Raw genomic sequence first — 57,671 nt, forward strand, 5'->3', positions numbered from 1 at the left:
AATAACTCACGTGCTCTCTCAAGGTGGCGAGCCATGACATGCGCTCGACGCGTTTCATCCTCAGCATGAGCAACATGACCAATTGCTTGCAAGTACCAGAGGCTTGCATCAGCTGTGTTGTAGTGTGCCGATGCAGATCGGTCATCAAATCGATTGGGAATCAATCCTTCAAGAAGAGACTCACCAAAAGTATCGAGTACCTGATGTGCACTTTCAGTGGTCCCGGCACCCAGCAGAAGTCCAGGCAGGCTAATCATTGTGTCTCGCCCCCAGTCTGCAAACCAAGGGTACCCCGCAATGATTGAGACGCCCTGCTTTTCCTGGCCTGGGACAAAACGACGCACCACGTAGGCCCTACCTGATTCCTCTAAACGAGCGACCGTTGTATCCAAGCGACCCTGTTCAGACTCCATATTTACCGACAGTGGCTTGACTGACGGCGCGCTGTTCGTGCTTGCCGTTAGTGTGACTGTTGGGTGACCAGGACTCAGTTCAATGGTTGCACAAGCTGGCCCCTCTAATTGCTCCTGCCAATCTTGGCCGCGCTGGCGATCGACTGCATAGGCAAAGTTCTTCCAAGTTTGACGATCTTGCTGCCAAACACCCCGTGATAGTTCCAGACAAAGGTTCAAGTCCATCGTTGAAGCGGTCATGTGAACGCCATCGATAGAACAAGTAATTGGTTCATCATGCGGTTGGCGTAGACTGTGGAAGTCTCGAAAGGAAAGTAGTGGGCGTAACTCAAGACGCACCTCACCCTGACCTATGAGTGTCCATTGAACACAAGCCACCGCCTCGAACGGCTTAAGACGCAACGTACGCTTGATCAATAGGTCGTGGCCTAAGTCATAGGTCCAGCTGACCGACGCAGGGGAAACATCGGTATGCACCAGCCTTTTCCAGCCATCAGGGCTTGATTCAAACTCCGGCCCAAAGAGGTGGGTGGCCAACTCTTGTCGCCCCCCCTGAGCATCGAGAACTGCATCAACAACACTGTGTAGTAAATGAACCCGATTGACAGGAGGATCAACCGCTGCCACCAGATAGCCGTGATAACGCGATGTATGGGGGCCTGCAACAGTACCCATTGAAAAACCACCGGTGCCATTTGCTAATAACCAAGTCTGTGTTATTTGATCATTTTGAAACGGCTTCATCGTGACTTCTCTCAACACATCTCACAATCACATTTTGCCTTTACCATCACTCCAATGTCGATGGCAACGCCACGGAGAATACAACATGGTTTCACTCCCAGGCGACACAATCCACTTAAACCTACCTTTTTCTGATGGAGTCGATTGTTCCACTTACAACTCAATTGGGTTCTCCCAAGCCAAATCGTAAAATACCCTCCATGGCACTCACGAGCGAAGTGGTTCGTACGTACATGATCCAACGGGAGGCACGGAGCCGATTCCATGCAATGGCAACGTTCGCCCCACCACCATATCGTGCACCGATTAATCATAATGGTCGTTGCAACCTTAACCTTTTCTGTCTCACTATCTCGCGTTCTAGCTGAGGACCACCCACTCGGCGCTGCAGGCGCATTTGATGTCTTTGTGTTTTCGAACCACAACGCAAATAACACGGATGTAACAGGTCGTGTCGCCGTTGGTGGGCATGCCCAATATGCCAATCTGGGAATTGGTTCTGCCCTTAGTAATTCTGATGGGCAGCGGAATGACCTGATTGTTCAAGGTAATTTGCTTTGGAATAATGGGCAAAACTTCAACGGCAATTCACAAGTTGGTGGCTCCAAGACATGCCTGGGTGTCAACCACCCAAATGGCAGTGTGGGCACTACACCGGACATTGACTTTAATTTGGCTCAACAACACTGCGAGCTCATGGCGGTGTACTGGGCCGGCCTCCCATCCACTGGCACTGTCACAAAACAGTGGGGACAAATCATGTTTCAAGGACAGGACGAACAGCTGAATGTTTTCACAATGCCAGCTGCAGATTTTTCGGGATGCTACGGACTTACCATCTCGGTACCCGAGGGCTCTACGGTGCTCGTCAATCTCAGCGGCCCTTCCTCAGTGATGATGTTCTTCCAGATTTTCTTAGATGGAGCAGATCCATCCAAACTTTTGTTTAACTTCTCCTCAACAACCAGCATCATGCTCAATGGTATTGGTTGGAAAGGAACTATTTTGGCACCGCATGCAAACATTCAGTTCAATAACGGGCATATTGATGGCGCCATGATTGCTTACACAGTGCAAGGCAATGGCGAAACGCATCACGTACCGTTTGAGGACGATCTACCCACAGAGGAAGAAGAAGAGGAGGAGGAGGATACACCCCAAATACCATTTGCCGTTGGCGCCTTTGACTAGTCGGTGAGGCCCACAATCCTCGATATACGCCAATAGCGTGTGTTTTCTCCTTTTTTTTACACACATCGCAATAAGGAGTGCTGTCATGACGTTCTTCTATTAGTGCCTTTCTTCTCGAGGCATTCATTGGAGTCTGTCATGGACATGCTTGTATCACTGATTGGTTTTGTTGCTCCAGTATTTGGAATTGCAGCGTTTCTACTGAGCCGCCCAGCCGTCAATGAGCTGACTGACTAGCGACAGACGCATTACTCCTTCTCTCTGTGACAGCCTATCTCGCACGCGACCTCTACCGTGCGAGCTGGGCTGTTTACTGCGCAAACGATCGGGTCTGCAATCTATAAACCCAATGAAGATGCCTCATCTAAAAGGCAATTTCAACACTCAGCCATGACCTTCCCTCTCACTCAAATATTGCACTTTGGAGGCATCTCACGTATCGATACCGACGACTTCATGGGACCCCAGAATGGCGGCATGACAGCGGCCTAGATGCCCCGCTATACTGAGATTCTTATCCCAGTTCACCAATCTAGGAGAGTGCCATGGAACCTCGTTACGCCTTGCGAACCCGATTAGAAGGTTGCACGCCTGATGCGCCGGGACGCCGCATTCACGACAGAGCCATTAAGGATGAGATGCTTGAGACGCTGATGGACCCAACAGCGAGCAAGGCACTGCGATGGGTGCAAGAGATGCGACTGGATCCACATTCACTCAGTTGGCTTTGTGATCAAATCGATGAGGCTCAGGTCATCGTCGATTAATGTCACTGCGTCCACCAAAGCCCCAAGAACACAATTGAGACCCAGTCCAACAACCCATGCAACCGATATGAGTTCACGCAGCTAGAGGCCGAGCTTGTTCGCGGCATCGAATGCTGCCACTTTGTAACACTCAGCAAATGTTGGGTAGTTAAACACCGTATCCAGAAAATAGTTCATACCGCCGCCAAGGTGTAAGACGGCTTGCCCTATATGAACTAACTCTGTTGCTTCAGTGCCAATACAGTGCACACCGAGTAATGCATGTGTCTCACTGTGAAAGAGCATTTTGAACAAACCTGTTGAGTCGTTAACAATCTGCCCTCGAGCGATCTCTTCATACCTTGCCACTCCCGTCACGTAGGGAATTGACTCTGCCGTGAGCTCCTGCTCGGTGCGCCCCACCATAGAGATCGCTGGAATGGAATAAATACCAATCGGAAAGTGTGATGGCATCGGCCGATCACGAAGATCAAAAGCGGCGTTGGCTGCATGCCGGCCTTGCTCTGAACTTGTGGCTGCGAGTGCCGGATAGCCAATCACATCACCAACCGCATAAATATGATCCACCTCGGTTCGAAACTGCTCGTCGACAGTCAGTCTTCCCCGGGAATCGGCTTGTAGTCCAGCGGCGTCAAGATTAAGACCATCAGTCTGTCCTTGCCTGCCAATCGAGAACAGGATCACATCGCCAACCACTTGTTTGCCTGACTTAAGTTTGACTCTACCTCGATGACATTCACCTTCATAAGGCTCAATAGTGTCAACATCTTCATTCAAAAGACACGTCACGCCTTCCGCGCGAAGTTGATGAAGAAGCTCATCGACTAATTCATGGTCAACAAATTCGAGTGGACGTTCTCGACGATCTATAAGCGTGACATCGACCTCTAACTGTGCAAACATAGAGGCATACTCAATTCCAATGACACCCGCACCAACAACAACCAATGACTTTGGTAGCTTGTTTAATCGCAAAAGTGCATCACTGGTTTTAATAAACTCTTCACAGCCTTCAAATGTCGGTGGCTTTGCTGGGCGCGTGCCGACACCGATCAAGATATTCCTCGCTGTCAGTGTGCGCGAACCTGTCTCTGATTTAATAAGCACTTTGTGTTGATCAACGAAAGATCCGAATCCTTCAATCAGCTGCACTTTGTTGCGTCGCAACTGATGCTCAATAACTGCGGCATCCTCTCGAATCACAGAATCAACACGCTCAATAAGTTGAGCCATGCCGGGCATTGATCGATCGCTTGCAATATAGCCGTCTTCAATGACCTGCCTCCAGCGAGCCATACCACCCACTGCATGCCGAAAGGTCTTACTGGGAATGGTGCCAGTATGCGTACAAACACCCCCAACCATTGGCCAGCGTTCAACAATCGCTACTCGCTTGTGCGCTTTCGCGGCTGCAATCGCTGCCCGCTGAGAGCCCGGACCAGAGCCAATACAAAGCAAGTCGAAGTCGTAATTATCATTGTCTTTTAATGCTTCAACCATGAAGAGACAGATTGTGACAGGGGACCGCTTTTATCGCAAACGCCAATATTCCAAGCCGGGAACCCTGGCAAGAATGGGCCACTGACCAGGCCTCATGCAGAGCAATGGTGGCCGTTACCTAGGGAGCCGCGTCTTCAGGCTCTTTGATCAAGACCGGTACATCTTCAAAAATAAGATCACCGCCATAAAACACGAGGTGGGGATCACGAAAGCGGAAACCTCTTGAGGAGAGTGGCTGGTACTTTAACTGCACATCCACACACGCTGGAATTTCACCGGTGCAATCTAAAGTGAGTCTATTACCTCCATAACGGATGGTTGTCAAAGATGCCGGCGTTTTCAGTGGCAATGTTGTCAATAGATCATTGGACGGCAACCGGATCGACGATCGCCGAGATCCCGAATCACATAATGGTTCAAGCACTTCCATTGACATGCTGACGTTAAAAGGCAGTAATATCGGTGTCCTCTGAATCTGTCGAATCGGACTAAAGGCAAGAGTCAGGGTATACCCTTGCTCATTTGCCTGCGCGGTCACCTGAATATCCGGCCGAATGACGGCTTCTAGCAATAAAGCTGCCAGGGGATCTTCTGTTGTTTCTATCGGGCCAATGTCAGGCTTCAGAATCGATTCTCGATGGCTCAAGATGTCATCGATTTTGGCTTCAAGTTTGACAGTTGAAATCACCTTTGTCGTATGACCAGCAGCATCACTCTTCTCAATGGTCAGTCGCAAATGAGCTTCGGTCCGAGCACCTTTTCTCAACAATGAAGTCGCCCAGTCCGACTCTTGGATCCGAGCAGGCATTTTTATAAAACCACCCCTTTTGTTCAACGAATATCTGAATCGAGAGCTTGTTGTGGTCGAACTAGAGTTGCCAGATGGGCGCGCATCTGAATACAAAACACCATCACTCTCCAAGCCAATGACTTCGATTTCATTTCTGATACTCTCATCCGGCAATCCAAGTCCAAAGATGCCATGACTCGTTGAATCACTCTGGTTTTGTATATTCACTCGGATGCCCGATTGAAGTTTCGTCAAGACAGCGTAAAAGTCTTCCTCTGCAAGTCGAGTCAACACGGCATCAGTCTGCGTTTGTGATAACAGATCACTAATCGCCCAATGACGCACCTGCCAAAGCCAGCTAAGACCGGCGCCATTGGGATCATCAATCACCAACTGAATCGCTCGCTCAACGATGCTTTTTCTGTCACGAGCCTGGAATGCATGCGTTTCCAGACGCACCTGTACTTCGCGGCTGATGTTCGTCTGTGAAAAGGAGCCCGCTGACGAGCCGTCTTGCCAAAGCTCGAGTAGCTCTTGGTTGCTCATCTCTGCAAGACGATCAACTGGGGAATAAGCTGACTGCCTGATCCAGGGTTGCCAAACCGTAGTAGTACCAATCAAAAATACAATTGTGCAGATACCGGCACCAATGATAGCGAAGCGGCTGCGCCCCTGACCATGTCGGCAACCAACACCAAAGCAGACCAGTAACAGGGTGCAAATTGAGATCACCAACGCGAGTGGAAAAAAAACAACTTCAATCATGGGTCGCGCACCTTGCGCAAATCTGCTGGCTCTATGAAACCCAGGACAGCCAAATCGCCCAACATTCGCAGCGGCTCATCAGCCGTCTGCGCCTGCCGAAACATTGGGTGATTCGTCCAAGGAATCATTTCGACCGTCACAGGCACGTCGATCAGATGATCTTCAGGCTGGAAGCCCGTCGTCCATGGCTGAAAATGATAGCGTGATTGAGAACCATCACCATCGGCACGGCCGGGCAACACTTGAACGCGACCAAGATAAATCAGCCGATCATCGGGCAATCGCAAAACTGTTTCACCTGAAAGACCAAGTGGAAGTTGATCCTGATCAATCATCACTTCGAGCAAGAAGCCACCAGTACCACGCTTGACTGTGATTGTTGTGGCCTCTTGTAAAGTCTGCGCGAGGACTTCATCGATGGGCACCATCACTGGCTCAGGCAACGGCCCGACCAGTTCAATCTTTTGCTCAACATGAGTGATTCGCTCAGGCTTCGATTGATCCCATACCGCTGGCGAATTCCCCGTGCGACTCGGGAACGATGGCTGCACTCTCACATTGAAGTCGACCAGATGGCTACCTTTGGGAAGGGATCGAATATCAACCAAAATACCGCTGAACATACGATCTATGATCCGTGACGCCTTGGTTGGCGAGAGGTTTTTGAGTGTGGTGATTTGCTGGGGACTGATCATCTGACCATCAATCTTTAGTTGTTTGATTTGGAGGCTACTATCCCAGGCTCCGAGCAACTTCACTAATAGAGCATGCCATGTGGGCTGACGGGGCTGAAGCCCCACCGTCAAGTGGAGGTATCCGGGCCACGCTTGGGCACTCAGTTCGTAATCAAGCTCCGACATGCGTTCAATCATGTCAAGCATCTGTCTTCGAGACAGCAGTCCTGCATCGAAGAGCGCCATGAGTAGATTAGACCACCCCTGATCAGCCGCCAATTCGTCAATAGACTTCTCACGTAGAACCGAAAAGATCTGCTGAGCGTCTTCTCGATCAATATTGTTGACAGCAATAGCAGCCATCAGTCCGCTGGCGGCAAGTACTTGTTCCCTCGGGCGTCTGGAATCTTGCAACATGTCCATCAGTTGCGATTTGCTCACACCCGTGAGCTTGGTAGCGGATGGCCGCACCAGATCGACAATGGTGGCGGTGAGTCCAAACCCGGTGACCACCAAAGTCAACAATCCGATGGCAATAACCAATCGCAAAGGCGATCGCTCCCCACGAATCGTCGCCCGACGGGCCACAAGATCACGACCGCACTCTGGACAGATCAGCGGTACTTGGTTGTGGCCACTGAGATCAAAGCGGCAGCGGCGACACAAAAGGTGTTGATTGACCTGTCCTCCGCGCCACCCACCAATCACAAGCAAGACAGCGCCAATGAGGCCCACCGACCATAGCACAAGCATAAAAATAAGCATTTGTGTGATCCTCGGCGCCAAACAAACCGCACGCCCCACCACGTCTACGTTAACAATATGCCTTTTATTTCTGTTTTGGAATAGAAACCCATCAACCAATGCATATTTATCTACTGATTTGCATCTCTATTCGCGATTACGACTGAGCTGCTTGCGCTTGTTCTCATCGAGAATCCGCTTGCGGAGTCGAATGGCTTTGGGCGTAATTTCAACCAGCTCATCATCCTCGATGTATTCCAAAGCGCCTTCCAGGGTAAAGAGCTTTGGCGCCTTAAGCGTGACCGTGGCTTCTTTATTTGCTTCGCGAACATTGGAAAATGCTTTGCCTTTGACCACATTGACGCCAAGATCGTTGTCGCGGCTATTTTCACCAACAAGTTGCCCGCCATAGATCACATCTTGATTTTGAGCAAACATCACACCGCGTTGGGATAAATTCAAAAGCGCATAGGTTGTTGCCTGCCCTGCTTGTGTCGCCACCATCACCCCATTGGGACGCCGGAATATCTTTGATCGAACTGGTGCGTACCGCTGAAAACAATGGTACATAACGGCCTCACCACCGGTGGCTGTAAGCAAGTGACTCCGCAGGCCAATAAGACCTCGCGAAGGAATCTCACACTCAACGTACATTCGATCGCCGCGCTGGTCGAGTTTTTGTACCTCTCCACCGCGACTTCCTAACAATTCCATCGCTGCACCAACGTTATCTTGATCAACATCAATGGTCAGTAATTCAATTGGCTCACACTTGAGTCCATCAATCTCTTTCTCAATAACCTTCGGCCGCCCGACAGTCAGTTCGTAACCTTCACGGCGCATGTTCTCAAGCAGAATGCCAAGATGCAGCAAGCCACGACCGGAGACCTTGAATTCCTCTGATGTTTCACCGGGCTCAACTCGCAAAGCAAGATTGGATCGTAGCTCCCGCTGCAATCGCTCTGATAACTGACGGGATGTTACATATTGACCGTCCTGGCCAGAGTTCGGCGAGTCATTAATCCGAAAGAGCATGTGCAACGTTGGCTCATCAACAGCAATCCGAGCAATTGGATGTGGTACATCAGGACATGCAATCGTGTCACCAATCTCGAAGTCACCAATACCCTCAACGGCGCAAAGGTCGCCAACAGAAACCAACTCGGCTGGCGTTTTGCCCAGATCCTTGAATCGATAGATCTTCTGGGCTCGTGCGCGTCGTTGCTCATTCTCATGACAAATCGTGACCGCCTGGCCAGATGAAATAGCACCTGCAAAAACTCGGCCAATCGCAATGCGACCTGCATAGGGGGAGTAATCCTGGCTTGCGATCAACATCTGTAAAGGCACATCAGCATAGCCAACCGGTGCTGGAAGGTGCTCAATAATGGCATTGAGTAGCGGCTTCATATCGCCTTCGGAAGCGCTCTCATCTCGAGATGTCCATCCATCACGACCAGAAGCATAAATGACTGGGAAATCGAGTCTCTCATCATCTGCATCCAATGCAACCAACAGATCAAACACCTCATTGATCACACTATCTGGCCGAGCATTAGGTCTATCACACTTATTGATCACGACGATCAAAGGATGATTCAGTTCGAGCGCCTTACCCAACACAAATCGTGTTTGTGGCATCGGACCTTCCAGAGCATCGACAAGCAACAACACGCCATCGGCCATTTTAAGAACGCGCTCAACTTCACCACCAAAATCAGCATGGCCCGGGGTATCAATCAAGTTAACACGAATCGTCTGGCCTGCATGCTCGCCATCTTGGGGGCGATAGGTAACAGCACAATTTTTCGAAGTAATCGTGATACCACGCTCTCGCTCTAGTGGATCAGAATCCAGAATACACTCAGCCTGATTGCGATCACCAGAAAGCGAGCCGCAGTAATCAAGCAAAGAATCGACAAGCGTGGTCTTACCATGGTCGACGTGAGCAATGATTGCCACATTGCGAAGATTAGGATCAGCGGTATGAAGCATTTTGTCTAAATATGCATTGGGTACATACCCAATCAAACATCCTCAATCACGTCGATGCATACTCATTTGTAACATCAAAACGCTGGCTTGTTGAATTTACAGGAGCAGCCCGAAAGGGATGCCAAAACAAATCAATGATCCCAAACGGGAAAATGACAAGCCCGCCAGAGGCGGGCAAAAGTGGAGCCGATCGGGCTCGAACCGACGACCTCCTGCATGCCATGCAGGCGCTCTCCCAACTGAGCTACGGCCCCAAGGGAATCGAAAAACTTGCTCTCAGATCCTGGCCATGGCCAGGTTGCAGCGAGAACAGCCTGGGAAGGATAGCGGATCAAGGCCGCACGGCCAATTGAGTAGCCCTATTGGACTCAAAATACCCCTCTACTCTTGCTAATCACCTATTGCATATAGATAGAGGGGGCCTGTTTCACCAGGTCCCCCTTTCACAACCCAACCCTAGATCCTTCTTCCTACCGCCGCGAACCATGCCTCTCCTGACAGAGCTGCGGTTTAGGATTGGGGGGTGTTCTGATTGAGAGCTGCTTAGGGCGTTTCTGCTTCAAGTACCTCACATGGCACCATCACCGTTTTCATGCGTGGGTCATTGAATGGGGATGGGTCCATGTAACCGCATTCACAAACATCCCAGGCAAATTCTCGGAAAAACCCATCCACATTGAGCAAGTCCCAGCGTACAAACGCTCCGTCACCATCAAAGCTGGTACAGATGACCGTCCCACGCAGACCTCTATTAAGTCCTGCCTGTCCACCCAGCACATGCTCGGTCAATTGAACCCGATCACCAACTGACCATTGCTCACCACAACCACACAGCTCTTCACCTCCACAGACGATGGCATTACAGACTGATCCGTTGCCCATCCAGCTTCCACCAAGCTGCTGACAGAAGCCCTCTGTCGTCGTTCGGCAGTAGTCACCAAGACAACAGGCACCCGCCCCTCCTGCTGCCTCAACATCAACTTCACCGGGCATCAGAAAACGACAGTCAACGGCAAATGTTGACCAGACTTCATGAATACTCACGTCACCGCCACAATCACACATTCTCGTTGCATCAAGCCGCCCAACACCTCCAGGCTCTGGACGCTGATCACGCCAATTGTCCCAGTGCACAGTCACGCGCTGACGGAAGTGATTTCCTTGAGCACACACCACGGTGCCCCAACTTCCAATAGGCAATTCGGGATCACGGTTTCTGTATGGATTGTGATGAGTCAGTGTGACACGATCACCAACGGCAAACTCGCCATCACACTGACAGAGCGCTTCACCAATCTCATCAGAGTAGCACTGCACGACTGAGCAAGTTGAACCTATGCCACGCCAACGGCTATCTTGTTGGTCAGCACACTCATCCTCACTAAACACATCACAAACATCAACGAGTCCCCCGGCCCTTTGCTCCCGGTAACAACAAGCGCCATGATTGGCGGCAGGATCGGCTTCCTCTGCATCACCACCATTTTCATCATCGTCTTCAGGAAATGGCAGCTGCGGAGGACATACACCCCAGCCATTAATGACAGCAATAATGTCATCAATGGTTACCCAACAATCACCATCTACATCACCTTTACCAACGTTAAACTGCCCTTGATATTCAAGCCAGATATCAACGGCGTATCGAAAGTCGCGCATATCGACCACACCATCACGGGTGAGATCCGGACAATCCATTGGTTCCCCACAACTGCAACTATCATCTTGACATGGCTCACCATCACCAAGATATTGACCACCTGCTGCTTCACAACCTTCTTGCGTTTGTTGTTGGCACTGATCTTGCATGCAACAGGCACCCAGTCCAGGTGCTGGCCAACCTGGCCGAATGTCCTGACACTTGACCCACCAACCTTTCTGATCCCAATCCAACTCGCCACACTCACAAAGGCCATTGACGGCCTTGCCTCGGTTGTCGTATCCCAACCAACCAACAAGAACCCATCCATTAATTCGGTCATTGGCACAGAGCACCTTGCCAGCGGTGCCTGCGTCAAGACCACGTGCATCGGCTGGATTATCAACCAGGAGCGTTACTGCTTGCCCGAGTTCGTAGCGACCGTCACACAAACAATCTTGATCATCCTGCTGAGCAATTGCTGTCGATACGAAGGTCATAGCGCATGCAAAAGTGCCCAGCCCCAGAAAAACAAATGAATGCCTCATGTTCTTTTCCTCTTAAGAGTTTCAGCTCTACCCGCCCCCTGCGACCAGCGCCTTCAACTGACCACGCGGGTAAGACGGTGGTAGAGAGGCAAAAAAAACACAGATTGTGGGTGGTAGGCCAATCTAGCCAAAGCAGAAATCGAGGAGATCAGCCCAGAAACGGCGATTATTCTGGAGCATTCGGTGCCGCAAACCGTGCAAAAAACTCCAGTATTCTGTCTAAGCGGTCCAAACGTTGATAGGGATGACCGCTTCGAGAAAGATCATGAGCTGCATCAGGGTAGAGCACATACTCAACTGGCCGGCCCAAGGACTTCAGGGTGCGATAGAGCATAAGTGATTGAGACACGCCAGTGCGCATATCGTTCATGCCATGCATAATTAGCAAAGGCGTATAAATCTGGTCAGCGATAGGCACGACTGAATTTGCTTCAATCGTCTGTGCATAACGATCATCGTGAGGCGCTCCTCCAAAGGCATAGCCAAGCAACTTCCATGCATTACCTTCACCAAAAAAGGTTCTAAGGTCATACACACCTCGTTGCGCCACAGCAGCTTTGAAACGTTGCGTATGTGCAATAATCCATGCGGTGAGATAGCCGCCGTAACTACCTCCGGTCACGACCTGCCGATCCGCATCAAGCCATTCATTTCTAGCGAGCGCCGTATCTAAACTTGCAAGAACATCTTGAGCTGGACCATCGCCCCAATCTTGATAGTTACCTCTTTGAAAAGCCTCGCCATAACCGCCGCTTCCACGGGGATTGGCATACACCACTGCGTAGCCGTAGCTGCAAAGTAGTTGAAACTCGAACCACATGGTCCGTTCACCAGGACCCCACATTGCTGATGGTCCACCATGAATTTCCAGCGCGACTGGCACCTTGGCCTTTCCATCTTCGCTTGTCCCCAAAGACGTTGCTGGCATCACCCAGTAATCAATTTCACGCGTATCTAGCGTCACCTGACTCTGGACTGGCTTCGATACCGCACGGGTCTTAATCCATAGATTGGGATCGAAGACCTGTACATCTTGTTCACCACGACGAATCCACAAAGATGATGGATTCTCCCAGGTCGTCAGCGCATAAGCGATGACACCGCCACCGGCAGCAAAACTATGTACCCCTCTTGGCAAACCGTTCACAGGACCGATGAGCTCGGCGGGCTTGATGAGACCAAAGCTCGCTAACAGTAGTGGGTAACCACCATCAGAAGCGCAGTTAAAGACAATTGCTTCTCGACCAGCAATCCACTGAAAATGCCGCACCGAACGATCAAGCGTTGATCCGTCCGTCAGCCAGTAGTAATTCTTAACCGTGTCTTCCTCAATTGATGCCACACCGAGTTGCCATTGACGGAAAGATGGTGCATCCGTTTGTTGACCGGTATATGCCAGCACCTTCCCATCCGGGCTAAATCGAGGTTGGTCAAAACGCCAGCCCTCTAATGACAAGACCGGCTTGGTGACCAGCGTCTCGATCTCAACGCGCCATAGCGCTCGATCCTCTTCTTCGTCTGGATGCTGCTTCGTACTACGCACCCTCGAATAGACAACGCTGCTTCCATCTTTGGAAAACACTGCAGCGCGACAACTCATAGGATCTTTTGTTAATTGAGTCACTTGACTCGGGTTGCCCGGATCAACAAGAAACAGCTGCTTGAATGAAAGTGGCTTGGCATAACCAACTTCAGAAAGAACCCTCAGCCGGTTAAAAACGACTGGGTTTCCATCACTGGCATTCTGATCAAGCCATGCCCGAATCTGCTCTATTGAACCACCAGAATCGGGTACGACGCTCGGCTCAGCGTCCACTGCCCCTGGGCGTGGATCTGGCCAAGGTGGCGCCGTCTCCATATCTCTCAGAGGCACTTCAGCTTGGACCAACAGCCTGGCGCCGTCAGGCGACCAAACAGGATCACTCACTCCACCGGCCAAAGAGGTGATCTGACGGGCTTCACCGCCATCCAGTGAGAGAAGCCAGACTTGGACCTCTTCGTTTTCATCCGCCCGAAGGAAGACCACTTCACCAGACCTCGGATTGAGCCGTGGCTTTCCATCTTGGCGGTCACCAAAAGTCAGCTGGGTTGGTGTGGCGTCATCTTCAAGCAGGTTGAGTGAAAAAAGATGTGACTGGTTGGCCCAATCCAACTCAACTTGATCGTCTGAATCTTCCGGCCGGACCTGCTCCATCGAGTGCACAACAAAAACAGCACGGCTACCATCCCATGCGACATCAATTTCAGAGATGCTGCGCAGCTGCATAAGATCGGTGGCCACCATTGGCGATTGATCGCCGCAGGTAATCCCACACAAAATCCCAATGACAACTGCCGATGCAACACGACCGCGATGGTCGAACGCCGGCTGCCTGCCATCATGAAAACATGCATTTGCAAACCGCTTGATGCAGCTATTGAGACGTATCAGCCAACGGCTCATGTTGGAGAAGAAACGAACTCATCGAGTGCTTCGGCATACTTGTCTTTGCTATTCATGCCAACCAGTGTTTTCTTCAGTTCACCATCGCTGAAGATCATCACGGTCGGTATTGCAGTGATGCCAAACTTAACCGCGACCTGCCGGCTTTCATCAGTATTGAGTTTGCCAACTTTAGCGCGACCCTTGTAATCGCCGGCAACCTCATCAATGGTGGGACCGAGCATCTTGCATGGTTGACACCATTCAGCCCAGAAGTCCACAAGAACTGGAACATCACTGCTGAGCACTTCGGCGTCAAAGTTGTCATCTGTAAAAGCGAGTGTATTTTCGCTGGCCATCTTTCATAGACTCCTGCCTGAAAACTGAAAAGGAAACAACAAATGGTAGCAGGGCCTGTCTGTTTGGGTTTAACTTGCCCCCCTCCAGGAAAATTCCGTGCCCTCAGCAGGAATCACTCCCGGAGCCAATCGCATCAAGAGATGCGATAATCTTCAGCGCTTCCTCATGGGCGGCCACATTATGGACCCGAAAGAGGCGGACCCCTGCCTGGTAATGAAGCACGCTAACCGCAACTGAGGCCGTATCACGGCGAACTGGGTCTGCCTGGTTGATCATGGCGCCTAAGAAGCTCTTACGACTGGCCCCTGAGAGCAGCGGATACCCCAGGCTTGATAATCGATCTGTAGAACGTACGAGAGCAAGGTTCTGCTCGACGTCCTTTCCAAAACCAAGCCCAGGATCGAGGACGATCGCACCATGCTCAATTCCAGCAGCTAAAGCGGCTTCTGCCAGGGAAGATAAGTGCGATTGCACTGCTTCGACCACACCACCCTCATATTCAGGTGGCGTGGGATGCTGATGAGCATAATGATCCTGATTGGAGGCGACCAGACGGTGCATCAGTATCAAGCCACAGCCAGCCTTCGCTGCCAGAGGTAGCATTTGGGTGTCTTCAGTACCACCAGAAATATCGTTGATAATAATCGCCCCAGCATCCAACGCCGCCTGAGCAACCACACTACTGGTTGTATCGATTGAAATCAGCGCCTGTGTTTGCTTTGAGAGACCTTCGATGACAGGCTTGACCCGACTGATCTGTTGATCGGGTAACACGCGCTCGGCTCCAGGCCGTGATGACTCTCCCCCGACATCGAGGATCGCTGCACCTTGTTCGACCATAGACAAACCATGATCGACCGCCGCTTTGGAATCGAGCCAGCGACCACCATCTGAAAAACTATCTGGGGTCACGTTCACAATGCCCATGAGCCGGTGCCGATCCAAGCTCAGTGTCTGGCTCGGCGCCACGGACCATGTTTGGCTGGGCTCAAGATGGGAGACTTCTGTTGGCATCAACGCCTTACGATACCCGCCTTGAGCACTGTTGACGAAACAGCCTATTCAGCGGCTGCGGTGGCATTGATGCGTGCATCGGTGATCTCAAGCGTACTGATACCCTCGGCAAACATCTGGTAAACCAGCTCGACATCTTCGGGGTACATTCGCACGCACCCCATTGATGCATTCTTACCAATAGACTCTGGCTCAACCGTACCGTGAATGCCATATCCCGCCATATCACGGTTGGCTTCATCAGTGCCTTCAAGACCCATCCAGTACTCACCAATTGGATTCAATGCATCATCAGCCTTATACCGCGTGCCATCGCGCGGATTGATCCACTCTGGATTCACCAGCTTCGAATTGGGGCGGACACAAAAATGACCAAGTGGTGTTGCGTTGTATTCCCCTAAACCAACAGGCAACGTGCAGACATAAACTTGTTCGCTACCCTCACCTAAATAAACATCCATCGTGAAAGTTGATCGCTCGACGACGCCATGAAACGGGCCAGTGATGATCTTCAGTGTTTGATCAATACGAATGCGATTTGGTGCTGAAATACCATTGATCCGCTGGATAAAACGCCAGTCAGTTTGGACTGCCAACTTCTTGCGAATACGCGAAAGCGAATCGTTGGGCTGTACTTTATAGGTCAGGCTAAAAGGATCTTCTGGATGAATTTCACGACTGAAAACAAGTCGTGTATTGATATCGCTTAGCAACTCACGTAGCTCATTGGCCTTTGAAGGTTTGACCTGACCTGAACGAAGCACCTGGGTCAAAAGTCGCCTTGCTTCCACAATCTGGCCTGCCTGTAAAGCAGCCAGGCCTTCTTGCATCTGAGCGGGTACTGAACCAGGGGTGATGAGCGGTAGGCTTCCAGCAATGAGAACTGGAGGCATCATCGCTGTGGGCGCTGGGCTTGACATCGCTACCACTGCAACAGGTTGCGCTGGTGCTGCAATAGACGTACTTTCTCTCTCGGGCTGAACTCGATTAAGGCCAGCTGGTGGAAGAATCGTCAGTCGTGTTGGCTGCGCCGCTGGACTACTCACCTTGCGATCGGTCAAATCGGCTCCACCAGGTTCAGGCATCCTTGCTTCTGCGGGCCTGGCCACAGACTCGACCGGCTCGGCTGGCTGATTCATGGCCTGTGCAGAAGCTGTCACTGGGGCCGACGGTGCTGCTGCCACGACCTCTGGGGCCGAGGTGTTTGCTGGAGATGTCGGCTCTTGAGACCCTACCGTTATCCATATGACCGCTGTTGCAATCACAAGCGCCACCACAAAGAGCAGCCACTTTTGTCCGCTCACGCGGCCGTTCTTATGGCGGTAGGAATGCTTACTGCGGCGACTTGGTCCCGATTGCTGGCTTGGAAGGGCCATTGCCAACTCCTTTCGGCATGATTGAGATCTCCACCCGGATCTCGCGGGTTGGCTTGCTCTACTCTTCACAAGAGGTGCTATTGGTTCGAAAAAACCATGTCAGCACCGGATGGAGCATCACCATTGTTTCAATTGTGCCACAAGCTGGATCGAATCGCCACTCGCCATCCTGGCCAGCTACGAGAGCTCAATCAGCAAGGTATCAAACGTCCACGCCGGCTCATGCGTCGATCGGTCACGACGAGGTCGACCGAGACATCATGGGGATCCACTGGAACAATCGCTGCAATCTGTTGGTCAAAGACCAAACCGACGGTCGTGGTGCGACCACGCAGTGTGGAAAGGAACCGGTCATAAAATCCACCCCCGCGACCTAAACGTCTGCCGTGGGTATCAAAAGCAAGACCTGGCACAATGACCAGGTCGATTTCACGTATCGGGACGGGACGGCCAGTGACTGGCGTGCGAATGCCTCGCTCATCGGTCTCCATGTCCTCGTCATCAAACGAGTTCACTTCGACCGGCGACATGACATGTCGATTCCAGTCAACTCTTGGCACACAAACCGATTTGCCCTGCTCGAATGCCGAAAGCGCCAACGGGGTGAGATCGACCTCCCCACTGATCGGCATATAGAACATGACGGTAAGGGCATGACTGAAGATCTCTAATCCAGCAACACGACGGCAAGCCGCAATGGACAAGCTATGTCGCTGCACGCTGTCCAATTCAGTGAGCTGCTGACAGATACGTTTTCGTAATTGTGTTTTGAGATCACTCTGGTCGTTCATACCATACGGTCAGCAACCGAAGAGATGGCACAGGCGTCACCAATTGGTATCGAGCTTGTGCTTGAGGCCGCTGAACCTCCCCTAAAAATAGACCCCGGAGTAGCTTCCGGAATATTCTGGCACTGACGAAAGCAATCTCTCGATCAGTCTTCTACCTATACCTTTACCACAAGTATCGGCCGTGTCACCCAGACAATCGAACTTTATGCAAAGTTCATGCCTGTCGGCCCAGAACACTACGGGGATCGGCCAGTGCGGCAGGCACCACAGGGGTACGCTCGGTCTGAACGTTTTTTATTGCCTCCGCAATCGTTTCAGCCGCTTCTCGGGACTTTGGCGCTCGGCTGAGATGGAGTACCGCCTGTGACAGTGTGATCTGGCATTCCGGCATTCCAATACGTTCAGTCGCCATCCAGGCCGATACGGCCACGGTAAGGGCACTTGAGTCCGAAAGTCCGATATCCTCACTGGCAAAGATGACCAAACGCCTGGCGATGAAGAGCGGATCCTCTCCAGCCTCCAACATGACCGCTAGCCAAGAAATAGCATCTTCTTCCTTTGAGGCTCGCATCGATTTAATGAGGGCACTGATGGCGTTGTAGTGCTCTTCGCCTGCCACATCCCAAGCCATTGCTTTCTTTTGAATCGATTGCTCAGCACACGCAAGATCAACCTCTATTCGCGTGTGAGTGACTGCTTCCTCATCGAGTGCTGCGGTCTGGCTCAGCACGGCAATTTCGAGCGCCGTGAGTGCACGACGAGCATCCCCATCACAAATTCGAGCCCAGTGATTAAGTGCTTGGCGATCGATCTTCAGATCGAGTGCACCGAAACCTCGTTCGTCTTCACAGGCACGCTGGAGCAGTAATACGACTTCTGATTCCGTAAGCGGCGTTAATGAAAAAACGGTAGAGCGGCTTACAAGCGCACTATTCACAGAGAAACCGGGATTCTCAGTGGTTGCTCCAATCAGAATGATCAGTCCCTTTTCAACATCTTCAAGCAAGACATCTTGTTGCGACCGGCTAAAGCGATGGATCTCATCAAGAAAGAGTATGGATGGATGAAGGCCCTGCTCAACTCTCTCTCGACTCGAGCGCAGAATCTGCCGCAGGTCTTTGACACCAAGCATCGCTGCATTGGCTGAATGAAATTCACCGCCAGCCATCCCGGCAACAACATTGGCTAATGCTGTCTTGCCTGTACCGGGTGGTCCATGGAAAATAACACTGGTCAAGCGACCAGCATTGAGCATGCGAACCAGCAGACAGCCGGGCCCAAGAATGTGCTGTTGCCCGATAATCTCATCTAATCTTCGGGGTTGCATCCGGGCTGCGAGGGGCGCTGCTTTGCCACAATTGAGCTTACGTCGCTCAGTCCAGAGATCACTCGATTGGGTCATAGATACAATTGTAAACGGCTATCAGACTCTGGAATAGCCATTAAAATACCGATGATGATCTATGGGGCGCTTGGAGGGCTCACCAGGAGCCTTTCCCATCCCTGATATCTAAGAGTTCATTACCCCATAAACCGTTCTGGAGGGATACTATTTAGAGCGGTTGCACCGAACTGGCCTGTTGTTGGTTCAATGAACTTCTTACGATGGAATGATCGATTTTCCCCTTGTGAGCGATGTTAATGCCCGATAGGTCGCTAAGACCCCAGAAAATAAAGATCCGAGGAGACTATGTGCGGAATCGTCGCTTATATCGGAAATAAACCAGCATTACCTGTGCTTCTTGAGGGACTCAAGCAACTTGAGTACCGGGGCTATGACTCCGCCGGCGTCGCTTTACTCATGGATGAACTGACACTGCTCAAAACTGCTGGGCGCGTCCGTGTGCTAGAGGAAGTGATCACAGCATCAAATGCCCCCGTAACCGGCACACTCGGCATTGCCCACACACGATGGGCCACTCATGGCGAACCAACTGATCAGAATGCACATCCCCACATGGATGATCAAGCCAAGGGGCATGGCATAGCGTTGATTCATAATGGCATTATCGAAAACTACCGGGCACTTAAGACCTACCTTGAAGACCGGGGTCATGTTTTCATATCTGATACTGATACCGAAGTTCTGACCCATCTCATTGGTGAGTTATACGATGGAGATCTTGAAGCCGCCGTCCAAGCGGCGCTGCGTGAAGTCACCGGTGCGTATGCCATCGCTGTCATCTGCAAAACAGAGCCTGATGTGCTTGTCGTGGCAAGAAAGGGATCGCCATTGATGGTTGGCGTAGGCAAGGATGAGTACATCGTTGCCTCAGATTCGAGTGCTATTGTGGCTCATACCACACAAGCTTTTACACTCGATGATTACACCGTTGCACGACTCACCAGAGATTCCTTTCGCACCACCACGGTGGACAATGTTCCAATCACACCACAAGTACGTGAGCTCGAATTTGATCTTGAACAGATTGAACTTGGTCAATATGACCACTTCATGCAGAAAGAGATCCATGAGCAAGCACAAGCACTACGCATGTGCCTCAAAGGGCGAGCCGACTCTCGTGAAGGGAAAATTGTATTAGGTGGACTTGCTGACCTTGCTCGCACACTTGTCAAAGCTCGACGCATCATCTTTGTGGGCCAGGGAACAGCATTTCATGCTGCCATGGTCGGCGAGTATCTCATGGAGGATCTCGCCAAGATCCCCTGCGAGGTCGAGTTCTCGAGCGAGTTTCGTTACCGCAACCCTATTATCGAAGAGGGCACAGTCGTCATTGCGCTCAGTCAATCAGGCGAGACCGCTGACACACTTGCAGCCATTCAGGAAGCACATGCTCGCGGCGCCACAACACTTGGAATTGTCAATGTTGTCGGATCCTCCCTCGCTCGCGAGACTGATGCCGGCGTTTATCTGCGGGTTGGCCCAGAGATTGGAGTTGCTTCAACAAAGGCGTTCCTTGGCCAGCTCATGACCGCAACCATGATTGCTGCGTTTATTGGGCGACGTCGATTCCTCTCACATGAATACGTTTCTAACCTGATGCAGGATCTAGAAGCAATTCCTGATCATATTCAGCGTGTTGTTGATCAAAGTGACCACATTCGTTCGGTCACAGAACGATATGTCAGCCGCGAAAACTGGCTCTTCCTTGGACGTGGCTATAACTATCCAGTGGCTCTTGAGGGCGCGCTAAAGCTCAAGGAAATTAGCTATATCCATGCAGAAGGCATGCCCGCTGCAGAGATGAAACATGGACCAATTGCCCTCATTGACAATGGCATGCCCGTTGTTTTCGTGGCGCCCCGAAACAGTCAATACGACAAGGTGATTTCCAACATTGAAGAGGTTCGCTCACGAGGCGGGCATGTGATTGCTGTTGCAACCGAAGGCGATGAATCAATCCGCGATCACTGTGAAGATGTGTTCTATGTGCCGGCGGTACCTGAGCCACTTCAGCCAATGTTGACAGTCGTGCCATTACAGCTGTTGGCATATCATGCCGCAGTGCTTCGGGGCAAAGACGTTGATAAGCCGAGGAATCTCGCTAAAAGCGTGACCGTCGAATAAAACACTTGATCAACGCATAAGTCGATCTGGCCTCGTGATTCTCTAAGATAAAATTTAGAATAAGAGCTGGAATTGCGTACGCAATAGAACCTGCGTCCCAGGATTCCCTGTGATATCGCCAAGCCAGCCTGTTGGTGATCCAATATTTCTCTGAGAGTCAGCCCAATAGGGAGATAACTCTGTAAACGAGACACCACAGTCGATCGTCCAGCGCACATCCTGACCATCGATGTAATTGTTGAGGCCCACCGTCACAATACTGAGATCGGGACTTCCTGCAAAACCACCAGTGGTAATTCTGTCGTTATTTGATGCCCTACGTGCATCAACATACCCACCCTCATATCTGGCAAACACTTCCCACTTGGGGCTCACATACACGCCACCCTGAATGACCCAGCCGAGGGTCGTATTTCGCATCTCACCGCCGTCCCGTAGGTTAAAGCCCTTACCTTGGTTCCAGAGAAACGCACCAAATAGACTGGCGCCGCCCCAGTCAGCGCTCAGGTCGACGGTTGCTCCGTACGCCTCTGGGACCTCGTTTACGGTCAGCCCAGGTAAATCCGATTCGTTCGTCTCACCTTGCTGATAGAAGCCTGCAACACCCAACATCAAACCAAACTCATTCGTCACTGGACTTGTAAATTGACGGAACTGTTCCCATTGGCCATTAAAGAGGACTTCTATACGACTTGAGATGTTAAAGTTCGCATCAAGAGTGGTCGCTGACGTTGGTGCAAAGCCCGTTTGATCATCAAATTCCAGCAGCGATGTGCCATTCGAGAAAGCAGTAGAAAGCTTCAAAGCACCAGCAAGGTACGTCAGCTCAGCGCCTTGCGAAAATCCCAACGACATCCGCTGGTTCACCAAGGAAGGCGATGCTGCCAGTTGATTAGGGAGAGAAACAAGCTCTTCACGATTAAAAGGAAGCTTAAACTGACCAATGCGGAGGCTCAAACCTTCACCGAGGCGCATTCGGATCCAAGCACTTTCTAGATAGAAACCTGGTGGCGCCTTCTGATCTGCTCGCCTCACAAGTTGGTCGAAATTCCGGTTTTCAAATCGAATTCCAGAGTCGAAATTGAACCGCGCCGCAATGTGATACTGAATATCTTTACCAAAGACATGCCCCTTGAAGATCAGTCGCGTCAGTGGATTTTCAAAACCGTAAAGCTCCGAATCAACTCCGGATCCACCGGTATCTCGCCAGTTGTAGAGAAATCGAACCTGCATCTGCCCAGCAATTTCCAGCTTAAAGCGGCCATCAGCGCTCGCGAGGAAGAAGTGATCTTTCCAACCTGCCATCAGACCATCGCCCATCAGGCTGGTACGCGTATCTGAATCTGCAAGAACATCCTGAACCAGCCCACGAATCTCCTCCGCTCGCTGCTCACTGAGCCATTCATCTGCTTGCTCGGTGCGGAGTTGATCAATCTCGCCGCGCATCGACTCATTTGATGCGGCTAATGCATCAATCTTGTCCTGCATGAGCTTGAGCTGATCTTGGGTGATGGTCAGATCTTCGCCTGAATCGGCAGCCACAACACCAACCACCAGAAAGCCCAAGCAACAGACTGAGAGACAGCTCAGCCAATTGCCAAACTGCCAAGGACGTATCTCGGCACGCGCGTTCGTTCTACTTTTTAGTCCCAACAGGGCTCTTAGGCCCCGCCTTCGTCTCTCATTCGCATCCATGCGTCTATCCACTCCAGCTCCACGGAGGCTTAGCCGGATTCCTCACCGTGGCGACCGCGCCAGGCCCTGGTTTACCGGACCAATAATGTATCGACGCATACGGGCTATTTCGGCCACCAAAAACCCGCTGTTGGGCCAGAGGCATCGCGGCTTCTCGAAAATGAGCGAGTACATCAAATTTCAAACATCGAAAATGATGCCCCAACTGCCTTGTCGCAGCGATCAGATCCACTGCCCGCCGCCAAACAAAACCCACTTGGATTACAGAGGCTGTCGATTCGACTAATAAAAAAGGCCTCCCCGTGAGGGGAGGCCTTGGAGGATTTCACTGTCCGCCCTATCGAATAGGGTGAAAAGGACGGGTGGTATCAGAAGTACAGCTGTAACTGCGTTCGAACCATCCACTCGCCCGTCTTGTTTTTATCTTTTTCATCGTAGTACCAGTTCGTGTAACCAGCACCGTTGTTAGCACCGCTTGTCTCAGCTGCAGCAAGGCTGCTGAGCTTACCAAAGGAATAGCCAACTTCAGTAGACCACTTGATGTTGTTTGTTCCACCAAGATAGCCATTGAGGCCAACAGCTAAGATGTACATGTCATCATACATGTCTTCGTCGTAGTCCAAGAACTGGAAACGTCCGTAAACTTCCCAATCATCAGTGACGAATACACCTGCCTGAACAACAGCACCCCATGGGTTTGCTTTGTCATCATTATTATCTTTGACACGCTGCTCAGACCAAGTCAGTGAACCAGCAAGTGTAGCGCCGCCAAAGTCAACTTGAGCATCACCAGTAACACGCCATTGAGCCTTACGACTGTTTGAACTCTTAAAATCGTCGTCGTAACGCTTCTTGGTGTTCTCATACGAACCAGCTACACCGATAAGGATGCCAGCTTCATCACCAGGCATGCTAGTGAAGCTTTCAAACTGGTCCCAGGTGCCACCAGCCAAGAACTCTGCACGAGCTGTGAAAGCAGGCTGTGAGTTGGCGTAATTGTCGTACTGAACACTACCTTGACCATCGCCGTTACCGTACATAGCACGGATCCGGAACATGTCGCTTTCCCAAGCCAATGACAGACCATTCTGTACACCGTCCTGGAAGTAGTAACTGACGAGTGAACGCTCGATACCCAGCTGATTTTCAGCATTGACCTGCCACTCACGCATAAGTGGAGTCTTCTGGATACCCATGCGAACACTGAGGCCACCACCAAGATCCTTGTCGATGTAGGCCCAGTCGATGTTACCACCGTAGCCACCGCTATCACCTTCGTAGGTGCTGTAGCCACCGTAACCACCGTAGGTGCCGAACTGAAGGCGAACGTTGTAGGTCCATGAAGGATCAACAACATTACCTGAGAAGTTCAGTGCCATACGAGCAAGCTCGAAGCCAGCATTGTTGCCAAAGTTATCGTCGTTGTTGTTTTTGTTATTACCGTTGTCGGCACGTTGGTTCCAGACCCATCGAGTCTGCATTAAACCATTGATCTTCAGCGACCAATTGTTGTCGGCGCTGACGATCATGAAGCCATCCTGGTAACCCGAAGTAACGCCGCCTTGAAGTAGGCTAGCTCGGGTGTCGGCGTCGGCCAGAACATCTTGGACCAGACCACGGATCTCGTCTGCACGCTGATCGGTAAGCCATTGGTCATTGTTTGTTGTTGAAAGCTGGTTAATCTTCGTCTCGGCTGCTGCCAGACGAGCTTCCAGTTCTCTGTTCTTGGCTTCGGCATCGGTATCTGCAATAACAAGACCACTTAGGGTCAAGGCTGCAGCACCCGCCACGAAGCCAACCTGCTTGGCGCGATTCATCTATAGAATCTCCTCATCTAAACGAACCTACAAACCACCTCCCGGGCTGCAGGTCCTCACATCCACCCGTCCGACACATTCCCTGCCAACGCGGCAGTGTGCGGACGCGATTGTTCGCTATCGGCCATCCTGGCCCTGATTGTTGAAGGCAGGATGATACTGATTTCCACCCGTTGGTAAACCTAGCCACCGCAAATAACCACAATTGTCCACTATCTAAGGCTACTTTTATTCTGGCTCGAATACTCAAGTCCTTGCAATAGAAGGGTTTATGAATAATCTTGTGATTTTAAGCCAAAAAAAAGCATTATCTGATTTGAGAGCCTGAATTAGTCTGTGTTTGTGGGCGCAAAAAGTGCAAAAAACCACCCTCAGATACTCAAAAATGGTTTCCAAAACCAGGTCAGGAAGTTATCGAGCCTACCCAACACTCTTAAAAACCTATCTGCCACGCTTTGTCCGATAAACCCAACATCCATACCTATATATATGTGAAATTCGTCTGAGGAAGCCTGGCCTTTGAGGTGTTTCACCAAAAACAGTGCTTATCCGCCACTGCCAATATGCACCACCGACCCTCCAACGGATTTTGAAACCTAGTAATAAAAGCTCCCAGATACCACCAAGTCTATCTATAAGGTGTTGCAAATCTTCGCCCTCCATCGACGAGAAATGGATCCAATATCGAGGTTTGGATCTTGCCCTCAACGAGTCGTACCATACATACTCCTTCCATACCACGCAGATACAAGGCAAGAGCACTTCTATGTCCACCTACCACACCACTGTCCGAGATGTCTATAAAAAGGCTGCTGAGACGCCAGAGTCCGCCTTATGCTGCATACCTCAGTCTCCTCTCTATCTACCTGAATTGACCATCCCTCAGATCATGCATGAAATGAACTATGGATGTGGGTCAACGGTGCATCCCGATGACATGTCACCTGGCCAGCGTGTGCTTTATGTGGGCATTGGGGGTGGTCTGGAAGCACTTCAGCTGGCTTACTTCACCCGGAGACCTGGCGGAGTCATTGCGATAGATCCAGTTGAGGAGATGCGGGAAGTAGCCAAACAAAATCTAGAAGAAGCTGCTCGCATCAACCCTTGGTTTGATCCCAGTTTTGTGACAATCTGTGATGGGGATGCCTTAGACCTACCCGTTGAAGCTGAATCAATCGACTTCGCTGCACAAAACTGCCTCTTCAATATTTTCACAACAGCTGATGATGGGGATGATCTTGCCAAGGCGCTGAGCGAGATGCACCGCGTCATGAAACCCTCCGGGCGTCTTGCGATGTCAGACCCCGTCGCCCCCTATCAGTTACCGCTCGCCCTCAGAGAAGATGCAAGGCTGCGCGCCGCCTGCCTATCAGGATGCCCCACACTCGAGCACTACCTTGGCGAAATCACTGCCGCTGGCTTCGGTACGGTCATGGTCAGAAGCCGCCGCCCCTACCGCCTCCTTGACTGCCAACGGTATCCCTTAGATGAAGACGTCCTTCTGGAAACTGTCGAGGTCACAGCCATCAAAACACCCGCAGCTAAAGATGGACCATGCATTTTCACTGGGCAAACAGCAATTTACAGTGGCCAGAAGGACTCATTTGACGATGGTGCTGGACACGTACTACCAGCTGGTATGCCGATGCCAGTCTGTGACAAGACTGCGAAGGCACTTCGAAAGATGGCCCTCAAAGATCTGACTGTAACGCCACCAACATGGCATGACTCAGGCGGAGGCTGCTGCTAGCCGCAGATGCGCCCGATGGTATCCGTTGAACTACCCATTTTCGATCAAGCCCACTTTGAACAGACTGTAAAAGGGTGCTTCGATCATGCTCTACAAGCATCTCAACATCCGACCACTCTGCAAATCAATATTGGTGCTGTTTGCAATCTAGCCTGCCGGCATTGTCATGTGGAGTCCTCGCCCTCACGAACGGGAGAAGATGAGAACATGACGCTGGAAACGGCACAGCGTGTCGTCGAATGGACTGCCAACCAACCGTGGTTAAAGATAGTTGACCTCACCGGTGGCAGCCCAGAGATGAATCCCAACTTTCGCTGGATGGTTGAGCGATTTAGAGAGCTTGACCTGCAAGTCATCGATCGATGCAATCCAACAATCATTGGATGGAAGAACCCAAGGAACGGTGAGACCTTTGATTGGGTTCCAGATTTCTTAGCTACTCATTGTGTGCAGGTCGTGGCATCGATGCCTTGTTATGAGGCAAGCAATGTCAATAAGCAGCGCGGCCGAGGTGCCTTTGACGCATCAATAGAAGGCCTAAGAGCACTCTGCGCTGTCGGGTATGGGCGTGATCCCGATCTCGTCTTGAATCTCGTTTTTAACCCGGTTGGCCCTGTTCTGCCTCCTTCACAAGCTGAGCTCCAGCCGATCTATCGCCAGAAGCTCCGCGATCAAGTGGATATTGAATTCAACGAACTTTGGACCATTGCCAACATGCCTATCAAACGCTGGCGCCATCAACTGGAGCGAGCCGGAGAACTTGAGCAATACATGCAGCTACTGATCGATGCTTTCAATCCTGAGACCATAGAAGCATTGATGTGCCGCCATCTGGTGAACATTGATTCACAGGGAATGGTGTTTGATTGCGACTTCAACCAGGCCCTCGATATTCCTTCATTGTTTCCCGCTGGTAAGAAAATCTGGGATTTGAGCTTTGAAGATATCCGCGAGCGCACCATTGCTACTGCCGACCACTGCTATGGCTGTACTGCAGGCTGTGGTAGCAGTTGTAGTGGCTCATTGCTTTAGTCAACCACTTAACGACTGCAAAGAGACATAGAAAATGCCCTCTTAGAGGCATTACATTGCAATTATTGTTGATCTCTTACCACTTTTATCTGCAATTGACTTGTCACACACCGGTCTCTTTACTTACATTGTCAATGTAAAGACATAAAGCACTGCCGCTCAACTCGTCTGGCAGCCGCAGTGCATCGCTTCTCTTAACTTATGACAGGCGCTGATCGACGCTCCGACTGATCAGCGTCTGTTCTTTGCGCAATGCAGTTTAATTTTCTATCGCTCACTGGCGGTGTCACCACCGGGCTCAGGCGCGGCGGGGCTAAAACGACTGCCGACCAAGCCAATGCGACGGTTTGGATCTGGCTGTTTGGGCAACATGGGACGAACCAGCCAAAAGAAAAACAGTGTCACGATGGATGCAAGCCACATGTAATGAAGCCATCCAAGGAATGTCACCACCGAAGTCACAAGCAGTAGAACTAAAGTCGCCGGGATCATGCCTTCCCAGGCGAGCCGCATCAGCTGATCGAAACGAAAACGTGGCAGCGTCCATCGCACGACCATGGCAAGAAGCACGAGCAAGAATATCTTGCCCATTACGATCGCCATCTGACAGAGGATCAACGCGAGACCACCAGCAACAGGAAGGTCCCATCCCCAAAACGGATTAAGTGACCACCCACCCATAAACAGTGTGACAAAGAAGGCGCTACCAACAAACAGATGGGCATACTCACCAAGGAAGAACAATGCCCACTTCATGGATGAGTACTCTGTGTGCCAACCACCAACGAGCTCTTGCTCAGCCTCAGCGAGATCAAATGGCGCCCGGTTGGCCTCTGCCAACAAGCAGATATAGAAAATGATTGCTGCCAGTGGTTGCTGCACTAAATACCACTGACCCTCAATCTGATTGGCGACAATCTCCTGAGGCATCAGGGTGCCAGCTGTAAGGATGATGCAAAGCAGTGCGAGACCCATTGGGATTTCATAGCTGATCATCTGCGCTGAAGCACGCAATCCACCCAAGAAGCTGTACTTATTGTTTGAAGCCCAACCACCAAGCACGACGCCGTAAACGCCTAGTGAAGCCGTTGCCACCAGGTAGATGACACCAATATTGATATCGGCCACCATGATGTACACCGACCATGATGTTGTTTCCCAAAGACCGCCCCATGGAATGATGGCGAAACCAATCATCGCAGGGATGACAGCAAATGCAGGCGCCAAAATAAACAAGGTGCGATCAACGCCTGCTGGTATGAAATCCTCTTTCAAAAAGAGCTTCAGGCCATCAGCGATGGGCTGCAGAAGTCCCAGTGGACCGACACGATTCGGACCGACACGATCTTGCACCCATGCACAGACCTTTCGCTCGAGCAAGATGAAATACGCACCAGCCCCCAATATGACATGGAGAATCAGGACCAACATCACAACTGAAACACAGAATTGGGGCCAAGGAGATTGGGCAAGGATGGGTGTCATTGAACCAGCAGTTTAACGATCGATGCACTCGCCTGCGAGTGATGATGGATCGGTGGGGTTTTTATGACCAGCCAACCCAGCTTGAACCGGGATAGACGCATGCTGCGACTGCCCCCTTGCCAGGTTGGGGAAGTAATCCTGCAGGGCGGCGACAGACCACGTGCCTGCCTGTAGGGCCGCTATCGCCTGAACTGCGGCCCGAGCACCAGTCTGTGTCGTAATCATGGGCACGCCAGCAAGCACCGCTGTTGCCCGAATCCGCCCCTCATCAGTATCCGCACCTGTCCGAGTGGGCGTATTGATGACAAGGGCAATTTCACCATTGGTGATCATGTCCAGAATATTAGGGCGAGCCCCCTCTGAAATCTTTCGCAAAATAGTGGTCTCCACATTCTGGAGACGGAGCTGTTCATGAGTGCCCTCAGTCGCATAAACAGAAAAGCCCATCGACACCAGCTGACGAGCAATATCAGTCACATGCGGCTTATCAGAGTCACGCACTGAAAGGAATACATTTCCCTCCGACGGCAAATAGATACCCGTCGACATATGGGCCTTTGCCAAGGCAACCGGCAGGACCAAATCCATGCCCATCACTTCACCGGTCGATCGCATCTCCGGACCAAGAATGACATCCACTCCCGGGAACCGATCGAATGGAAAGGCCGGTTCCTTGACTGCAAAGAAGTTGCTGTCCGGCACCTCCTGCACATTAAGTGACTCAAGTGACGCGCCCATCATCACCTTTGCAGCAATTCGTGCCCAAGGCACACCCTTCGCTTTGGCAACAAATGGCACCGTACGCGAAGCACGTGGATTCACCTCTAAAACAAAGATCTGGCCGTTCTTGATGGCCATCTGAACATTCATAAGCCCGCGGACCCGCAGTCTCTCTGCCAGGCGCCGAGCCTGTTGTTTGACTTGCTTGACAATGTCTGCTGACAATGAAAATGGGGGGATCGTGCATGAAGAGTCACCTGAATGCACGCCCGCTTCTTCGATGTGTTCCATCACACCGCAAACAATCGCTCTGGATTTATCAGAATTTCCCATCAAACTAGATCGACCTGGACTTGCCGAAGGCTCAAAGTCAGCAACAACATCAATATCCACTTCGACTGCTTCATCAAGAAAGCGATCGATCAATACTGGCGCGCTTGCCAGTTCGCTCACATCGACAGCGGTACGCATATAGGTATTGATGGCAGACTCGTCATAGCAAATCTCCATACCGCGGCCGCCCAGAACATAGCTGGGTCGAACAAGAACTGGATAACCAATTGAATCTGCAATGACTTTTGCTTGCTCAAGTGAATATGCAATTCCATTTGCTGGCTGATGAATCTTGAGTTCATCGAGAATGGTCTTAAATCGATCGCGATCTTCAGCTGCATCAATTGAATCGAGACTCGTGCCAATGAGAGGCACACCAGCAGCAACCAAGCCGTGGGCTAAATTGAGTGGTGTTTGACCACCAAACTGTACAACACAGCCTTCCACGTTGCCTTCGCGATCCACCGCGTCGATACCGCCACCATTAAGCCGTTCTATCACATTCAGCGTGTCTTCTAATGTGAGCGGTTCAAAGAAAAGAAGATCTGATGTATCAAAGTCAGTACTCACTGTCTCCGGATTGGAATTGATCATGACGGACTCAAAGTCCATCTCTTTGCAAGCAAATGAGGCCTGACAACAGCAGTAGTCAAACTCGATGCCTTGCCCTATTCGATTGGGACCACCGCCAAGAATAACGATTTTAGCGCGATCACTAATTCGCACTTCATCATCGGAGACCTCTTTACCATTGACAAGATAAGGCGACTCGTACGTTGAATAATAGTATGGCGTCAGCGCCTCAAACTCTGCCGCACAAGTATCAACCACTTTAAAGACTGGCTCAACTCCCAATGACTTACGGTAGCGACGCACCTCTAGAATCTTGTCTATTGAAATATCGCCGAGGTAGAGGAATGCCAATTGCGGATCACTATACCCAAGCTGCTTCGCTTTGAAGATGATTTCCTTGGGCACTTGGTCCAATGATGTGTACTGACAAAGTATTTTTTCAAACTCAACCAACTGCTCAAGTTGGTCCAAGAACCACGGATCAATCCGCGTCAGTTCATGAATACGATCAACAGACATACCCATTTTGAAGGCATACCGAATAAAGTACATACGCCCCTGGCTCGGCACAGTTAACTTACGAACCAGCATCTCTTCAGGAATTGGCCACTGCAACGGCGCTCCGTCGGCAGTGGTCAAACTCTCAAAAACATTATCGGGCAGATCGCCATCTGGATCCATGCCCTGAAGCGTCAGCGCGCGTCGCGCTTGAAGCCACTTGTCATTTTTGTCTAGCCCATACCCAAAACGCTTGACCTCCATCGATCGGATGGCCTTCTGAAAGCTCTCTTGGAAGGTGCGACCAATACTCATCGCTTCACCAACAGACTTCATTTGGGTTGTCAACGTCTCATCGGCCTCTGGAAACTTTTCAAATGTCCAGCGTGGCATTTTTGTCACCACATAGTCAATTGACGGCTCGAAACATGCAGATGTTGTATCCGTTATATCGTTTCGCAATTCATCTAATGTGTATCCGATGGCTAACTTTGCGGCGATACGTGCGATCGGAAATCCGGTTGCCTTTGATGCCAAGGCCGAGCTACGAGAAACCCGAGGGTTCATCTCAATCACCACCATGTCGCTTGTCTTGGGATCAATGGCAAACTGGACATTGGCTCCACCAGTATCCACACCAACCGCACGCAATATGTCGAATGCAGCATCCCGCATTCGCTGATATTCCTTGTCCGTCAGCGTCATGATGGGAGCGACCGTAATGGAATCTCCTGTATGAACCCCCATTGGGTCAATATTCTCAATTCCACAAACGACAATACAGTTGTCCTTGTGATCCCGAATAACCTCGAGCTCATATTCCTTCCAACCCAAGAGTGATTGATCAATTTGCACCTGTCCGATACGCGAAGCACCGATACCGCGGCGAACGATGCTATTGAATTCATCGCGGTTATAAGCAATTCCACCACCGAACCCACCCAAGGTAAATGCGGGGCGAACAATGGCCGGTAGCCCCACCGTCTCAAGAAACTCGTGAGCTTCTTCGAGGCTTGTCACGGTTTTGGCATGTGGCTGTTTGAGACCCAAGGACTCAACGATCCCGCGGAAGATATTGCGATCCTCTGCGCGATAAATAATCTCACGATCGGCACCAAGCATTTCCACACCAAAATCGGCCAGGGTGCCTTCCTCCTCAAGTCCACAGGCACAGTTCAACGCTGTCTGTCCACCCAGCGTTGGAAGTAACGCATCGATTGGTGTGCCTGCTTCAGCCTCTCGGGCAATGACCTTGGCAACTGCTTCTGGTGTAATTGGCTCGATATAGGTGCGGTCCGAGAAGGCTGGATCAGTCATGATCGTCGCGGGATTGGAATTCACCAGAACCACGCGTACGCCCTCTTCATGGAGTGCTTTGCATGCCTGGGTCCCTGAATAGTCGAATTCACAGCCTTGCCCAATCACAATTGGGCCGGAACCGAGAATGAGGATGTTTTTTAGTTCTTGGCGACGTGGCATGCCGAATATGCGCCGGTTTTGATGAGCCTATCACGCCCGCAATAATGTGGCTCAGTATTGGAGGGCTATACACAAAATTTAGGCAAAGAAATAAAGAAATGCGGGTGGCCCGTTGACACCCACCTTCTGAAGGACCAATGTATATCAATCATGCCATGGTATGCCATTACCGGCATCGTTTTCGGTGCTCTTCTGATTCTCGTCACGCTCGCTTACCACTGGCTCATTCCATGGCTCCGACGAACACCTGGTGAATCAGTGTTCTATGGTGCTCTTTTCCGATTCGGAGAGGCTTTTTTCTGGCTCATCCATCGATACAAAGGGTATGGGCTGGAATATCGGCCTGATACGAGAAATCCAGGCAAGCTCATCGTCGCCTGCAATCACAGCGGATCGATTGATCCCTTTTTAGTTCAGTTCGTGTGTCCATTCCATATTCGGTGGATCACGTCGGTCCGAGGGGTTCCCCGACTCTTCCGCCCTCTGGTCAATTATCTTGGATCGCTTAATCTCAACAGCAGGGGGCAAGATACCCATGGCTTACGCCAAGCCATGACCCATCTGAATGCTGGAAAAGTACTGGGAATCTTCCCTGAGGGTAAGATCGCGGTGCCCCCACAGGAGATTGGCCCTTTTGCCCACGGGATCGGCTACCTGGTCTCCAAAACCGATGCGCCAGTCCTTCTTGTTTGGATCTCGGGAACCCCTGATACAAACCAGGTGCTCCCCTCGCTGCTTCGTCCCAGCCATAGCTCTATCACCTTCATTGATTACATTAAATTTGAAACCGGCATGCACAAGTCACAAATTAGCGACCAGCTGAGAGAGCGGCTTCACCAAGCCAGCGGGTGGCCTCTTCGCGATCATGTGCAAGAGCCTGATAGGATGGAAACATGATCTCCAAGATTACCGGAAAGCTGGATTCTGTTGATCAAGGCCGGGCCATGCTCACCTGTGGTCATGTGACCTATGAACTTCTCATCACTGCGGTCGATACACAGCGATTACAAGCCCAACAAGGCGAAGAAATCGAGTTCCATACGTTGCATTACCTTGAAGCACAGTCGCAAGGCTCGTCTTTTGTCCCACGACTGGTTGGCTTTGCAGCAGCCAGTGACCGGTCTTTCTTTGAGCTCTTTACAACAGTCAAGGGTGTTGGCACACGACGCGCACTTCGATCGCTCGTCGTCCCCGTTGATCAAATCGCTGCGGCAATCGCCGAGAAGGACATCAAGTTCTTAATCACTTTGCCAGAAATTGGTAAACGGACCGCCGAGTCAATTGTCGCTGAACTTCATGGACGTGTTGACATCCATCTCCCTGAACCCAACACAACCGACAAGGGGGCTCAAGTTGCTGCTCGTGATGCAATCACAATGCTCTGCCAACTCGGTGAATCGATGCCTCAAGCCCGACGACTGGTCGCCGCCGCCTTAGAAGACGATCCCTCCCTTGATTCAGCTGATCGACTTGTGGCTGCAGCCTGTCAGATTAAGGAACATGCGTAAGCACTCAACCGCTACCAAAAAACGCGCCTGCGAGAAACACCCATGCGTTATGGAATGATTATGGCTGGTGGCTCTGGAACACGGCTCTGGCCGATGAGCCGAAGAGCACGCCCCAAGCAACTACTCGAGATCTTTGATGAACAGTCACTGCTGGGACTTGCCATGCAACGACTGGATGGTGTTATTGATCCTGATAAAAAACTCATCTGCGCTTCGGAACAGCATCGTGAGATCATCAAGAGTGGGCTACCCAATCTCGGCCCCGATCAGTTTCTCGGTGAACCTTGTGGGCGCGACACACTGAATGCTGTTGGTCTTACGGCTGCAGTATTACACCACCAAGATCCAGAAGCGATATTTCTCGTACTGGCCGCAGACCACATCATTGAACCGCAACGCGAATTTGCCCAAGCCACTCAAAAAGCCCTGAGCCTGGTAGAGGATGACCCCTCCAGAATGGTCACATTCGGAATTCGGCCAACACATGCAGCCACTGGCTATGGATATGTTGAGCGGGGCGACCCCATCAATGGATTCGAAGGTTCGTTCGCGGCAAAACGTTTTGTCGAAAAGCCCGATATCGCCACCGCTGAATCGTATCTCGCTTCCGGGAATTTTGACTGGAACAGCGGAATGTTTGTCTTTAGTGCCGCTTCATTCCTCAATGCATTGGCTCAATACGCTCCAGAATCACATGCTGGATTGACCCAAATCGCAAGCAAGTGGGACACCCCCCAACGCCAGGACGTGCTCACAGATATTTATCCAACACTACCCAAACTCAGTGTTGACTATGGAATCATGGAACCAGTGTCTAACGATGATCGCTGGAATATTTGTCTTGTTCCAATGAACGTTCAGTGGCTCGATCTCGGTAGCTGGACAAGTTACGCCGACACACTGACAGCAGATGAGCACGGCTGTCGGGCAAACGGCCCGGCAGTTCATGTGAATTCAAAAAATGTACTGACTGTGACTGATGATCCCACGCACACCATCACAACCATCGGCGCTGAGAATATGATTGTCATTCACACCGCCGATGCAACGCTGGTTTTACCCTTTGAATGCGACCAGCAGGTAAAGGACCTTGCTCAGCAGGTTGACCCCTCGCTGCGCTAGCAAGCTCATGCGATATCTCGGTATCGATCTTGGTGAAAAACGCACTGGCCTGGCGGCTGGCGATGATCGATCGGGCATTATCTCACCTATTGGCGCACTTGTCTTACCACCAGGGGCCGCTTTGTTCGATGCAATTGCCAAAGCCGCTCATGAACATGATGCAGCCATGCTGGTGATTGGCCTCCCGCTCAATATGGATGGCAGCCATGGCCCACAAGCGAAACGCGTTACTTCACTAGGAGAGACGCTCTCTGAACAACTGAGTATTCCAGTTGTCTTCCAAGATGAGCGACTCACAAGCGCTGCTGCTGATGCCGACATGGCACAAACTGGACGAACACACCAACAGAAAAAAAAGCTGCGTGACGCCCTTGCCGCTACGCACATTCTTCGCGATTACATTGAGGCTCAGTAAAAGCCCGGCTGCTACGCCGAGTCTTCAGAGGGACAAGCCTCGCGATCGAGATACCACTTCAGATGACCGCCACTCATTGCAGAGATCCCTAAAATGGGCAGGTCTTCAGCACCAGATGCAGTCATGGCGCGAACCAATTCGACCGTTGGTGCCATCGCTTTACCAGCCGCGACAACGCTAATCAATCTCGCTTGACTGAGAATATCCAGTCCAAGCGTTAGCCAGCGCTGACCATCGGGGCCTTCGACAAGGCCGGCATGTCGATCATGGGCCACTTCAGATGTTGGCGTTATTGCGGCCACGCCACCGTCAGCTTGTAGACCAAGTATCGCGTAATCCAGACGCTGCATTGCAGCTGGCCGCTCTACAAGTTTCGATTTCAAAAGTGCTTCATAGGTATGACCAGGTGGATCATCATCAACTGGCTTCCAAGGATGCACATTCGCTGCAGGAATATCTGAATGAAAAACGAGCCGTTCACGTACTTCTTGATAGTCATCAACATCAACACGCTGAGCGGCCATCCAAATATGCGTGCGTGACCAGGGAAAACTTCTCAGTGTGACATCACACATAAGTCGTTCATAGAGGCGCAGCTGTATCGGCCCAACGGTCAGCGCCATATGGAATTCCGAACAACTAATCAGAGAGCGCTCTGCATGAACAAATAGATCAGCAGCGATTAGCTCAATCAAGGAGTCAAGATCTGGCGCGACCGAAACAACTCCAGAAAGTACTGGCTTTGGTAGATCGCCGCCCACAACGTCATATCCATCGCTATCGCCAGTCGAATGGCGTGTCAGTTGATGAAGTCCATCAGGCAATCGCTCTTTAGGTGTCTCAGACATGACCAGTCACTCCTGGGCGATTTGCGTTCACGACTATTGGCATTCCAACAATATTAAGAGTCACGACTTGGATACTGACTATCATAGGCTTATGTGCTTAATCCATTCTGTACTTATTCTGGCGCTTTGTACGCAGACCGCCTCCGATTCCATGTCAGAGGCCCAAGAAGGGCTTCTGTTAGACCAGCGGATTGATCCAACACGAATCACGCTCATGGAATTGCCACCACTACCAGAGAAACTGGTACAACCGCTCCCACCTGAGCACCGAATCGCACCTTCATTCACGCAGAACGATCTTGAACCCACGCTTGATCAACAGGCGCGCGCAGCGATCACAAAAGGACTTGAGGCCCTACGAGCAATTCAGTCAACCGACGGCCTATGGGGCGTTGGCCAAGAAGCAAATCCGACTGGAGCCCCTCGCCAAAAGACCCCCGTAGATCTGGCCATTACCGCCCTGGTTGTCAAAGCATTTGCGCAAGCTGGCCAGGGCGATGACACGGCTGCAATACGTGGAATAAACGCCTTACTTGCCGCGAGACAAACCGATGGCACCTATGGCGCAGGCCCCCTTACTAACTATGTCACTGCCAGTATTGTCAGCGCCCTTGCTGCACAAGATGAATTTGAATACGGCGGTGTTATTCTCGACACGACAACCCAGCTCAAGCAAATGCAATGGGATGAAGCGGAGGGTTTAACAAAATCGCAAGATTGGTATGGAGGCTCTGGTTATGGCAATCGAGGTCGGCCAGATCTTTCTAACACGCAGATGATGCTCGAGGCGCTCTACGATGCTGGAGTGAGTCCAGATGAACCAGCGGTTCAAAGAGCGCTTGCATTTGTTTCACGCGCCCAGAACCTGAGAGCAACCAATGACTCCTCCTGGAACACGAACGATGGTGGGTTTATTTACACACCTGCCAACGGTGGCGAGTCTATGGCCAGTGAGGCCGCTGGCGAGGGGCGAGACGGCCGTGCCCTGCTTGCTGCCAATGAATCGCCCAGTCTTCGGAGCTACGGTTCAATGTCATATGCAGGCTTCAAAAGCTTGCTCTATGCAGGACTGACTGCAGATGATGTTCGCGTACGAGCTGTCTACGATTGGATTCGAAATAATTGGACGCTTGATGAGAACCCTGGACTTGGCCAGCAAGGCTACTACTACTACTTGCATGCGCTTGCGCGCGCCCTTCGGGTCGCTCAGCAAAATAATGTTATTGATGCCAGTGGCGTCGTCCACGACTGGCGCGTTGAACTGATCACAGCTCTTGTTTCGAGACAACAAGCGAATGGGCAGTGGATCAATCTCCAGGATCGCTGGCTGGAAAATGAGCCGGCGTTGACCACTGCTTATGCTCTATTGGCTTTAGAAGAGGCACTTAAGCCATTCAACAAAAGCAACTCAAAGTCGACTGAACCCGTACAATAGTACGCATGTATTTAAACAAACTCCCGCGTTTTTTCCTGTTGGCTCTTACTGCCGTGTTATGCGCTACCAGTAGCGCGTCAGCAGGTACTATTGATGTCACTTATTCACCTGAGATTACTGATAGCTATACCGGACGTGTCTACCTCATGTTCACCCAAGGCTGGGGCCAACCTCGCTTTGGTCCAAGCTGGTTTAATACAGAGCCTTTTTTTGCTGTCGATGTAGACCAGTGGAAGCCCGGAGAACCTCTCACTTTTGACGATAACGCACATAGTTTTCCAAAACCCTTAAGCAAGCTCTCTAAGAGCGACTGGAATGTGCAAGCCGTCATGCGACTTAATCAGAATTCGCCCATGCTCGGCGCTGGCATCGGTAATGCATACAGCAAAAAACAGTCCATTGTCATACCTGATCAAAGTGCAGATGCAATCGCACTAACCATTGACAGAGTTACAAAGGCGCCCTCTCTTCCTGCCACTGGCAACTGGTCAATGGCAGAACTTCCCAGTCCTTTATTGAGCGCGTTCTACAAAAGCCCCATCAAGATGAGAGCGATTGTGCTCTTGCCTGAAGGCTATGAAATGTCGGGCGATCGCCACTATCCCACACTCTATTGGGTCGGCGGTTTCGGCAGCGACCACTTGAGCGCGTTTCAGTTCAGTAACGTGTGGAACAATACGCCTGGCAGTGACGACATCATCCGTGTGGTCTTAGATCCCCTTTGCTACGGTGGGCATCACGTCTTTGCAGACTCAGCGAACAATGGCCCGCGCGCCAAAGCCTTAATCGAAGAGTTTATCCCTTACTTAGAGCGAACATATCGAGTTGACCCTCATCCAGAAGCACGTTTCCTTTCCGGCGTGTCTTCAGGTGGATGGTCCACACTTTGGCTACAAGTGATGTACCCCGACTCTTTTGGCGGTGTTTGGTCACTTTGCCCAGATCCAGTTGATTTCCGCGCATTCCAACAAGTCAATCTTTACGCGCCAGATGCCAATCTTTTTCTCGCGAGCGATGGGCAACGTGCTGCGCTCGCACATGAAGGGGAAGTACAGCTTATTTACACAGACGATTTTGTGGCGGTCGAGAATGTACTTGGTGATGGCGGCCAACTACGCAGTTTTGAATGGGTATTTAGCCCGCGTGGTAAAGATGGAAAGCCACTACGAATTGCAGATCCTCTAACCGGTGTCATCAATCCTGAAGTCGCTGAAGCATGGAAGAAGTATGACATACAAGAGTATCTCCTCAAGAACTGGAGCCAACTTAAAGAGAGACTCGCCAACAAGATTACGATCATCGTCGGCAGCGAAGACACCTTCTACCTTGATGGGGCTGTGATACTACTTGCAGAGACCTTCGCAACGTTGGGCGCAGACGCGAAAGTTGAAGTACTGGAAGGCGAAGATCACAGTAGTTTCATCAATAAGAGACTCTTTGATCGAATCGACCGAGAGCTACTCGATCGCTACAACGCCCAACAGCTCGCCAAACCAGAGAACAACTAAGCAGTCACGCTGGGCGACGATGGGGTACGCCGTCTCCATAACCACGCACATAACCGCGCTGAAAAAGCCAAGAGAAGTCCACCAGTCGCCTGATGAGCCGTCGTAATGGCCACTGTCAGCGGTGACATGGCTGCATCTTTACCCGTGCTGAGCACTGCGATCAGCGCTAAGATGCCGAACAAGATCTGTAAACCAAGAATACACAACACCAAGACACCCGCTCGTTGGATAACGCGCTCATCACGGTTTTGTGTAATCGCAACGCCGCCCGTGATAATCACGAGCAGCAACACGAGCACCGCGAGAACAATATGTAACTGCAAGAGGCCGTTGACACCTGCAGCCTCTATACCCATCGGCCATTTATAATGGCGATAGGCCGAGCCAATCGCAATTTGCGCGAGAACTCCAATAACGAGCCAGGCCCCTAACCAGCTCCCTGTGCTCTGTGTCTCCTCACGCGGTACCGCTTTCCATCGCGTATGCATAAATACGCCAAACAAGGCTGAAAACGCGAAGACGACTTGACCAAACACTCCATGAACGGCAGCCAACGCAATACTGTTCTCAGTCACCCGGGTGCCTCCGAGTGTTCCTTGTATGAGTAGCAGCACGATAAAGACGCCCGCCACTACGACAAGCCAAGGTCGACGATCAAGACGCATCACGGCAAAGAAGAAGATGAGTGCCGTGAGGCCGACAAGCATTCCATAGAGACGGTGCGCGTGCTCAAAGTACACGCCATCAGTCATCTCACTGAGTGGGTAAAGGAGCATGTTGTGGCCAAAAGTATTGGGCCAATCTGGCACCGCCATGCCAACCTGAAGGCCAGTCACCAACCCGCCAACAATGAGCATAAAAAACACCATCCCAAAGATGACATTGCCCAGAATACATCGCCAATTGATTTGTAGTGATCTGGTATTTCTTGTCAGTGCACTTGCGACCAAAGCGCCAAGTCCACAAAGAAAAACGCTCACGCCATACACACCAAGCGCCCATAGCACAGCATCACCGGTCATCTGAGCGGCATCCTCACTGCCACCGACAACTGCACCAATCAACAACATGTTGATACTTGCACAGATCAGGCCAGCCCCAACGCCACCCTTCCACCCACCTCCGGTAAAACCAATAACACCGCCACCAACGACCAACACCAGCAGCGTAAGGGCAAAGAGGACCTCTCCCAGAGCCAAGCCCACCTGCATGAACGCAATGAACGCAAAAACCCACATGGCTGTGGTCATAGCCAAGCCAATGGCAAGGGTCCGTCCTGGCTGTTTTTGAGCCTGATTGACCATCTTCAACTCACTACATTTTGCATCATTTAGGACTTCGCACGCTATACTGAGGGATCTGATCCGGGTTTGAGTATTTTAGCCTAGTAATCAATTCCTTTCCTTGGGCAATGCTTTGCACGGATCTTTTCTCCCGCATGGAAACAGGTTCTTAACATCGACCGGGATTTTTACACTGATGTGCGCAATGAGCACTCCTATCTCCGACGAGGCCACGACGACGGCCTCAGAGGCCACCGCCAGCAAAAAAAGTCTGCCGGCGCTCTACTGTGACCTCACCAAAGCCCGACTCACCTCACTGGTGTTGCTGACCACTTTTGTTGGTTTCTTTATCGGTAGCTCTACGACCATCGATTGGCTTGTTCTCTTATGGACACTCATAGGCACAGCGCTCTCAGCAGCGTCCGCCTCAGCACTCAATCAACTGATGGAAGCCACCTTGGATAGCCGGATGCAGCGGACTCAGGAAAGGCCAATTCCATCTGGTGCAATGGGGCGTGTGCATGCTTTCATTGCAGGCATGTTGATGGGATATGTTGGCCTCGCCATCCTTGCCCTTTTGGTCAACTTACTGGCCTCAGGCTTGGCACTCGCCACAATTGTCTTATACGTCCTGGTCTATACACCACTCAAGACCCGAAGCACGCTCAACACCCTGATTGGAGCCATCTGTGGAGCATTACCCCCACTGATTGGTTGGGTTGCAGCCACCGGCACCCTGTCCGGAGGCGGCTGGCTCTTAGCAGCCATTCTGTTTGTGTGGCAGTTACCACACTTCTTTGCGCTCGCTTGGATGTACCGCGAAGACTATCGACGCGGCGGTTTCAAAATGCTGCCTGTTGTCGATGAAACCGGACGACTGACCAGCGAGACCATTGTGATTACGAGCCTCTGCCTCATTCCACTGGGACTATTGGTCTGCGCAGCAGGTCTTGCCGGTGAGATTTTTGCAATTGGTGCCGTGCTCTTAGGTGGCTGGTTCAGTTATCGAGGCATGCAGCTCTACCGTCGCCGAACTGACGAAAATGCAAAAAGAGTCTTTATGGCAAGCCTTTTGTATCTCACCGTCCTTCTTGTTCTTCTCGTGATCGATCGGCACCCCTATAGTCCCTTGGACGCCTTCGTAGCACAACAAAGAGATGCTCCAACTGCGAGCTTTGAAACAGCACATCCAGATATCATCACCAACCCTTCCGCACAATGAATCAATCAACTGACGACAACCAACCTCAACGGCCCCAAAAAATGCTCACTGTCGCTGGCGGTGGATGGGTCATTCTTCTTGCAATAGCGTTGTGCCTTGGCGCCGCTCTTTGGCTGGCTACTCCGGCTCTCCTACGTGGCATGGACCCTCCTTTAGGTGATGGAATCAATCCTGAGAGTTACGGTTTTGATCTATCTCTGGTCAATGGTGATCGAGATGCATTGACTGCTGGCATGCGCTATCGAGATATGGTGCACCCACTAACGATGCCACCTCGTCTATCCGTAGATGAGGTCAATGCCAAAACCGGCCGCAAAAAATACATGGTGCCCTCGGACTTGGTCATCGGCGTGGCAGTCGGCGACGAAGCCCGTGCCTATCCCCTTCACGTTCTCAACGTACATGAAATCGTAAACGATACTGTTGGCAACAAGCCTATCGCGGTCACCTACCACTGGCCTTCAGGTGGAATCCGTGTCTTCGAACGCACAATGAATGAACAGATACTCGAGCTCGGGGTCAGCGGCCTGCTGTATAACGGCAATGCTGTTTACTACGACCGCAAGCGTGATGACATGCCCACAACTCAGCCCAGCCTTTGGAATCAACTCGAAGGAACGCCATTAGCCGGCCCCGCAGCCCAGTCACAACAAACGCTCAATACCTACCCCACGCAGTTGACCACCTGGGCGTCTTGGCTTGCAGCTCACCCCGAGACAACGGTCATTGATAGAGATCCAACCTATGCACGGGTATACAAGAAGTCGAACCCACAAACAGGAGATCCTTCGTACTTCACCAGCAACGTGCTTCCCAATGGCACAGCACTCTCGCACACACCTGATGCAGATAGTGCCCCGTTTAAAGAACGAGTTATCGTTGTGACTGATCGCAACAACAAACGCTACGTCTATCCCTACAATCTTATCGCCGCGCAAGTCGATGGCGATGGCAACTGGATAGACGAAACATCAGGGCAACCGATTCGTTTTTCATATGTTCAAGATCCTGAGCATGTGTCTGCCGTCTATACCGACAGCAACTTGCCCATTAATGCGCCTTATAGTTTCTGGTTTGCTTGGCATGCCCTTCACCCTAAAGATGAGCTTATGACCATGCCAAAGACAGACAAGTCAGACTAAATCGCAAAGACCATTACCAAAAGCAAGATGATCCAAACGACATCGAGGAAGTGCCAGTACATGGCACAGCCCTGAATGACGCCTCGGCTCACATGATGCGCCCCAGCCTTCGCCGCCATCAAGAGCACCACGCCCACTGCGACAAGTCCACCAATGACATGCACTGCATGGATGCCTGTCAGCATATAGAAGCCTGCAGCCGCCACACGCGGCACTCCATTCTGATTCCACAAGCTGGCGACAGCATCGTGCCACTGAAACCAAGCAGCTGCTTGAATCAAAACAAAGAGCACACCCAATAGCCCCGTCATACCAATCAGTGCCATGGCGCCTCTGACTTGATCACGCCGATACATCACGACTGCAAAATGGACAGTGCCACTTCCAATGATAAGTACGGCCGTTGAAATCCATAACATCCATGGCACCGCAGGAAGCGTTGCTGGCCAAAGTTCACCGGCCTGAAATCGAAGCACCAGAAAGGCAACCAAGGTCGCTGCAAATAAGGCACCCAGTGATATAAGAAACAGCATTAGGCCAAAGCGACCTGCACCAAGACGATCGGCCGTTGTTTGAAACGGTGTTCTTGAGTTGCGTTGAACTCGATCAACTGGAAGCGAATTACCCGTAGGAGGGGTCATTTGGGAAGTCCGAGTTCCGTCAGTCGATCTTGGATAACCGACGAGTCATTCTGATCAACAAGCGTCTGATATTCTTTCGTATCTGTTATCGCAAACCCAATGAATAACGCCAGGAGGATCACTGAAGTAATAAAAATAAAGGACACGAACGGACGATCCCACCTCAAGTGCATGAAGTAGAGGCAGACAATAGAAGCCTTAACAGTTGCAATAATCAGGGCAAGCAACAAGTTCATTTCAGGCATATGCCATTCATTGAAGTCGATAAAGCTTGAGAACACGGTTACACCGGTAAGAAGAAGCAGAATCGCACAGATAAACGCAAGAAACCACATAGGCACTGCATGGCCGATACCGGCGTGTTCATGCGCCTTTGGATGGTGGTGTTCGATATTTGCTTCTGTGTGCTCGTGCGACATTACTCAACGCCTGTCCATAAATGGGTCAGATGAGATAGAAAAGTGGGAACAAGAATATCCAGATTAAATCAACGACGTGCCAGTACAACCCACCGCAATCCACGGGCGTGTAGTACTGCCTATTGAACCGACCACGCAAGGTCAGATAGATCAACCAAAGAATGACGATGATGCCAACCACAACATGGATTCCATGAAGGCCGGTCATCAAGAAGTAGATGGTGAAAAACTTCTGAGCATTGGGCGGGCGATCAGGATCTTGAAGTGGATGCTTTTGAAGCTCCTGCATTGCCTCTTCAGGATTGTCTGCATAAGCAGCCATCGCCGCCTGGTCTTGTTGGGCTGCGATACGCCCTTCCTTATAGAAGACTCGATAGGTTTCTTCTTCTTGAACAACCTTGCTTTGATTGAGCCCACTGGGACCAATTGCTGCTGGCTCGTTGGCACTGGCCTCGGATGGCGGAAGCGAAGGCAGATCTGCTCGGGCCTCTATCAGAGCCGCTTCTTGCTGCGACTCTGTGACATCCATCGTTGCAGCCATGGCTTGGTCTTGATCTGCTTGTTCTTGGATCTCAACCCAAATGTGTGAATCCGCAGGCTTGTCATAGAAAGCCATTCCTGGCAAGAGGCCTTCATGAATTTTATGACTGTACTCTACGTACTTAATAGCCAAGAACCCAAAGGCGCCCAAAAGTGTGAGCACCAAACAGATAAAAAGCCCGGGCTTATTGCCGCGCTGCGCCATTGTCACACCCATAGCCATGGTCATGCTACTGAGCAAAAGGACGCACGTATTAATAGCACCCCATTTGACTGACAGGTACTGACTTCCATAAGCAAAGATATCGGGGTGATTGCCCCGCCAAATTGCGTAGCCGCAGAAGAGACCGCCAAAGAGCAAAATTTCAGTTGCCAGGAACAACCACATCCCAAGCTTGCCGGCTTCGAACTGCTGGGTCATATTGTCCCAGTGATGTCCAAGCTCCTTGGGATGGTCATGATGCGCATCATGATGATCATGCTCTACAGGGATCTGGGTCACGCGTGACCTTCCTTTCCTGCATCAATGCTACCAGGACGTTCAATATCATCTCGCCATTTGTAGCCTTGCTCCGACTCATCCCACTCAAGGACACTGAAATCGTAGCAATCACCCACAGTCGGAGCCTCTTTGAAGTTGTCGTGTGGTGGCGGTGATGTGCACTGCCACTCCAAGCTGCGGCCGCCCCAAGGATTGGAAGGCGCTCGCTTTCCGGCGAAGAGCGAGTAGAGCAAATAGCCAGCCGTCACAAAGAAGCCAATGGCCAACACATATGAACCAAGTGTTGAGATCACATGATAACGGTGATAAAGATCTGTCTGGACTAAGCCGTCATAGGTTGCATAGCGACGCGGCATCCCCTGACTTCCAAGAGCAAACTGCGTAAAGAAAGTCACGTTGAAACCAATAAAGACCAATGCAAATGCGAAGCGGCCCCAGTTTTCACTGTACATGCGACCGGTCATTTTCGGCCACCAGTGGTGCATTCCACCAATCATTGCAATGAGGGCCGAACCCATCATGACATAATGGAAGTGTGCAACCACAAAGTATGTGTCATGCAGGTGAATGTCTGTAGCCAGCGTTCCCAAGTGAAGTCCTGTCAGACCACCAATTGCAAAGATCACAATAAACCCGAGCGCATAGAGCATCGGCGTATTAAGACTAATCGATCCTCTGTACAACGTAGCCAGCCAGTTAAAGATCTTGATCGCTGACGGAATCGAAACGCTAAACGTAATCGCTGAGAATACGACATTGATTAACTGAGACTGCCCAGATGTAAACATGTGGTGACCCCACACGAGAAATCCGAACAACGCAATGGCAATTGAACTAAACGCAATAAAGCGATATCCAAAGATGTGCTTATGACTATGAACAGAAATCAGCTCACTGATAATGCCCATGGCAGGCAGAATCATAATGTACACCGCGGGGTGTGAATAGAACCAGAAGAAGTGCTGATAGAGAACAGGGTCGCCGCCGAGTGCAGGGTTAAAGAAACCCATTCCAAACAGACGTTCCATGAAGAGCAGCGCAACAGTAATTCCAAGGACGGGTGTCGCGAGCACCTGAATCAGTGCTGTTGCATATAACGCCCAAAGGAATAGAGGCATCCTAAACCACGTCATCCCAGGTGGTCGCAGACGATGAATTGTCACAATGAAATTCATGCCTGTAAAGATCGAGCTGAATCCGAGAATGAAAACACCAATCACTGCCCAAAGCACGCCGCCAAAAGCCATTCCATCTGTCGTGCTATAAGGCGTGTAGAAGGTCCATCCAGTATCAAGACCACCATCAACGTTAACCAAGACCATGATAAAAAAGACCGCTCCAGCCATCCAAAGCCAAAAGCTAAAGAGATTCAGTCTTGGGAATGCGACGTCCTTAGCGCCCAACATAATAGGGAGCACGAAATTACCTAGTGCAGCTGGCACACTCGGAATAATCACGAGGAATACCATGATCGCGCCATGCAAGGTGAACGCGCGGTTGTAATTGGCGTTATCACTAAAGACAGCACCTTCAGGCGAGAGCAACTGTGTTCGGACAAGAAGCGCAAAAATACCACCAACGAAGAACATGCCCAACACACCACAGAGATACATCACGCCAATTCTTTTGTGATCGAGTGTAAAGAGCCAACTCCAGAAACCGCGCGTGTAGGTGAGATAATTATCTCTTGCGAGCTCTGGTGCTACTGGTGGGGTTGGTGGTACAGGAATGGTGGTCATCGCACTAGGCCTCTGGGGTCCCTCCGTCTTGATTTGCTGTTTGTACCTCTTCGGGTTCCGCTTCCTCTGGAGGTGCTAGATTTTCCGGCGCAGGCTTGACGGATCCATCAGCTTCAAAGTAGGTGTCGAGGTCACGGAGCATCATAATCAACGCATCGACCTGGCGATCCTTTAGTTGCCCCTTGAAACTTGGCATCACAGGACCATAGCCCTCATTAATAAGTTTCTGTGGGTAGAGGATCGATTCACGAATGTAATTTTGCACACCACCCATGTCAGGGTCATAAAAACCATCGCCTTGCTTTTGCAACTGTGACATGACCGCACCGTTTGTAAACCTCTGCTCACCGGCTTGCGTACGTTCCCACAGCCCCTTAAAGGTCGGGCCAGTATTCGGATCCCCGTTGACACTATGACATGATGCACAGCGTGGGTAGAGCTTATCCGCTGCATAGTAGCCAAGCGCTTCTGTCGGCAAGTCCATATATTCCTGAGCCAACCTCGCAATTTCAATCTGAAACTCTTCCTCAGGAAGAACGAAAACGCGCGCTGACATATCAGAATGTCCCTTGCCGCAATATTCGGAGCACAACAACTGGAACTCGCCCGGTTTTGTTGCCGTGAACCAGAGCGTTCGATAACGACCCGGCACCACATCATTTTTGACTCTAAATGCTGGAATGAAAACTGAGTGCAACACATCTGAGGATGTCATAATGAACTGCACCGGTCGATCCATAGGAAGCGTTACCTGATCACCCTCAACAGCGCCATTGGGATGCTGGAAAGTCCAAGACCATACCTGGCCATTGACACGTACCTCATAGGCATTTTCCGGCACCGTATCAAGATACATGTAACCGGTCATACCCATATAGAACATCACAACGACAATCAGTAGCGGGACAATTGTCCAGGTCACTTCAAGTGCTGTGTGGTGCGTTACTTCTTCACCCTCACGCGTATGGCTTCGCCGTCTGTAAACGATTGAGAAGACAACGGTCAGAATGAGAATCGCAGCAAAGAAGATATAGCAAATGACATTAATGAACTCAAAGAGCCAATCTATCTTTGGTGCGACTTCAGAGGCTTGCTCGGGCATCCAATAAGTGGCGCCGCCCGACGCAGTCGTTCCGATTGCGCTCAGTACTTCTAGCTGAATGATGTCGGCAACAAGTGAAATCACGTCACACCACCTTGTGAGGTCTCACCTGAGCCGTTAAAGGCGTCCATTTGTTTTGATGCAGGACGATCTATACCTCTGACCGATGGCTGGCTCGCAGGAGACCCCTGATTGCCACCACCATTATTTTTTGCGGGGCCAATGAGCTTGAGAATAAACAAGCCAATGAGAATCAGCACAACAGTGACAACGCCACCAATTTTAACTGCTGCCATTGCGCTAAACTTATAACTCTTGCTATCTGGATCATAGTAAAAGCAACGCAGTGCCATTCGCTCGAATGGAGATCCGATAGCGCCTTCGGACGACTCAATCAACGCCAACTTGGTGTCGCGAGGATCAAACTCAATATCATTGAAATACCGACTCACTCGACCAGATGGCGTAACGAACTGAATACTGGAAGCATGGGCATACTCACCGCTTGATTCGTCATAGCGATACCCAAAGCCAATAGAATTGGCCAGCGTTTCAATTTCTGATTGATTACCAGTCAAGAAGTGCCAACCCTTATCGACACCTTCTCGGTCATAAAAACTAAGGTAGTGACGCTTCTTCACCTGCGCGAGCTCTGGCTCCTCATTCGGATCGATACTGACAGTCACAATCTCGAATTCGTTGCCTGCAGTCCAATCAAGTTTATTCAAAGACTTAACGAGACCATTAAGGGTGAGCGTACAGAGCATGGGACATCGGTAATAATTGAGCGTCAAGATGACGGGCCTACCCGGCTTAAAGTAATCACCAAGCTTGACCTTTTTGCCATGCTCATCGACAAATTCAAGATCAAGAGGCAACTGCGCATCGAGCTTTTCGACCACACCAACGCCTTCGAACTCAACTGGATTATCGTCGGCAGCATATTGGGCAGTAGCGCGCGTTGAAACAACTGCACAAACCAGCAGTCCAAACGCGATCAGATTTGATATTCGCCACTTACTCATTGGGTGTTCTGTGTGCCCTTCGCTGCATCTGCTAATCCATACTGTTGAACAATCGTGCCAATCGCATGACCGATTGGAACTTCTAAACGCTGCTGCTGCTGATCCTGAGCGTCGGTGTACTCCACCCAACGCGCATCCTGATTTCTAAGAAAAGCCTGGGCTTCAATAACCACCTGTCGATCTTGATTCTCAATACTCTCCACTTTGCCACCGAACTCCACCCGATCAACCTGGTAGAACAGCGCCGTAAGCGCCAAGAACACGGCAATAAAGATCACACAAGAACACACGCCGATGATCCAAAGTGGACCAGCAGTGGGATCTTCATGATCCTCTTTATTGTGCTCGATGTTGTGATGGGTATGAATGCTCACAAATAACTCTTTTATCTACATGTTCTCAAAGTGAATTGAATCGGGTAACCATGGATCACGAATTGGTATCAAAGCGCAGTTTCGAAGACGATAGATTGTGCCAGCAACCATCAGGCAAACCATGCCGCCTAATAAAGTAAAGTTAACAACGTGCCAACCGTAGCCCGTGGAGATCGTTCCATCGTTGACTGCTGCCACGAGTTGGTCGTATTCCACCACTTTGGCCATTGCATAACCCGCCTCTTCCATTTGAGGCATCACAAGCCAATAAATATCGAGGAAGAACATCAACAACATCCAGCAGGCCAACAGGGTCATGGCCGCAGGCTGTCTCTTGGGATGCTTTGAAACCAAAATAATGAATGGCACCAGGAAGTGCCCCAGTAGTAAAACCATCGTCACCCAGAACCATGGGCCAATTTGGCGAACCAGGAAAAAGTCCGTCTCAATCGGAATGTTGGCGTACCAAATCAGCATGTACTGACTGTAGGCAATGTAAGCCCAGAAGACGATGCCAAATGCAAAGAGAAGCTTGCCCATATCCTGCCAATGCTCGTGGGAAATCTCTTTCTTAACATGACCAGTCTGCTGCAGTACAAAGACTAAAATTATTAAGAAACTAAAAAATCCACAACAAGTAGCTGCAAAGAAGTAGACACCCCACATGGTTGAGAACCACTCGGGGTTCAGGGACATCATCCAATCAACCGCTGCAAAAGTTGAAGTCAGGGCGTACAAAATCAGCCCCACTGGTGCACCGCGCTGAAGTCGCCTCGACCAGTGACGCTCACCATCAGCATCCTGCCGGACCGAGTTTGAAAACAAAAACCAGGCGAGTCCACCCCAAACAACAAAGTAGATCACCGAACGGATCAACCAGAAGGGCACATTCAGATACGCCATCTTCTTCTCAATCAAGCTATGCCCGTGGGCCCCACCATGTCCGCTGTCATCACTATGGGCCCCACCATGTCCGCTGTCATCACTATGGGCCACTGCTGCTGTTCCATCAGCATCTGCCAATGCAACCATCTGAACATTCACATCGGAACTGTCCATTCCGGCGTGTTGTGCTTGAATCGCAGCAACCTCCCCCACCCATTTATAGATCAGTTCACCATGGCCGCTGACCATGAGAACCCAAAGTGGGATGAACAACACCCAGAGCCAGACGAAATTAGATGCCACAGCCTCAGCAAGGCGCCGAATAACGACGCTCCAACTTGCACGCGTCATGTGATGCAACAAGCTGAAGAAAAGGCCACCCAGCGATATCGAAACAATGACGATAAAAGCAAACATATATGACCGCCAGAAAACTTCTCCGTCGGTGAAGAAGATGCCTGCCAGAATGCTGACCACCATGCACGCGATGCCAATAAGGCCAAAGGCCCAGAACATTTTGCGCCCGACAGGGCCGAGATAGCGAGCATCACTAGGCTGATGGGCCGTCATGGTGTTGCCTCCGAATCCGTGTCGGCCTGGTCAGCAGATGGTTCTTCGACGATACGTGGTAGCGAGTCGGCATCAGGCACTGTCGCTGGATCTGCATTACGACTCTCTTGCAGCGCCTTAATGTAAGAAACGATCGCCCAACGGTCATCGATGGCAATCTGATCTCCATAACCCGACATGTTTCTAACACCATTGGTAATCGTATTGAAGACTTGCCCAAGAGGCTGTTCAACAATTTGAGGTTCATGAATATTCTTGGCTTGAACCCAAGTCGTACCTGTTGGAAGCCCACGTTCGAGCAACTGCATGGCTCTTTGATTAATAATGCCATCACCTACACCTGTAGGGCCATGGCATGGCATGCAGTAAATCTCGAATCGTTCTTGGCCACGTAGAACAAAGTCAGTTGTAATTTTGATCTGCTCTGGGAATTCTACGGCCCACGCACCATCAACCACACCCATGGCGTAATGGGTATCGTCAACCATATCGCCTTGGGCAATTGCTCCCGGGACGACTGGTCGCATTGAGCGGCCATCATTGAAAAGCAAATTGGGTTGCTGCCCGACATACTTTGGCTGGTTATCCATGTTTTGAATAATGTGGATACGCGGATGCTGTTTAGGAACAATACGAGCTCGCGCAATCAAAGCCGGCGGTATGAGTGCCAGTATACCGATCACAATGAGCGCATATTTGATCCAACGAGGAACCACGGGCTTAGGCCTCCAACCAATCAATGACTTCAGGATCTAGGGTCTTTAGAAATGCTTCTGTTTCACCACGCACATACTTCGGATCGCGTGTTTCAATAACAACAAAAAATCGGTCATCAGAAAGACGCATCAAACGCGGATGTCTAAACACGGGATGATAAAGACGAGGAAGGCCATTCATCACAAACATGGCGCCGACCGCCGTCAGACATGCGAAGAGAATCGTCATTTCAAATGCCACAGGAACGAAAGCTGGTGCACTGACCAATGGCTTACCACTCACCTCAAACTGATAACCACTCACAGGCACAAGTAACCAAAGCGGTAGCTCAAGTGAATTTGTGTAGACCTGGAGGAATATGGCAACCAGGGTTCCTGTCAGACCTGCGAAGAAGACAATAATGGGCAAGATCGTCGGTTTTATTCCCATCGCTTTATCGAGGCCATGGACAGGGAATGGAACCAGACAATCCCACCATCGGTATCCAGCAGCGTGAACAGCCTTTGCTGCCTCATATATTTTTGCCGTCGACGTAAACTCTGCAAAGACGCCATAGGGCCGTTCAGTGCTTTCAACCTCATCGCTGACGGGCTCATTCGTCGTCATGGTCAAATCTGTCATGAAGCCACCTCCTTCGATTCCGAGGAAGCATGATCATCATGATGTGCATGTGGATCCGCCTGCGGCATAGTGGCCTTGATTTCAGAAATCGCAATCACCGGCAGGTAACGAATAAACAACAGGAAGAGCGTCATAAACAGGCCGAAACTTCCTATGAACATGGCGATGTCAACCCATGTTGGCGAGAAGTATCGCCAAATACTGGGAATCTGAGGCTCAGCTAATGAGGTGATCACAATCACAAATCGCTCAAACCACATACCGACGTTCACCAGAAGCGACGCAATAAAGACAATCCAGATGGAACGACGGCACACCTTAAACCAGAAGATCTGAGGCGTAATAACATTGCAAGAAACCATAATCCAATAAGCCCACGCGTATTGGCCGAATGCACGATTCACAAATGCGAAGGTTTCCATCAATTCGCCTGAATACCAAGCGATGAAGAATTCCATGCCATAGGCGTAGCCAACCATTGACCCGGTCAGCAGCACAATCTTGCACATATTCTCAATGTGTCGTTTTGTAATGAAGTCCTTCAGGCCCCAGAGCTCACGAGCAGGAATCGCCAAGGTCAGGACCATACCGAATCCACTGAAAATGGCACCGGCGACAAAGTAAGGCGGGAAAATTGTCGTATGCCAACCTGGTAACTGACTGACCGCAAAGTCGAATGAAACGACCGAGTGGACGGAAAGAACCAATGGAGTGGCCATTGCAGCAAGCAGTAAATAACATCGTTCATAACGATGCCAGTGCCGCATACTGCCTCGCCACCCCAAAGAAAAGATGCCATAAAGAACTGACTTGAGCTTCGTTGTCGTTCGGTCGCGTAGCGTCGCCAGATCGGGCACCATGCCGACATACCAGAAGATCAACGAAACAGTGAAATAGGTGCCAACCGCGAACACATCCCACAAGAGTGGACTACGAAACTGTGGCCACATAGACATTTGGTTGGGAATTGGGAACAACCAGTAGGCCAACCAAACACGGCCAATGTGAATGCCCGGATAGAGACCGGCACAAACCACTGCAAAGATCGTCATCGCTTCTGCAAAACGATTGATTGATGTACGCCACTTCTGGCGGAATAGGAACAAGACAGCAGAAATGAGTGTGCCTGCATGGCCAATACCAACCCAGAACACAAAGTTAACAATCGGGAATCCCCAGGCCACTGGAACATTGTTGCCCCAAACACCAACGCCGGTCAGAAAGAGGTATCCAACCAAGACCATCAACATCGAGGCCAACGCAGCTGAAATGACAAAGGTGATATACCAGGCCAACGGTGGCCTTGGCGCCTCATTAACCGCACAGATGTCTGATGTCACAGAGGTAAACGAGTCGTGGTTCAATACCAAAGGCGCGCGAACACCGGGTTCATCGAATGTGTTACTCGAATCGCTTACGCGTGGCTTGCCAGCAGACAACGTACTCATGCTGTGGGTGCCTCCCCAGCATGCTCCGTATGGCCTGGTTCAGCATGACCATGAGCGCCATTTTCAGCCTCTGCCGTCAACGGATTTGTGACCTTGGCTAAATATTTAGTACGCGGGCGAATATTGATCTCCTCAAGCACCGAGTAAGACAACTTGAGATTCTGCTGACGAGCCACCTCACTGTTGGGGTCAAGCAAGTCACCAAATGTAATAGCGCCGGCTGGACATGCCTGGGCACAAGCAGGAACAATGGTGCCATCTGGAATGGGAATACGATTCTGATTCGCGTTCAATTCTGGTGGCGGCTTAACCCAAGTGCGTGCTTGCTCTTCTTTTTCTGCCTTAGGCAGTTGCACCCATGCATTCTTAGCCTCAATCTTCGCCGCCTGAATACGCTGAGTGCAGTAGGTGCACTTCTCCATCACACCACGCATTCGCACCGTCACTTCCGGATTGAACTGCATACGCCGCAATGGATCTGCACCACTCTGACGCTTGATGTAGTAATCAGGATTGACGGCCAAGAAACCACCCTCTCGAGCGGGATCGCGGCGGAAGTAGTCGAAGTAATTGAAACGCCGCACTTTGTACGGACAGTTATTGGAGCAATAACGCGTGCCCACACAACGGTTGTAGACCATGACGTTTAATCCGTCATTGTCATGCACGGTTGCAGCCACAGGACAAACCTGTTCACACGGCGCATTCTCACAATGCTGGCATGTCATCGGTTGTAGCGCCACTGATGTCAGTTGCTCTGGGTCGTAGCTACCTGGGCTTGACTCGGCAAAGGTGTAATAGCGATCAACGCGAATCCAATGCATTTCCCGGCCGCGTATAATTTGATCTTTGCCAACAATTGGCAAGTTGTTTTCTGCCTGGCAGGCCATCACACAAGTTCCGCAGCCCGTACAAGCATTCAGATCAATTGACATCGCCCATGCATAGTCAGCGCCATCAAATTGCCGCGGCTGCCAGAGATTGAGACTATGCACAACATGCGTGTCAGCATTCGCGAAGTTTGGATGCGCCTGGTAATCGGCCAGCTCCGTTTCGCGATAGAACATTGGAATGCGCTGCTGCTCACCTTTACCACCAACGGAATCAAGTGCGTAATGATTCTGAACCCGAGCGAGTGGATAGGTCTCATTGAGTGACTCCACCGTCACATTTGGAACTGACCACATGTTCTTCGTGGTTCGGAGTGGGTAGGCATTAAAGCCAGCATCTGTACTAATGCGTCCGGGGAAACTGCGCCCATAGCCCAGTGAAATCGACACCACATGTCGAGCTTGCCCTGGTTGCACGATGACAGGTGCAGTCATCGACGCGCCGTTGGCAGTAATCTTAACCATGGTTCCTTCAGCGAGGCCCTTCTCTTTGGCGAGCCACGGACTGATTAAGAGCGCGTTATCCCAAGTGAGTCGCGTAAGAGGATCAGGAAGCTCTTGCAACCAACCATTATTTGCATAGCGGCCATCATAGACCTTCGTGTCAGGCGTAAAGATAAGCTCTAACTGATCCTTCTTCGAAGGCTCTGCTAGCTTTGCCTGAACACCATCCATATTGACTTTAGGTGTACCGGTTTTGAACGCTGAATTGGCACGGTGCCCGTCGTACAACACCTTCCGCCAAGTTGGATCCCAAGTGGCATCATTCGTAGATGTACTCGTGTCCTGGCTCATCGTATTGCGAACAATGTCATAGCCAGCTGTTTTTGCTTCACCAGCGATCAATGCAAGCAATTCAATTGATGAGTGACCACCAAAAAGTGGCTCAATCAATGGTTGTTGAAATGTCACCGTACCGTCCCATGTACGACCATCACCCCATGACTCAAGATAGTGAGCGCGATTGAGGTGCCAGCTGCAAAGGACCGACGTTTCGTTTTCGTAATCCGATAGGTGGATTGATGTTTTGACTTTCTTGATCGCGTCAGCAAACTTTAAGTCTGCAGGTGCGTCATAAACTGGATTCCCGCCAAGGAGAACCAGAGTCGATACATCACCTTTATTCATTTGCTCTGCGAGCGATGCAATGTTTTCTGCATGTGCGCCGGATGAAGGCACCTGGGCATAACGTACCGTCTTGCCCACATTTCCCAGAGCTTCGTTGAGCCCATGAGCTAAACGGTGCACTGCTGGACCCTGGCCGGGCCCTGCAATAACGACACAGCGACCCTTATGAGCCATCAGATCATTGGCAACCTTTTCTGCAAAGCCACGTTGCTCATTGGTCTTCGCCAGTGATTCGATTTGATCGTGATCACTCGACTTCATTTTACCTGCCATAATCGCGTGACTTAGGCCAGCTGCGAATGTCTGCACATCGCCACGCCTCATCGCAACACGGTCGTCAGCATTTGAACCCGTTAACGTCAGCGTCGGTTCAATAGTAATGAGTCGATTGATGGACTTCTGACCATCACGGACACGTCGACCAGCTGTGAAATCGCGAATGTTGCGAAGCTGGTCGGGGTAGACGCCGAGAATATCGGCATCGAGCGTCAGAATAACATCCGCATCCTTCAGGTCATAGACCGCGCGGAATGAACCATTCATCGCATCAGACGTGCCCATTGCCGGGCCATCATTATTAAGAGGCTCGTACTCACACCAACTCATGTTCGGATAGACCGACTCAAGCCGTGCCCGCATCGCCGCTACGCTCGGAGAGCTACTGGCTTCCGCGAGTACCGCAAAGCCCTGCCCCTTCTCACTTCGCACTGCACGGAAGTGCTTCGATGTGAAACGCTCAAAATCTTTCCATTGCTTCTCAGTCAGCTCTTCTGCTGTGCCGTAGGTAATACGTCGACTGCGATCTGGATCATAGAGATCAAGAATGCTGCCTTGTTCAAAGACACCAGAGGTACCCATATTTGATTCAACATTGGGATTGCCCTCAATCTTCGTGGGACGACCTTCAAAGCTCGTCACCATAAGACCGCCAGCGACGCCACCAAGCTCCATCGAAGTTGCATATCGTTCAGCAACACCGGGCGTTCGATCATTGGGTCGATGTGCATAAGGAACGATTTCTTCTTTCGGCCAACGCCGACAACCAGTGAGTCCAATACCGGCCATGGCCATTGAACCAGCCATCAACTTCAAGAAGCTACGACGATCGGCATCGGTCATGCCATCAAGTGCTGAGTCAGGAAACTCCATGTCAACGTATTGCTGGAACTCCGGTGAGCCCGAGAGCTCATCGAGGCTACGCCAATAGGCTCGGCCGGTTTGTTTGTTTTTTACTACCGGTGACATGTGGAGCAGTCCTGCGATGGTTGGAGCATATTAACTTCACGCCACTTGGCGCCGTTCTGACGTTTTTCTTGAGCGGTAAGGCTCAACCCCCACCAAAGTTGTGTCACAAGATCTGGATCGCGTAGATGGGGATCTGGATCTCTATGACAGTCCAAACACCACTTCATGCTTAGTGTTTCTCTTTGCGAAACAACTGTCATGGTGTCAACTCGGCCGTGACACTCCACACAACTGACGCCACGATTCACATGCGCGGCATGGTTGAAATAGGCATAGTCAGGCAGATCATGTACCCGAACCCAATGCACCGGAAGACCGGTTCGGTAGCTCTCCCACAGTGGCTTAAGATCTTCTGAGTCTTTATGGATCTGCGTATGGCAGTTCATGCATGTCTGGGTTGGTGGGATATTCGCATGCGCTGTGTACTCAACCGTATTGTGGCAGTAGCGACAGTCCATACCGAGCTGTCCAGCATGCACGCGATGACTAAATGGTATTGGCTGAGTGGGTTGGTACCCAATATCCGTTGTCTTGGGGCTAAACCCAAAGGCAACAATAAGTGCGACATACAATGGGACAGTTGCTCCCGCCACGACCAGTGACGGAAGTAGAAGATTGGCCCACCTTGGAAAAACGTAGCGGTAGCGGGGCATGAGGAGAGAACTCGGGTGGCGGATAGGCCGCAGATAGAGTCCTAT

44 protein-coding genes and 1 tRNA gene (1 of these 45 only partly in view) are annotated in these 57,671 nt (G+C 50.9%); 13 read left to right on the forward strand and 32 right to left on the reverse strand.

Going from position 1 to position 57,671, the window contains the following annotated elements:
* Nucleotides 1–1,157, reverse strand: partial view of an amylo-alpha-1,6-glucosidase gene (locus P8J86_00430; GenBank protein MDG2053151.1) — the 5' portion only. It extends 808 nt beyond the left edge of the window; the window shows 1,157 of its 1,965 coding nt (coding positions 1–1,157); its start codon is at nt 1,155–1,157; its stop codon lies beyond the left edge, outside the window.
* Between the two features lie 264 nt (nt 1,158–1,421).
* Between P8J86_00430 and P8J86_00435 the strand changes: the two genes are divergently transcribed.
* Together P8J86_00435 and P8J86_00440 are read left to right on the forward strand one after the other, a co-directional pair.
* The gene (locus tag P8J86_00435) at nt 1,422–2,348 is read left to right on the forward strand and encodes a choice-of-anchor A family protein (protein ID MDG2053152.1); all 927 of its coding nucleotides are present in this window, start codon (nt 1,422–1,424) and stop codon (nt 2,346–2,348) included.
* A gap of 545 nt (nt 2,349–2,893) precedes the next feature.
* Nucleotides 2,894–3,115, forward strand: coding sequence for a hypothetical protein (locus P8J86_00440; protein ID MDG2053153.1), 222 nt, complete (start codon nt 2,894–2,896; stop codon nt 3,113–3,115).
* An 81-nt stretch (nt 3,116–3,196) separates the two neighbouring features.
* On the opposite strand, the gene sthA is transcribed toward P8J86_00440, so the two are convergent.
* The 12 genes from sthA to P8J86_00500 all read right to left on the reverse strand — a co-directional run bounded on the left by sthA (nt 3,197) and on the right by P8J86_00500 (nt 19,135).
* Complete coding sequence (gene sthA / locus P8J86_00445; protein ID MDG2053154.1) at nt 3,197–4,615, reverse strand: Si-specific NAD(P)(+) transhydrogenase; 1,419 nt, start codon at nt 4,613–4,615, stop codon at nt 3,197–3,199.
* 118 nt (nt 4,616–4,733) lie between these two features.
* Entirely contained in the window at nt 4,734–6,170 is a 1,437-nt protein-coding gene (locus tag P8J86_00450; protein ID MDG2053155.1) for a hypothetical protein, read from the reverse strand.
* The gene (locus tag P8J86_00455) at nt 6,167–7,609 is read right to left on the reverse strand and encodes a hypothetical protein (GenBank protein ID MDG2053156.1); all 1,443 of its coding nucleotides are present in this window, start codon (nt 7,607–7,609) and stop codon (nt 6,167–6,169) included. The genes P8J86_00450 and P8J86_00455 overlap by 4 nt, the downstream gene beginning before the upstream one ends.
* Nucleotides 7,610–7,735: 126 nt before the next feature.
* A complete protein-coding gene (gene typA, locus P8J86_00460) occupies nt 7,736–9,619 on the reverse strand; it encodes a translational GTPase TypA (GenBank protein ID MDG2053157.1) in 1,884 nt (627 codons plus the stop codon).
* 145 nt (nt 9,620–9,764) lie between these two features.
* Nucleotides 9,765–9,837: transfer RNA gene (locus P8J86_00465), tRNA-Ala, on the reverse strand.
* A gap of 289 nt (nt 9,838–10,126) precedes the next feature.
* Entirely contained in the window at nt 10,127–11,770 is a 1,644-nt protein-coding gene (locus tag P8J86_00470; protein MDG2053158.1) for a hypothetical protein, read from the reverse strand.
* A 166-nt stretch (nt 11,771–11,936) separates the two neighbouring features.
* A complete protein-coding gene (locus P8J86_00475; GenBank protein MDG2053159.1) occupies nt 11,937–14,213 on the reverse strand; it encodes a S9 family peptidase in 2,277 nt (758 codons plus the stop codon).
* A complete protein-coding gene (gene trxA, locus P8J86_00480) occupies nt 14,210–14,551 on the reverse strand; it encodes a thioredoxin (protein ID MDG2053160.1) in 342 nt (113 codons plus the stop codon). The genes P8J86_00475 and trxA overlap by 4 nt, the downstream gene beginning before the upstream one ends.
* Before the next feature lie 103 nt (nt 14,552–14,654).
* Entirely contained in the window at nt 14,655–15,566 is a 912-nt protein-coding gene (gene folP / locus P8J86_00485) for a dihydropteroate synthase (protein MDG2053161.1), read from the reverse strand.
* 44 nt (nt 15,567–15,610) lie between these two features.
* On the reverse strand, nt 15,611–16,942 hold the full coding sequence (locus tag P8J86_00490; GenBank protein ID MDG2053162.1) for a L,D-transpeptidase family protein: 1,332 nt from the start codon (nt 16,940–16,942) through the stop codon (nt 15,611–15,613).
* A 191-nt stretch (nt 16,943–17,133) separates the two neighbouring features.
* Entirely contained in the window at nt 17,134–17,733 is a 600-nt protein-coding gene (locus P8J86_00495; GenBank protein MDG2053163.1) for a 5-formyltetrahydrofolate cyclo-ligase, read from the reverse strand.
* A 214-nt stretch (nt 17,734–17,947) separates the two neighbouring features.
* The gene (locus P8J86_00500; protein MDG2053164.1) at nt 17,948–19,135 is read right to left on the reverse strand and encodes a replication-associated recombination protein A; all 1,188 of its coding nucleotides are present in this window, start codon (nt 19,133–19,135) and stop codon (nt 17,948–17,950) included.
* A gap of 288 nt (nt 19,136–19,423) precedes the next feature.
* On the opposite strand from P8J86_00500, the gene glmS reads away from it, so the two are divergent.
* Nucleotides 19,424–21,262, forward strand: a complete 1,839-nt coding sequence (glmS, locus tag P8J86_00505) for a glutamine--fructose-6-phosphate transaminase (isomerizing) (GenBank protein MDG2053165.1) — start codon at nt 19,424–19,426, stop codon at nt 21,260–21,262.
* A 54-nt stretch (nt 21,263–21,316) separates the two neighbouring features.
* Here the strand turns inward: glmS and P8J86_00510 are convergent, their stop codons facing one another.
* Nucleotides 21,317–22,969, reverse strand: a complete 1,653-nt coding sequence (locus P8J86_00510) for a porin (protein ID MDG2053166.1) — start codon at nt 22,967–22,969, stop codon at nt 21,317–21,319.
* A 356-nt stretch (nt 22,970–23,325) separates the two neighbouring features.
* The gene (locus P8J86_00515) at nt 23,326–24,774 is read right to left on the reverse strand and encodes a hypothetical protein (protein ID MDG2053167.1); all 1,449 of its coding nucleotides are present in this window, start codon (nt 24,772–24,774) and stop codon (nt 23,326–23,328) included.
* A gap of 766 nt (nt 24,775–25,540) precedes the next feature.
* Here P8J86_00515 and arsM point away from each other — a divergent pair.
* Nucleotides 25,541–26,524 (forward strand): arsenosugar biosynthesis arsenite methyltransferase ArsM, encoded by a 984-nt coding sequence (gene arsM, locus P8J86_00520; GenBank protein MDG2053168.1) that lies wholly within the window; start codon nt 25,541–25,543, stop codon nt 26,522–26,524.
* 15 nt (nt 26,525–26,539) lie between these two features.
* Nucleotides 26,540–27,556, forward strand: coding sequence for an arsenosugar biosynthesis radical SAM protein ArsS (gene arsS, locus P8J86_00525; protein MDG2053169.1), 1,017 nt, complete (start codon nt 26,540–26,542; stop codon nt 27,554–27,556).
* A gap of 267 nt (nt 27,557–27,823) precedes the next feature.
* Here arsS and nuoH read toward each other — a convergent pair whose 3' ends face one another.
* Both nuoH and carB read right to left on the reverse strand, forming a co-directional pair.
* Complete coding sequence (gene nuoH / locus P8J86_00530) at nt 27,824–29,041, reverse strand: NADH-quinone oxidoreductase subunit NuoH (protein MDG2053170.1); 1,218 nt, start codon at nt 29,039–29,041, stop codon at nt 27,824–27,826.
* 12 nt (nt 29,042–29,053) lie between these two features.
* On the reverse strand, nt 29,054–32,644 hold the full coding sequence (carB, locus tag P8J86_00535) for a carbamoyl-phosphate synthase large subunit (protein MDG2053171.1): 3,591 nt from the start codon (nt 32,642–32,644) through the stop codon (nt 29,054–29,056).
* A gap of 150 nt (nt 32,645–32,794) precedes the next feature.
* Here carB and P8J86_00540 point away from each other — a divergent pair, with 150 nt between their 5' ends.
* The 4 genes from P8J86_00540 to ruvX are packed head-to-tail and all read left to right on the forward strand — an operon-like array spanning nt 32,795 to nt 35,689.
* On the forward strand, nt 32,795–33,541 hold the full coding sequence (locus tag P8J86_00540; protein ID MDG2053172.1) for a lysophospholipid acyltransferase family protein: 747 nt from the start codon (nt 32,795–32,797) through the stop codon (nt 33,539–33,541).
* The gene (locus P8J86_00545) at nt 33,538–34,152 is read left to right on the forward strand and encodes a helix-hairpin-helix domain-containing protein (protein ID MDG2053173.1); all 615 of its coding nucleotides are present in this window, start codon (nt 33,538–33,540) and stop codon (nt 34,150–34,152) included. Before P8J86_00540 ends, P8J86_00545 begins: the two co-directional genes overlap by 4 nt.
* A gap of 42 nt (nt 34,153–34,194) precedes the next feature.
* Nucleotides 34,195–35,274 (forward strand): mannose-1-phosphate guanylyltransferase, encoded by a 1,080-nt coding sequence (locus P8J86_00550; GenBank protein ID MDG2053174.1) that lies wholly within the window; start codon nt 34,195–34,197, stop codon nt 35,272–35,274.
* Nucleotides 35,255–35,689, forward strand: a complete 435-nt coding sequence (gene ruvX, locus P8J86_00555; protein ID MDG2053175.1) for a Holliday junction resolvase RuvX — start codon at nt 35,255–35,257, stop codon at nt 35,687–35,689. The genes P8J86_00550 and ruvX overlap by 20 nt, the downstream gene beginning before the upstream one ends.
* An 11-nt stretch (nt 35,690–35,700) precedes the next feature.
* Here the strand turns inward: ruvX and P8J86_00560 are convergent, their stop codons facing one another.
* Nucleotides 35,701–36,537 (reverse strand): 6-phosphogluconolactonase, encoded by an 837-nt coding sequence (locus tag P8J86_00560; GenBank protein ID MDG2053176.1) that lies wholly within the window; start codon nt 36,535–36,537, stop codon nt 35,701–35,703.
* Here P8J86_00560 and P8J86_00565 point away from each other — a divergent pair.
* The gene (locus tag P8J86_00565; GenBank protein ID MDG2053177.1) at nt 36,536–37,972 is read left to right on the forward strand and encodes a hypothetical protein; all 1,437 of its coding nucleotides are present in this window, start codon (nt 36,536–36,538) and stop codon (nt 37,970–37,972) included. The two genes, P8J86_00560 and P8J86_00565, sit on opposite strands and share 2 nt — an antisense overlap.
* Nucleotides 37,973–38,025: 53 nt before the next feature.
* Complete coding sequence (locus P8J86_00570) at nt 38,026–39,480, forward strand: alpha/beta hydrolase-fold protein (GenBank protein ID MDG2053178.1); 1,455 nt, start codon at nt 38,026–38,028, stop codon at nt 39,478–39,480.
* Here the strand turns inward: P8J86_00570 and P8J86_00575 are convergent.
* Complete coding sequence (locus P8J86_00575) at nt 39,477–40,784, reverse strand: hypothetical protein (protein MDG2053179.1); 1,308 nt, start codon at nt 40,782–40,784, stop codon at nt 39,477–39,479. The two genes, P8J86_00570 and P8J86_00575, sit on opposite strands and share 4 nt — an antisense overlap.
* 184 nt (nt 40,785–40,968) lie before the next feature.
* Between P8J86_00575 and cyoE the strand changes: the two genes are divergently transcribed.
* A complete protein-coding gene (gene cyoE / locus P8J86_00580; GenBank protein MDG2053180.1) occupies nt 40,969–41,985 on the forward strand; it encodes a heme o synthase in 1,017 nt (338 codons plus the stop codon).
* A complete protein-coding gene (locus tag P8J86_00585) occupies nt 41,982–43,127 on the forward strand; it encodes a DUF3179 domain-containing (seleno)protein (protein ID MDG2053181.1) in 1,146 nt (381 codons plus the stop codon). The genes cyoE and P8J86_00585 overlap by 4 nt, the downstream gene beginning before the upstream one ends.
* Here P8J86_00585 and P8J86_00590 read toward each other — a convergent pair.
* From P8J86_00590 to P8J86_00650, 13 genes are read right to left on the reverse strand one after another with little or no spacing between them, the layout of a single operon-like run.
* On the reverse strand, nt 43,124–43,768 hold the full coding sequence (locus tag P8J86_00590) for a heme-copper oxidase subunit III (GenBank protein ID MDG2053182.1): 645 nt from the start codon (nt 43,766–43,768) through the stop codon (nt 43,124–43,126). The genes P8J86_00585 and P8J86_00590 overlap by 4 nt on opposite strands.
* Nucleotides 43,765–44,187: a cytochrome C oxidase subunit IV family protein gene (locus tag P8J86_00595; protein MDG2053183.1), complete on the reverse strand. Its 423-nt coding sequence runs from the start codon at nt 44,185–44,187 to the stop codon at nt 43,765–43,767. Before P8J86_00595 ends, P8J86_00590 begins: the two co-directional genes overlap by 4 nt.
* 25 nt (nt 44,188–44,212) lie before the next feature.
* A complete protein-coding gene (locus P8J86_00600; protein MDG2053184.1) occupies nt 44,213–45,229 on the reverse strand; it encodes a cytochrome c oxidase subunit 3 in 1,017 nt (338 codons plus the stop codon).
* The gene (ctaD, locus tag P8J86_00605) at nt 45,226–46,968 is read right to left on the reverse strand and encodes a cytochrome c oxidase subunit I (protein MDG2053185.1); all 1,743 of its coding nucleotides are present in this window, start codon (nt 46,966–46,968) and stop codon (nt 45,226–45,228) included. The genes P8J86_00600 and ctaD overlap by 4 nt, the downstream gene beginning before the upstream one ends.
* Before the next feature lie 4 nt (nt 46,969–46,972).
* Complete coding sequence (gene coxB, locus P8J86_00610; GenBank protein MDG2053186.1) at nt 46,973–48,154, reverse strand: cytochrome c oxidase subunit II; 1,182 nt, start codon at nt 48,152–48,154, stop codon at nt 46,973–46,975.
* A complete protein-coding gene (locus tag P8J86_00615) occupies nt 48,151–49,095 on the reverse strand; it encodes an SCO family protein (GenBank protein MDG2053187.1) in 945 nt (314 codons plus the stop codon). The genes coxB and P8J86_00615 overlap by 4 nt, the downstream gene beginning before the upstream one ends.
* Nucleotides 49,092–49,469, reverse strand: coding sequence for a hypothetical protein (locus tag P8J86_00620; GenBank protein ID MDG2053188.1), 378 nt, complete (start codon nt 49,467–49,469; stop codon nt 49,092–49,094). The genes P8J86_00615 and P8J86_00620 overlap by 4 nt, the downstream gene beginning before the upstream one ends.
* Nucleotides 49,470–49,484: 15 nt before the next feature.
* Nucleotides 49,485–50,924: a hypothetical protein gene (locus tag P8J86_00625; GenBank protein ID MDG2053189.1), complete on the reverse strand. Its 1,440-nt coding sequence runs from the start codon at nt 50,922–50,924 to the stop codon at nt 49,485–49,487.
* The gene (locus tag P8J86_00630; protein ID MDG2053190.1) at nt 50,921–51,640 is read right to left on the reverse strand and encodes a cytochrome c; all 720 of its coding nucleotides are present in this window, start codon (nt 51,638–51,640) and stop codon (nt 50,921–50,923) included. The genes P8J86_00625 and P8J86_00630 overlap by 4 nt, the downstream gene beginning before the upstream one ends.
* Nucleotides 51,641–51,644: 4 nt before the next feature.
* Complete coding sequence (locus P8J86_00635) at nt 51,645–52,262, reverse strand: DUF3341 domain-containing protein (protein ID MDG2053191.1); 618 nt, start codon at nt 52,260–52,262, stop codon at nt 51,645–51,647.
* Entirely contained in the window at nt 52,259–53,710 is a 1,452-nt protein-coding gene (gene nrfD, locus P8J86_00640) for a polysulfide reductase NrfD (GenBank protein ID MDG2053192.1), read from the reverse strand. The genes P8J86_00635 and nrfD overlap by 4 nt, the downstream gene beginning before the upstream one ends.
* Nucleotides 53,707–56,973, reverse strand: a complete 3,267-nt coding sequence (locus P8J86_00645; protein ID MDG2053193.1) for a TAT-variant-translocated molybdopterin oxidoreductase — start codon at nt 56,971–56,973, stop codon at nt 53,707–53,709. Before P8J86_00645 ends, nrfD begins: the two co-directional genes overlap by 4 nt.
* The gene (locus tag P8J86_00650; GenBank protein ID MDG2053194.1) at nt 56,961–57,626 is read right to left on the reverse strand and encodes a cytochrome c3 family protein; all 666 of its coding nucleotides are present in this window, start codon (nt 57,624–57,626) and stop codon (nt 56,961–56,963) included. Before P8J86_00650 ends, P8J86_00645 begins: the two co-directional genes overlap by 13 nt.
* Nucleotides 57,627–57,671: the final 45 nt, after the last annotated feature.

The organism is Phycisphaerales bacterium, from assembly GCA_029268515.1.
GTDB lineage: Bacteria > Planctomycetota > Phycisphaerae > Phycisphaerales > SM1A02 > JAQWNP01.

Excerpts from the sequence above, each read along its gene's own strand:
- P8J86_00435 (MDG2053152.1), top strand. The coding sequence starts at position 1,422 with ATGCAATGGCAACGTTCGCCCCACCACCATATCGTGCACCGATTAATC.
- P8J86_00440 (MDG2053153.1), top strand. The coding sequence starts at position 2,894 with ATGGAACCTCGTTACGCCTTGCGAACCCGATTAGAAGGTTGCACGCCT.
- sthA (MDG2053154.1), bottom strand. The coding sequence starts at position 4,615 with ATGGTTGAAGCATTAAAAGACAATGATAATTACGACTTCGACTTGCTT.
- P8J86_00450 (MDG2053155.1), bottom strand. The coding sequence starts at position 6,170 with ATGATTGAAGTTGTTTTTTTTCCACTCGCGTTGGTGATCTCAATTTGC.
- P8J86_00455 (MDG2053156.1), bottom strand. The coding sequence starts at position 7,609 with ATGCTTATTTTTATGCTTGTGCTATGGTCGGTGGGCCTCATTGGCGCT.
- P8J86_00470 (MDG2053158.1), bottom strand. The coding sequence starts at position 11,770 with ATGAGGCATTCATTTGTTTTTCTGGGGCTGGGCACTTTTGCATGCGCT.
- P8J86_00475 (MDG2053159.1), bottom strand. The coding sequence starts at position 14,213 with ATGAGCCGTTGGCTGATACGTCTCAATAGCTGCATCAAGCGGTTTGCA.
- trxA (MDG2053160.1), bottom strand. The coding sequence starts at position 14,551 with ATGGCCAGCGAAAATACACTCGCTTTTACAGATGACAACTTTGACGCC.
- folP (MDG2053161.1), bottom strand. The coding sequence starts at position 15,566 with ATGCCAACAGAAGTCTCCCATCTTGAGCCCAGCCAAACATGGTCCGTG.
- P8J86_00490 (MDG2053162.1), bottom strand. The coding sequence starts at position 16,942 with ATGGCCCTTCCAAGCCAGCAATCGGGACCAAGTCGCCGCAGTAAGCAT.
- P8J86_00495 (MDG2053163.1), bottom strand. The coding sequence starts at position 17,733 with ATGAACGACCAGAGTGATCTCAAAACACAATTACGAAAACGTATCTGT.
- P8J86_00500 (MDG2053164.1), bottom strand. The coding sequence starts at position 19,135 with ATGACCCAATCGAGTGATCTCTGGACTGAGCGACGTAAGCTCAATTGT.
- glmS (MDG2053165.1), top strand. The coding sequence starts at position 19,424 with ATGTGCGGAATCGTCGCTTATATCGGAAATAAACCAGCATTACCTGTG.
- P8J86_00515 (MDG2053167.1), bottom strand. The coding sequence starts at position 24,774 with ATGAATCGCGCCAAGCAGGTTGGCTTCGTGGCGGGTGCTGCAGCCTTG.
- arsM (MDG2053168.1), top strand. The coding sequence starts at position 25,541 with ATGTCCACCTACCACACCACTGTCCGAGATGTCTATAAAAAGGCTGCT.
- arsS (MDG2053169.1), top strand. The coding sequence starts at position 26,540 with ATGGTATCCGTTGAACTACCCATTTTCGATCAAGCCCACTTTGAACAG.
- nuoH (MDG2053170.1), bottom strand. The coding sequence starts at position 29,041 with ATGACACCCATCCTTGCCCAATCTCCTTGGCCCCAATTCTGTGTTTCA.
- carB (MDG2053171.1), bottom strand. The coding sequence starts at position 32,644 with ATGCCACGTCGCCAAGAACTAAAAAACATCCTCATTCTCGGTTCCGGC.
- P8J86_00540 (MDG2053172.1), top strand. The coding sequence starts at position 32,795 with ATGCCATGGTATGCCATTACCGGCATCGTTTTCGGTGCTCTTCTGATT.
- P8J86_00545 (MDG2053173.1), top strand. The coding sequence starts at position 33,538 with ATGATCTCCAAGATTACCGGAAAGCTGGATTCTGTTGATCAAGGCCGG.
- P8J86_00550 (MDG2053174.1), top strand. The coding sequence starts at position 34,195 with ATGCGTTATGGAATGATTATGGCTGGTGGCTCTGGAACACGGCTCTGG.
- P8J86_00565 (MDG2053177.1), top strand. The coding sequence starts at position 36,536 with ATGACCAGTCACTCCTGGGCGATTTGCGTTCACGACTATTGGCATTCC.
- P8J86_00560 (MDG2053176.1), bottom strand. The coding sequence starts at position 36,537 with ATGTCTGAGACACCTAAAGAGCGATTGCCTGATGGACTTCATCAACTG.
- P8J86_00575 (MDG2053179.1), bottom strand. The coding sequence starts at position 40,784 with ATGGTCAATCAGGCTCAAAAACAGCCAGGACGGACCCTTGCCATTGGC.
- cyoE (MDG2053180.1), top strand. The coding sequence starts at position 40,969 with ATGAGCACTCCTATCTCCGACGAGGCCACGACGACGGCCTCAGAGGCC.
- P8J86_00585 (MDG2053181.1), top strand. The coding sequence starts at position 41,982 with ATGAATCAATCAACTGACGACAACCAACCTCAACGGCCCCAAAAAATG.
- P8J86_00590 (MDG2053182.1), bottom strand. The coding sequence starts at position 43,768 with ATGACCCCTCCTACGGGTAATTCGCTTCCAGTTGATCGAGTTCAACGC.
- P8J86_00595 (MDG2053183.1), bottom strand. The coding sequence starts at position 44,187 with ATGTCGCACGAGCACACAGAAGCAAATATCGAACACCACCATCCAAAG.
- ctaD (MDG2053185.1), bottom strand. The coding sequence starts at position 46,968 with ATGACCACCATTCCTGTACCACCAACCCCACCAGTAGCACCAGAGCTC.
- P8J86_00615 (MDG2053187.1), bottom strand. The coding sequence starts at position 49,095 with ATGAGTAAGTGGCGAATATCAAATCTGATCGCGTTTGGACTGCTGGTT.
- P8J86_00625 (MDG2053189.1), bottom strand. The coding sequence starts at position 50,924 with ATGACGGCCCATCAGCCTAGTGATGCTCGCTATCTCGGCCCTGTCGGG.
- P8J86_00635 (MDG2053191.1), bottom strand. The coding sequence starts at position 52,262 with ATGACAGATTTGACCATGACGACGAATGAGCCCGTCAGCGATGAGGTT.
- nrfD (MDG2053192.1), bottom strand. The coding sequence starts at position 53,710 with ATGAGTACGTTGTCTGCTGGCAAGCCACGCGTAAGCGATTCGAGTAAC.
- P8J86_00645 (MDG2053193.1), bottom strand. The coding sequence starts at position 56,973 with ATGTCACCGGTAGTAAAAAACAAACAAACCGGCCGAGCCTATTGGCGT.
- P8J86_00650 (MDG2053194.1), bottom strand. The coding sequence starts at position 57,626 with ATGCCCCGCTACCGCTACGTTTTTCCAAGGTGGGCCAATCTTCTACTT.